This is a genomic window from Geobacter grbiciae (assembly GCF_018531165.1).
GTDB lineage: Bacteria > Desulfobacterota > Desulfuromonadia > Geobacterales > Geobacteraceae > Geobacter > Geobacter metallireducens.
Genome location: NZ_JAHDIW010000002.1, coordinates 1 through 57,671 on the forward strand (window position 1 = coordinate 1; position 57,671 = coordinate 57,671).

Consider the following 57,671-nt stretch of genomic DNA (forward strand, 5'->3'; position numbering starts at 1 on the left):
TGTCAAATCCGATGTACTTCCCTCTATCTAATCTCCTTCCTCCTGAATCTACGCTGCAACTAATTCACGAAAGAACCCAATCTTTTGTAAGAATTATAGAAGAGAGCGAAATCCATGGAGAAATGTTCAATTGGTTCAGTACGATAACCAAGCTCGTATGCCAGCAGTTCTTCACTCTTAAAGTCCTTGGAACCAAAGGCGGAAACAAGGGCCGGAAGTTGCCCGTGAACAGTGCCTGGAGGCAAGACCAAGGAGTCGTTTCGATAATTCTCCTCGGCGCTGGAAGGTGTCCTCACGGCGCGTGAAACAGCAGCCCAGACAGTCTGACGATAGTCAGGCGTCCAGATAAGACGGGCATTGGGCTGAATCTCGAAGCCGGTAAAGTCGTTGTGCTCGAACCGTGATCCCAGAACCAGGCGGAGTTTCTCTTCAATGAGTGCTATGTCGTCCTGCAGGAAGAAGCTGTAAAGATTGTCGCTCCGTTTGTCTGGTGTAAAGGCGATCGCAATCTTGTTGGTAAGGTTTTCATGGCTGAAGCGGTAACCCAATCCCCACATAACTTCCTGCCGCGAACCCCACCTGAACCGGTTCTGGAAATCGACATCAATGGTATCGCGATTCTCATCCCAGAGCGCCATGTCACGTTCAGTCCGGTCATAGTAAAGCTGAAGCGCCATGTCGGCAGTATCGGAAAACTTGCGCGTCCAGCGGGATAGGAGATTCCCCCCGGCGATGTCGGTTTCTGAGTTGAAGGTCCGGGAATAGGGCGGGACCAAGAGAGGCACGGAGAAGGTTTCTTCTTCTTTCCCATGGTACATGTCTCCTTGGACGGTCAACGAATCGTGTGCAGTCAGGTCCGAATCCACACGGAATCCTCCCCGCAGAACGCTCCAGTCGTCTTTCCCCTCGTTGCCGGCGGCATCGACGCCACCATCCCTGTTGAAATACTTCGTGTACAACCGGTAATAGGTATCGTCACCAACACGGCCGCCATAGCGCGCCCCGCCGAACCCTCGTTCTTCCGTTCCGGCACCGGCGCTCAGAAGTCCTCCTTGGGTTTCCTGGGCGTGCTTGGTAATGATGTTGATGACGCCGTTGAAGGCATTGGCTCCCCAGAGGGCAGCGCCCGGCCCCCGGATTACCTCGATGCGGTCTATGTCTTCGAGCATCGTATCCTGGACATCCCAGTACACACCGGAAAAGAGGGGGGTAAAGACGGTCCGGCCGTCCATCAGGACCAAGAGCTTGTCCGCGAAACGATCGTTGAAACCCCGTGCAGAGACAGCCCACTTGTTCGCATCGAGACGCGCTACCTGAATGCCCGGCACCATGCGGAGCACTTCGGGGATGCTGGTAGCCCCGGAGCGTCGGATATCTTCCCTGGTGACGACGAAGACAGCTGCACCGGCATCGGATAGCTTCTGCTGCTTTTTCGATACCGATGTCACCTGAATATTCATCAAGTCTTCGAGACCGAGTTCACTGAGGTTCAGGTTTTCGTGTTCTGATCCCCACGACGGATCGATCAAGCCTATGAAGGGGATCGTGCAAATCATCAGTGCAGGTGCCCACTTGGAAAGCAGGAGCATATAGGTACCTCGCAGGAATTCTCTTTTGCGCTCTTGGAGTCGCCATTGCCGCAAACGACAATCAGGACCTGCATTACGATAACGTTGACGGAACGAACCTATCTATCCAATGTTTTGGAAAGTCTCAATGACAGGCTTGAGGTATTTGAGGCAGGACCAGGCGCGTGGAGCTGTAGAGTATCAGTTGTTTAATTGGCTATGGGCGAAAGGGTGAAATAGAACGTCGCACCTTTGCCGACTTCACTCTCAGCCCAAATTCTTCCATTGTGGCGTTCGACAATGCGTTGGACCGTTGCGAGCCCTATTCCGATGCCTTTGAATTCATCCCCGAGGTGCAGCCTCTGGAACAGGTCGATCAGCTTGCCGGAATTACCCAGGTCAAAACCGATTCCGTTGTCGCGCACGTAATATACCATCTCCCCGTTTTGAAACGATTTTCCGAACTCGATACAGGCGTCAGGCAGAGTTCTACTGAACTTCCATGCATTCCCCAGCAGGTTCTCCATCATAACTCTAAGCAGGGCAGGATCACCTTCCACTTCCATGCCGCCGGTTATCCTGATGTCAACCTTGTGTTGTTGCTCGAGGTCGTGCAGCTCCTGTGCGATTTCCCCTGCAAGGTCGCTCAAGTTCACGGGTTCGAGGTGCGGTTCGTCGGTCGCCATTGTTGAAAGGTCGAGCAGCGCGTCAATCAGCTGCACCATTTGAGTGGCGGCCGCACCTATTTTCGAGAGACACCGTCTGCCGGCATTATCCAGTCGATCACCGTACTCTTCGAGCAGAACCTCGCTGAAACCATTGATCGTACGGAGTGGGGCAGATAGATCATGTGACACGGAATAACAAAAAACTTCCAGTTCCCTGTTGGAAGTCTGCAGTTCCGCGGTGCGTTCCAAAACCATCCGTTCAAGCTGGGCACTGAGCTTTCTGTATCGATCCTCGCTCTCCTGAAGGGCCTTGAGCATCTGCTCGCGTTCCCGGATCAACTGCTGTTTCTGCAAGACCTGATCGATGACGACGGGAAGAAGTTCCAGATAACCCATATCCACATCTTTCACGATGTAGTCGCTGGCCCCCAGTTGCAATGCTTCGACCGCGATTTTTTCATTCCCCCTGCCGGTCAGCATGATCACCGGAGGAGAGGTTTTGCACTCCGCCATGACCCGCAAGACGTCGATGCCATCGCATGAGGGCATGCTGTAATCGAGCAGCACGACATCAAAGGGCGCTTTCCCGAGCGTAGCCAAGCCGTCGTCACCGTTTCTGACGATTTCAACCGAGAAGGACTGTCGCTGCAATTTTCTCTGCAACAGCCTGGCTAAACCAGCGTCATCTTCCATATACAAAATGCGAACGGGCTTATTCTCGACCACAAATCCTCCTGATTAATTCCATCGCATGGTTCCACACAGCTTGTGAAGTAAAGCCGCCAGGTCTAATCCCCCGGCCGCTCAGCAATGCTTACTTATCATATCCGAGCATTGTTGAGCAACGCTTAAACTGGTTGTCTTCCCCATATAAAACAAGCGGTTCAGCAGCTGTTGGGCCGGAATGGTCCGACAATTTCCCGTTGCGACAAACCAGTGAGCCTGTCTCCGCCACCCTTGACACATCTTCTGGAAGAATGTAGCGTCGTACGGAGTTTCCATCGTTGCCTCTTCTGTCGCCATCGACGAATCTCCCGTTAATAGACAGAACTACGGCAACGCCCAGTCTCTTTACGGAGCGAACTGTCATCGTGGTTTCCTGTTTGATCGTTACCTTCAAGCGTACGGTTCTTTTGACCTCATTCGGCTTGTTCACAGCTCTCCTTCTGGTCTCATCGGCTCTAGCCCAGGGGAATATCGCCAAGTATCCCTATCTGCCGTCAGGCTATTCGTCGGTCAAGGTTTTTGACCGCAGCGGACGGTTTGTGGGCCGTCTCCTTCCCGAGAAACGCTACTGGGTCTCCATAGATCACATCCCCGCTTTCCTGCAAAAGGCGGTGGTGGCTGTGGAAGATGCACGGTTTTTTGAGCATGGAGGCATTGATATTCGCGGGATCGCCCGGGCGCTGGTGAAGGACGTGGTCAAGGGGAAGCTGGCGGAAGGCGGGTCGACCATTACCCAGCAGCTGATCAAGAACCGATATCTCTCCGGGGAGAAAACCATCGAGCGGAAGCTTGAGGAAGCCCGGATGGCCATGGAGTATGAGAAGATCTATACCAAGAAGCAGATTCTTGAGATGTATTTCAACGAGATTTACTACGGCAATGGGGCGTGGGGTATTGCCCAGGCGGCCCGGGTCTATTTTGACAAGACCCCGGATCAGTTGACCGATGCCGAATGCGCCCTGCTGGCTGGAGTGCCCAAGAACCCGGGCCGGTACAACCCCCTCGGGAAATCGGTCGATGTCAGCAGACGAAGGGACGTGGTTCTTGCTCGCATGCTGGACCTCAAGATGATTTCGGCGCGGCAGAAGCAGAAGTTGAGAACCCGCCCCATTACAACGGTGCAGCGCAGTCAGACGCCCTACTATCTGGCCCATATCCGGAACGAGCTTGTGGAGCGCTTCGGCCCTCAGATCATCGAACGGGGGGGGCTGGAAGTTACTGCCGCCATGGACTTGAGCCTGCAGAAACTGGCCGAAAAGACCTTGAAGGAAGGGGTGAAAAGGATTTCCCCCGAGCTTCAGGGGGCATTGGTTTCTCTGGATCCTGCAACGGGTGATGTGCTGGCAGCCGTCGGTGGGGTAGACTTCACGAAGAGCCCCTATGATCGCGCCTTCCTTGCCAGGCGTCAACCCGGCTCAGCCATCAAGCCGCTGATCTATGCCGCAGCCTTGGAAATGGGGATTACCGCCGGCAGTGTCTGGGATGATACGCCGGTTGCCTACGACCGCGGGAACAATCAGACCTGGAAGCCGCTGAACTACGGGAAGGAGCGGTATGGCCAGCTGTCGCTCCGGCGAGCCCTGGCGTACTCGAACAACATCATAGCGGTCAAGTTGCTGGATACGATCGGAGTCCCGTATTTTGTCGATTTCGCCCACAAGGCGGGGCTTCCCCTGCGTCCCAACAACGATCTTTCCCTGGCCCTCGGAACGGAAGACGTTACCTTGCGCGACCTGGTAAGAGCATACACCCCCTTGGCCAACGGAGGGCTCAGGTCCGAGCCGAGAACAATCGTGCGTATCTATGACAGGAATCGCCGCGCCTGGACGGAAAACGCTCCGTCAGTTACGCCGGCCCTCTCGCCGGCGGCTGCCTTTGTCACCACCCGGATGCTCAGGGACGTCATGGTGTACGGCACCGCAAAATCACTCAAATCGTTCAGCCAGAAGCGGCCGTCCGCCGGAAAGACCGGCACTACCGACGATTACCGGGATGCCTGGTTCATCGGCTACACCCCTCAGGTGCTGACCGGCATCTGGGTGGGATACGACAAGCCGCGCCCAGGGGGGAGAGGGTTTACCGGCGGGGCAGTGGCGGCACCCATCTGGGAACGGTTCATGGGGGCGGCTCTGGCATCAAAGCCGGTTGCGGATTTTCCGAAACCCGATACGGTTGTCTCCGTTTCCATCGACCCGGCGACCGGCTACCTGGCAACGCCGGACTGCCCGGAAAAGCGCGACGAATTCTATGTCGAGGGGACCCAACCCACCGAATACTGTCCCAAACATGGCGGAGATCGCCTTAATCAGGTACCACCCGTCCTCCCCCAGTCCAAGGAGGAGGCTCCGCAACCCGAGTGAATCCTCTCTCCTCCTTTCCCTCCATCACACCATTACACCTGTTGGCACTATTGCGCGCACTGCCAGTCATCCTGCCGTTTTGAACATGATGACCTCGGCCTCGGCCATGGTCTGACCGTCCAGCTCGATGATTCCCCGCACATCGATGAGCCGGCGCCGGTCGCCAACGATCTCGCCGATAACAGTTATCTCGCTGCCGGTGGGTACCGGTTTCCGGTAGCGCAGGCGCATCTCACTGGTCACCACCTGGAGTCCGCGGGCCATGCAGGCCTGGGCGCATATTTCGTCCAGAAGGGCCGAGAGGATGCCGCCGTGGACTATCCCCTGCCACCCCTGGAAATGCTCCGGAATACTGACCAGGGTTTCAGCCCGGCCCTTTTCCGGATCGGTTGTGAAGATAGCGTGAAGTCCGATGGGGTTTTTGCTGCCGCAGATGAAGCAGTGGTTGTCGTCGATTACCTGCATGGGGTCTCCTGTGATTTCATGATTTGACACTCGACAATCCAGTAGATCTGTTTGTGCTGGACGCGGGTCAGGGCAGTCAGTTGGCGCTCGGCGTCGGCGCGGTCGGGAAAGGTGCCGACCAGGAACCGGTTGCCGTTGTCGTCCTGGCGCCAGAGTTCAAAGGCGGCTTGATCGTGGTTCACTCAGTACGCCCAGTAGGGGCCGGTGCCGAGGCTGGAATTTTTTCTATCAATTCCTACGAAGACGGAACGGCCATAGAAGAAGGGGAGGCCCCAGTCGAAGTAGCCATTAGATCCAGGCCCGCCAATTTCAGTAAAAGCACTGTTTGACGTTCTAAATAAACTGTCAGCGTTGCTTATTGTGAACTTTATAGTGCTGCTTGGAGCCCCTCCTGCGCCGTAGTTATCAGCACTCAATGGTAAGGGAGAGGAGGGGGCATACCATTCTCGGTTGGAACTGAGAGGGATGGTGTCTATAGGGTCGTTGTAAAAAAGTCCGTTTGAGCCGCTGTCAATGAAGCTAGTGAAAATGGAACCCTTAAAGGTAGTTGTGATATATCCATCTAAACTGGTTTTATAGGTCATAACTTGGGAGGACGAGACGTTGGATGGTGTGTTGTTTTCCTGTGTGCCTATCCCAAGAATGAGCTTGCCGGTAGCTGTGTAAGCGGTTCCTGTTGGGAGGCTTTGCATCTGCACGATGACGCCGTTGTTGTACGCTGAACTGAGATGGACCACCGGGTTTTGAACTTGACTGGTGATGGGAACGGCGCTTGGCAAGCAGTTCGAGCTGCTGCAGGTGAAGTACACTCCATTGGTGGCGCTGCCGGCACAACCGTCTCCACAGTCCTCGGCGAAAAGACCGACGCCGAGAATCCCGTTATAGCCAGCAACAGTGGGGTTTGTATCTAATCCTTTTACTTGCGGTGATTGACATTGGCTAGGGATGTTGCCTTGGAAATATGTGGCATCGATAATCTGTATCGGGATGTTGGCGGCGGTTTCTCCGCCGAGCTTTACGTCGGCTATCCTCACCGGTCCCCAGGTCGCTGTGTTATCCAGATAGGGGATACACTCGGCAATTGGAGAGGAACCGACCAGTACATCCTTCAGTGAAAGATTTAAGATTTGATCCTTGAAGATCCGCAGACCATAACTGCCGGTGTCCAGGAGCACGTTGTCGACGGTCTGGCATTTTCCCGTGTCGGGTTCACATATGGTAACACTGACGGTCGGTTTGTTGGGATATGACGGGTCATTGACGGTGATGTCCAGCACATTGGCCGCCGTGTTGGTTCCACCGCCACTGCCACCTCCTCCGCCTCCGCCACCACCACCACCGCCACCACCACCACAGCCGGCAACAAGTCCAACGATAAGAATAAGAGAAACGGTTTTATTTGACGTCATCGCTGCTTACTCCCTCGGGAATCAATGCGGGCACGTAAGCTCGCCCCTGCAGGTTGCGCATGTGCCCCCATTTTTCGACGATGACCCTGGCGGCCTTCACCTGGGAGCGACGCAGGCCCCGCTGCCGGGGGGCCTGCCGTAAAGCCTGTTTGTACTCGGTAATGTATGTGCCCAGAAGCGGCGTGAGGTCGGGGTGGGAAACCCCGTTCCAGGCCACAGCAAAAACAATGCCCGAAGGGGTGATATATTCACGGACGGTATTCCCCCCGGTTACGAGCTCTTGAACCGTATATCCCCTGCGGGTCGTGGCGGCGCGCTGGGTAGCGGAAAGTGCCTTGCGGTCAACGGCCACCGATGCCGCAGGTTCACCAAGGGCTGCTTCCGACTGCCGGGCAGGCATGAAGGGTGTTGCCAGAAGTCCGGCAACAAGGCTCATGGCGACGAATATTCTCCTCATATCGGTACCGCTCCTTTCAGGTGTTGAAATCGCGTCAGATATTTTCCCACTCTAGCCGAAGGGTGTCCAGTAAATCCTGGCAATTCCGGCACCGCTCCGGTGGAGGCGTGGAAAAGAAAGGGTGTAAAAATCGGAGTCCCTCTTGCGCAACCCGTCTCTTCACGGGACAATTGCGATACAGCAGCAAACTAGTCCGCGAGGTGGCCATGGGTTATATCCTTGCCCTGGATCAGGGCACTACCAGTTCCCGCGCGATTGTCTTCGACACAACCGCAACGATCCGTGCCATTGCCCAGCGGGAGTTCCGCCAGCTATTCCCCCGGCCCGGCTGGGTGGAACATGACGGCCGTGAGATCTGGGCCACCCAGGTCGGCGTGGCGGCCGAAGCCCTGACCCGGGCCGGAATCTCTCCCCGGGAGGTGAAGGCCATCGGCATCACCAACCAGCGTGAGACGACACTTCTCTGGGACCGGCTAAGCGGCGAGCCGCTCCACAATGCCATCGTCTGGCAGGACCGCCGCACTGCGGAACTCTGCGACCGGCTCAAGGCCGACGGCCTGGAACCCCTGTTCCGGCAGAAGACCGGCCTGGTGCTGGATGCCTACTTTTCCGGCACCAAGCTGGCCTGGCTGCTGGATACCATACCCGGCGCCCGCAGCCGCGCCGAAGCGGGGGAGCTGGCCTTCGGCACGGTGGATTCCTGGCTGGCCTGGAACCTGTCGGGAGGGAAGCTCCATGTCACCGACGCCAGCAACGCCTCCCGAACGCTCCTCTTCAACATAACTACCCTGGATTGGGACGATGAGCTGCTGGCGATCTTCGGGATACCCCGGGCCGTGCTGCCGCGGGTGGTGGACTCCGGCGCCGTTTATGGCGAGACCGCCGGGGATATCTTCGCTGCTACGATTCCCCTTGCCGGCATGGCCGGGGACCAGCAGGCGGCCCTCTTCGGCCAGGCCTGCGGTTCGGCGGGGATGGCCAAGAACACCTACGGCACCGGCTGCTTCCTGCTGATGCACTGCGGAACACGGCCGATAGAGTCCCGGCATAACCTCCTCACCACCGTTGCCTGGCAACTGGGCGGACGGGCTGAATACGCCCTTGAGGGGAGCGTGTTTGTGGCCGGCGCTGCGGTGCAGTGGCTCCGGGACGGCCTGGGCATCATCCGCTCCTCCGGCGAGGTGGAGGCCCTTGCGGCCAGCGTTCCGGACAGCGGCGGCGTCTGCCTGGTTCCCGCCTTCACCGGGCTCGGCGCCCCCCACTGGGACCCCTACGCCCGGGGCACCATCGTCGGCATCACCCGCGGCACCACCGCTGCCCATATTGCCCGGGCCACCCTGGAGAGCATCGCCTTCCAGAGCGCCGACCTCCTCACCGCCATGGAAGCCGACGCCGGCATCAGCCTGGCAGAACTGCGGGTCGACGGAGGCGCAACGGCCAACGGGCTCCTGATGCAGTTCCAGGCCGACCTCCTCGGGGTGCCGGTGGTGCGGCCCCGGATCAGCGAAACCACGGCTCTGGGGGCGGCCTACCTGGCGGGACTGGCGGTGGGGCTCTGGCGGGACCGCCAGGAGATTGCCGGCCACTGGCAGGTGGACCGGATTTTCGAGCCGGCCATGGGGCGCGAGCAGGCGGCAGAGCTGCGGGGAAGGTGGGGGCGGGCCGTGGAGCGGGCCCGGGGGTGGGTGGCACCATGACCCGTACGAGGCTCTTGCAACAGCTTGAAGAGGAGAAGTGCTGGGATCTCCTCGTTATCGGAGGGGGCGCCACCGGGCTCGGCGTGGCCGTTGAGGGGGCGAGCCGGGGCTACCGGACGCTCCTCCTTGAGCGTGACGACTTCGGCAGCGGCACCTCCAGCCGGAGCACCAAGCTCATCCACGGCGGGGTCCGGTACCTGCAGCAGGGGAATCTCTCCCTGGTGTTGGAGGCCCTCCACGAGCGGGGAATCCTGATCCGCAACGCCCCGCACCTGGTGCATAACCTCTCCTTCGTAGTCCCGCTCTATGACTGGTGGGAAGGTCCCTTCTACGGCATCGGACTGAAGCTCTACGACATGCTGGCGGGGAAGCTGGGACTCGGCCCGTCGCAGATACTCTCCCGGGAAGAGACCCTGCGCCGCATCCCTACCGTGGAGCCGGCAGGGCTGCGGGGCGGGGTGATCTACCACGACGGCCAGTTCGACGATGCCCGGCTTGCCGTGGCTCTGGCCCGCACCTGCGCGGACCTGGGGGGAGTTCCCCTGAACCGCATGGAGGTGGCAGGCTTCCTCAAGGGGGAAGGGCTGGTTCGCGGCGTAGCGGCACGGGACCGGGAGAGCGGCCGCGAATACGAGATCGAGGCGCGGGTGGTGGTGAATGCCGCTGGACCCTCCTGCGACGCCATCCGACAGCTGGACGACCCCGGCGCGCAGCCGGTCATCTCTCCGAGCCAGGGGGTGCATCTTGTCCTGCCCCGGGAATCCCTCCCCGGCGACAGCGCCATCATGGTCCCCCACACCGACGACGGGAGGGTCCTTTTCGCCGTCCCCTGGCACGAACGGGTGATCGTCGGCACCACCGACACGCCGGTGGACCGGGTCACGGCCGAACCCCGTCCCTTGGCGGCTGAAGTGGAGTTCCTCCTGGAGCACGCAGCCCGCTATCTCTCCCGGGATCCCGGCAAGGCCGACATCCTCAGTGTCTTCGCCGGGCTCCGTCCCCTGGTGCGGGGTGAAGCAGTCAATACAGCGGCCCTTTCCCGTGATCACACTATTATGGTTTCGACCGCCGGTCTGGTCACCATCACCGGTGGCAAGTGGACCACCTACCGCCGGATGGCCGAGGATACGGTGAACAGCGCTGTCAGGCTGGCGGGGTTGGAAGAGAGGCCGTCGCGCACGGCCGACCTCCCCATCCACGGCTGGCTGGCCAAGGGGGGTGTTGACGGGGAGTGGGCGATGTATGGCGCCGAAGCCGCTGCCCTGGAAGAGCTGTGCGCCGTGCAACCGGCCCTGCGCCGGCAACTCCATCCCCGGCTCCCGTACCGGCTGGCCGAGGTGGTCTGGGGGGTGCGGTACGAATGGGCGCGGAGTGTTGAGGATGTGTTGAGCCGCCGTACCCGGGCACTCATTCTCGATGCCCGTGCCTCCATGGAGGCGGCCCCGGAGGTTGCCGCCCTGATGGCGACGGAACTGGGGCGCGATGAGGTCTGGCAGGCGGCAGAGGTTGCGGCTTTCCGAACCCTGGCCGAGGGATATCTGCCTTAGCTCATGGCTGCTTCCTGAAAGTCGTATTCTGTTCAGTCAAGGGGAGTTGGTTGGAGGGAGGGCGATACGTTTAGTCCGAAGCTGCAACGCCCCTTCGGCGTCCACGGATTCTTCCCTGCATTCGATGGCTTGGGAGCCGGCCCATTTGGGGTCGCGGCAGCGCCGGATTTCCGCGAGCTTTTCCCCTGACCTGCCGAACACGACCACATCATGGAGGAGGTGATTGCCCGCCTCCTGCCGTGCGCAGTGAAATGCGATACGCCCCTGTTGCGTGGCCATGGGGCCGGGACTGGGGCAGTTTTCCTCCAGTACCAGTCGTTTGCCGGACGGTTCCGCTAGCATCACGCTCTCCCGCCTTCCTTCGAGAGGATCATCGGCTGTCGGAGCAAAGGAGCGCACGATGACGATGCTGCGCCCGTCGGGGAGGGGGTGCGCAGTGGAAATCCGATCCTTCTCCTCCCAATTGACCGCCGTTTCCGGGACATTCGCGACGGACGGGTCCACTGCGGTCACCCGCAGGGCCAGGAGTGTACCCGGTCGGGCGTTGCAGCGCTTCACGTACGCATCCTTTGCGGTGGCCCGCACGCGCGAAAGAGCGGCGCGCGCTGCTCCGGGAGAGGCCGCAATCTCGGGCACCCAGGCAAAGATGCTCCTCTTGTCGCCACAATCACCGGTCCGGACGACGAGGGCGTTGGGGGCAGTGGGGACCACTGCCTTGGCCTTTCGCGCTATCCCCGTGGCGGTGCGGTCGCTGGTGCCGACCACGAGCCAGAGCCGCTCCCCCCAAGCCGGCAGTGTTGAGCCAAGGACCATGGCTGCAACGAGGGCTGCCTTGATCACAGACCACTCTCCCGCTTGACCCGGCCAAGTTCATCATTAGGAACCAGCTGTACGTGGGCCCAGTCGCGGAAATTCACCCAGTCCCCTCCCCAGACGAGGCCCAGCTCCTTGGCCTCCTCGCCAAGGGCTTTCCAGAATCCCGTCTGTTCCGCCTCCGGAGCCCAACCAAAGCGGCTGTCCACAATATCCGCCGCATAGGCGTTGGGGGTTCCGTCGGGGTACTGGGCGTTGTGGAAGCTGAACTTCACCTTGCTGTTCCCCTGATAGTAGAGCTGCATCTGAACCGCCACCGAGCGCCAGCCGTAAAAAATCTTCGGCTGGAAGCCGCGTCCGGCGAGCGCCTGCAGAACCGCTGCAACCTTCTGGCGCAGTTCCGGATGCATACTCTGGAGTTTCTTCTCCTGGGACCATCGGGCGCTGTCGCCGCACCACTGGGAAAGATCGGCAGTGGCTGCGCCACCCGTGCCCGCAAGTTTGAGCCAGGTCTTGCGCCCCGGTTCTATGAGCCCGTCGGGGTTCGTCATGAACGTGGCCTGGAAGCTGCGGATCGCCGCAATGGTGTCCTTGCCGCAAACGCCATCAATCCCCTTTGGGTCAAAGCCCTTGGACTTCAGGAGGCTTTGGACTGTTTCCACATCATTTTCGAGATTTTTCCCCAAATATCCGACTGAAGCCTGGAGTACACTCATTGCCATATCTCCTCTGGTTGTGGAGGTCGAGAATCACGGGTGGTGCCCGCCATTCAATTAAATCACCGGAACGATTCCCGTCAATCGACTGCTGTCCTCCTTCCGGCGGCGTAGCGGCGCAAAAAAAGGCCAGTCCTTGCGGGCTGGCCTTCATGGTGCTGAGGAGGTGAGTCACTACTTTTTCTTTTCAACCTTCTTTTCTGCCTTCTTCTCTGCTTTTTTCTCGCCCTTTGCCTCGATGCTGGCGGCCTTCATGGTGTACTGGACCGTGACCTTGGAGCCGACCTTCAGGTCGCCGGTCACCTTGGTGTCCTTGTCCTTGGCGATTTCCCACTTCTCTTTCCCCTTCTGGACAACGATCATGTCGTCCTTCACTTCGAGGACGGGACCGGTTGCCTGGTAAGTCTTGGTGGCGCCAAAGGCAAGCGACGAGGAGAGCATCAGGGCGGCGGTGAGCAGTGCGGTACGCTTCATGGGGAATCCTCCTTGGTGATGTGGGAATATAAATTTATGGTTTGTAACAATACTCAATAGAACGCTGTTGTCAATGGGAAGTTTTCACTATGCTGCGCCCGGCGCCGACGAGTTCCCGGTAGGGGTTGCGGGGAAGCATCCTCCCATCGGCGTACGAGAGAACCATGAAATGGAGGTGGGTGGGAGACCGGCGCGGGTAGGCGTTCTTCCCGGTCCTCCCCAAAAAACCGATGGGCTCGCCCGCGGTAATGGTCTGCCCCGGCATTACCGTCACGGACGAAAGGTGGGCATAGTAGTAATAGCGTTCCTCGGCGGGGTTGAAGATCCAGACATACTTGCCGCCCCGGATTGGGTTCGGGTAATCCCAAGCAGGGTTAATGGCGATGACAATGCCATCGGTGAAAGAGACGATGGTGACCGGCTTACCGGTGACGTCATCGAGGGCATCCTGATTCCGGTCCCGCACGAAGATGTCGTGGGCCGGGTGGCCGCCGTGCCGGTTCCCCTGGTAAAAGGAGTACCCGCCGGGGCGATAGTCGTTGCCGTGCCGCCCTCCGATGGCGCGGAAATCATAGCCCGCCACCGGGAAGACCTCTGCTGAATTGGTTGCAGTGATGCCGTAGGTATCGAGGAGGAGCCGGTGGAGGATGACGATGCGGCTTTCGGCGGATGCGCGGTCGATGGACCCGTCGCGGATTTCCTTCTCAAGGATGTTCCAGTCGTCACAGGGGCTTGCCGCGGCAACCCCGTGAAAAGCCAGAAACGCCGCGACCGCCAGGAGGATAATCTGTTTCATCGTTCATCTCCCGATCAGATATAGATAATGGAATGTGCCAAGACTGGACTTTGCCAGTATGCATTTGCCCCAAATCAGAAATCCAGCGGACTTTTCGGCTCCTTTACCGTTCTGACCGGATGCTCCGCTCGTCACGCACAATGGCACACCAGCCCAGCACCCCGCAGAGAGCCATGGTAGCGGTCATCGGTACCGCCGTCCCGTTGTGGAACATCCCCACGAGCGCACCCGCGGTTGCCCCGAGGGTGTACTGGATCGTCCCCAGAAGCGCCGACGCGCTCCCTGCCGCCTTGTCGAAGGGGGCCATGGCGAGGGCGGTCACGTTGGGATAGAGGAACCCGGACGTACAGAGGCAAACGAACAGGAGTGCGACCTGGACAGGAAAACCACCGATCCCCGTGAACCCTGCAACCGCGAGAAGAAGGGCTCCCACCGCATTGACGGTGGCTGCGGTGCCCAGGATACGTTGGGCGCTGAAGCGGCGAAGAAGGCGGCGGTTGACCTGGGAGGCGCCGATCAGTCCGCAGGCGTTGGCGCCGAAGAACAGGCCGAAGTGCTGGGGGGTGACGCCGTGCAGTTCGATGAAGACGAACGGTGCGCCCGAGATGTAGGAGAAATTGACCCCGGCGACGCAGCCAAGAGCGATGGCGTAGCGGAGATAACGGTGGTTGCGGAGAAGGTGAGCATAAATGGTACCCATCTCGACAACGCCGCGCCGGCTGCGACGCTCCGCCGGCAGGGATTCGGGAAGGCACATTGCCGCCGCGGCGAGGGAAAGGAGACCGAATATTGCCAGAAAGCCGAAAATGCCGCGCCATCCGGTGATCAGCAGGAGCTGTCCTCCCACGATAGGAGCCAGTATTGGCGCCGCGCCCATGACCAGCATGAGGAGCGAAAACATCCTCGCCGCTTCGGCGGTATCGTAGAGGTCGCGTACCACAGCGCGCGAGATCACCATGCCGGCTCCCCCTCCGACCGCCATTACCACGCGCCAGAAGAGGAGACCCTCACCCGTGTGGACGAAGGCACATCCGAACGCTGCCGCGACGTAGAGCGTCAGTCCCAGGAGGAGGGGCGTTCGCCTTCCCCACCGGTCGGCCATCGGGCCGTAAATCAGCTGCCCGGCGGCCGAACCGAAGAGGAAGGCGGAGATGGAGAGCTGCACCGTACCGAGCGGCGCGGCGAGATCCCGGGCGATCTGCGGGAAGGCGGGGAGGTACATGTCGATGGACATGGAACTGAAGGCGGTCAGCGCCCCGAGGATCAGGACCAGCCGTGCCAGTTGGCGTCGGGTCATGTCTGCGGGTTGGATAGCCGGCGCAGCGGTCATTTCCATAATAAATCCTTTCTCCAAGCTCAAAACAGTTTCCTAGACGATCATGGCGTGAGTATGAAGGGGTGTTTCGATGCGTTGGTAACTTTATTCATTAGATAAAGATACCAATGGATAAAAGATAAATAAAATATATAATATTTATGTTTGTCATAATTAGATTTTATGGAGAGGGTTCGTGTGGATATCCGCCAGTTGCAATTTTTTGCCGAGATCGTCAGATACGGCAGCTTCACCAAGGCTGCGGAACGGTTGCACGTAGCCCAGCCGGCAGTGAGCATGGCGATGAAGAAGTTGGAAGAGGAACTTGACCTCGTACTCTTCAACCGTCAGGAGAGGAGAATTTCCCTGACCGCCGAAGGGGAGATCTTTCTGCGACATGCGGAGAAGATACTGGATGAGGTGAAGTCGGCGGAGACGGAAATGGAGGAACTGCGGGGGCTTGCCAAGGGCGAGGTGCGGGTGGGAATCCCTCCGATGATGAGTGCGTATTTCTTCCCGGAGATCATCCGTGACTTCTCCAACAACTACCCCGATTTGCACCTTACGGTGTCGGGTGAGGGAGCTTCAAAAATCCAGAAGATGATTATTGACGGGGAACTGGACATGGGGGTCGTAGCCGGCGCGAGCTTCCCCGAAACGCTTGAGGTGAGAAGGTTCCTGCGGGAAGAGGTGATCGTCTGCGTCCCCAGGAACCACCCCCTGGCGTCAAGGGGGAGCCTGACGCTGCACGAGTTCGCCAGGTATCCGTTGATCTTCTACCGGGAAGGGTACTATTTGAGGGAGCTTATACTTGACGTTCTGAGGGGGGCAGGCCTCAGTCCAACCATCAGATTTGAAACAAATCTCTACACTCTGGTCAAGTCGCTGGTCCAGAAGGGTATGGGTATTTCGATCTTTTTGAGGATGGTGGTTGCTGAAGATGACGATCTTACGGCAATATCCCTGGATCCACCGCTGTTCCTCGATCTTCTGATCGCCTGGAAAAAGCATGGATATCTCTCCCGGGCAAACCGCGCGTTTGCCGATTTCCTCCTTGAGAAGGGATCACGCGCAGCACTGTAGCAATCTGGACGACGTGACCGCCTCCCTGCGCCGGCGGGTCGGTGATCACGATGCCCGGGTGGTTACCTACTACCGTCCTGGCGGCTACAAGGGGAGCATCGATTCCTTCACGCTGTCTTATCAGGGTACCGCGCCAAGGCCCCGGCTCTTGACTTCACTACTGTAAAATTGATATTTTCGAAAACTTGATGATTTAGGTGAGGGGAACAAACCAGAGAATGGATAATGCTCTAACCATTGACGTGGAGGAATGGTTTCACGTTTGTGGTGTTGCAGGTTGTGGTTACGGAACTCACCCATCGCACGTCCTGCGGAATGTTGACAGGCTGCTCGAGTGTTTCGCGGCGGCGGACGTTACGGCCACCTTCTTCGTACTCGGTTCGGTAGCCGAAGCATTGCCGTCGCTGGTCCCGGCAATAGCAGCGGCCGGCCATGAGGTTGCATCGCACGGCTTCTCCCATACGATGATTACAATGCTGTCGCCGGTCGCATTCCGTGACGAACTGCGCCGAACCAATGATATTCTCTCGATTCAGTCGGGTAAACGGCCCATCGGGTTTCGTGCCCCCCAGTGGTCTCTTTCGCGTACGGTGACCCCGTGGGCATTCGAGATCCTGCATGATGAGGGATTCCGCTACGATTCCAGCTGCAACCCGCTCCCTTTTGTGGGGGATCGGTCTGGTTCCCGCGTTCCTCACGAAATCGGGATGGCTGGGAAAAGTCTCTGGGAGATTCCCCCGATGGTAACGCCGTCGATGCTGGGAAACCTCCCGACCGGCGGGGGATGGGGATTCAGATTCTTTCCGCAACGGATGATCGAGCGGTCAGTACAGCGCCTCAATGAAGAGGGGCAATCAGCTGTTTTCTATCTTCATCCCCGGGAGATTGACCCCAGTGGTCCGCGCCTTCCATTGTCGCTCTTTCGACAGTTCGTGGCCTATGGCCCACGGACTGACGCATTGCAGCGGCTGGTCCCGCTTATGAAGCGGTTTCGTTTTACTTCTCTGGGCAATCTGGTGGATCAGTGGGAATCTGCGTAGTTATACCGGCATTCAATGCCGCTTTGACAATTGAAGCAGTTGTTCGGGAGACTCTGGAACAGGGATTGCCCCTCGTGGTCGTCGATGACGGCTCCGAGGACGGCACGGCAGACTGCGTCAGGGGACTGCCGGTGAACCTGGTCAGCCACGGGAGAAATCGCGGCAAAGGGGCAGCCCTGAAGACAGGCTTCGCATGGGCGTTGGAATACGGTTTTTCCGGCGTGATCACCCTGGATTCGGATGGACAGCACGACCCTACGGCCATCACACTTCTGGCGGAAACGGCCAAGAACGACGGTTGGGATATCCTCGTGGCCTCCCGCTTCGCCCAGTTCAACCAGATGGCAGGGCTGCGGCGCCACTGGAACCGGTTCGGCGCCTGGTGCATGAAGAAGCGGACCGGCTTTCAGATCGACGACAGCCAGTCGGGCTTTCGCTATTACTCGGCCCGTCTCCTGCGGATGGTGTCTCTCGGGAAAGACGGCTACGATCTGGAGATGGAAATCCTGATGAAGGCCTGGCAGGCCGGCTGCACCATCGGCTCGCTGCCGGTACCGGCCCGGGTGGCGGACGGCCGGGCCACCAGCCATTTTCGGCCGGTGCGTGACACGTGGAACATTTGCATGACATTTCTTCGGTATATGTAGGGAACTCTAGCCATGCTGCAAAGCCTTAAAAACTATTCAACGGAAAAGATCGTTTCGCTCCTCCTGTCTCTGGCCACCAACTCGTCCAACGAGACCCTGGCCCGGATGACCCACCTGATGGAGCTGATCCCGAAAAAGGACTACTACCGGGAGCGGATCCGGTGGATCAGGCAGCTCATCCGGGAAAACCATCCGAGCATCGAGTTTCCCCGCCGGATCCTCCGCGACCTCCACCCCAACCAGCGGGACAAGTGGATCACCAACCTGGCGGTGAACCACCTCCTGATAGGGACCAACAAGCGGAAGGCCTGGGCCGACCGGGAAGGGTACTATCCCCCTTCCACGGTAGTCATCAGTCCCACCATGAAATGCAACCTCTCCTGCTACGGCTGTTATGCCGGCGATTACGGCAAGGGGCTGGAACTCTCCCTGGAGGAGGTGGACTCGGTCCTGACCCAGATGAAGGAGATGGGGGTCTACTTCGCGGTCATCTCCGGCGGTGAGCCGTTTTTCATGCCGAATATCTTTGAGATTTTCCGCAAGCATTCCGACATGGCGTTCCTGGTCTTCACCCACGGCGGGCTCATCGACGAGGCCATGGTTGAGCGGCTGATCGAGGTGGGAAACGTCATGCCCGCCTTTTCCCTTGAGGGGTATGAGCAGGAAACCGACGAGCGGCGCGGTCCCGGTCACTTCCGCAAGGTCATGGGGGCCATGGATCTCCTGCGGAACGCGGGGCTCTCCTTCTGCGGCTCCTTCACCCAGACCAGCAGGAACACCCCGGTCATCACCGACGGAAGCTTCATCGACATGCTCCTGGAGAAGGGGGTATTCGCCCTCTGGCTCTTCACCTACGTGCCGGTGGGGCGGGATCCGAACCTGGAGCTGATGGCCACGCCCGAGCAGCGGGACCTTCTTCGAAGACGGGTCGCCGAGTTCCGCGCCACCAAGCCGATGCTCTTCATCGATTTCTGGAACGACGGCCCCATCATCAGCGGCTGCATCGCCGGCGGACGGAAATACTTCCACATCAACGCCAACGGCGACATCGAGCCGTGCGTTTTCTGTCACTTTGCCGTGGACAACATCCGCCGTACCTCTCTCAAGGAAGCGCTCCGGTCGCCGCTCTTCCAGAAGATTCGCCAGCAGCAGGGGGAGCATGAGAATCTCCTCCGTCCCTGCATGCTGATCGACCACCCCGAGGTGGGGCGGGAACTCTTCAACTCCGAAGGGGTCTATCCGACCCATGAGGGCGCTGCCGAGATATTTACCGGCCTTGCCGGGCAGGTGGATGCCTATGCCACGGAGTATGCCGGGATCGCCGATCCCGCATGGGAGCGGGAATTCGTCGATACCGGCCGCGCCGAAAAGAAAGTGAAGAACCGTAAGCGGTGACCTATTACAACAGTATCAACCTGTTCCTGATCAACCTGTTCACCCGCCTCGTGCCGCGGTGGCTTTTCCCCCCCTTTGCCTTTGTCACCGCCGGGATAGTCTACTTCCTTGCGGGCACCCAGCGGCGTGGCACCCGGGAAAACCTTCGGGTGGTGACCGGCCGCCGCCATGTGGAGGGGCTGCTGATCAGCACCTTCTACAAGTATGCCCGCAATTGGGCCGACGTGATGCTGATGATGCGCCTCACGGGGGAGCGTCTCTTTTCCCTGATCGGCCGGCGCAGCGCCAGCACCCCTCTGGATGAGGCCCTGGCGGCGGGCACCGGCGCCATTCTCGTCTCGCCCCACTTCGGGAACTGGGAGCTCGGTGGGCTGGGGCTGGCCGATCTGGGGTACAAGATCAATGTCCTCACCTTCCGGGAACCGGACGAGAAGGTGAATGAACTGCGGGAGCGGGTTCGGGGGGAGCGGGGGATAGGGTTCATCTACGTGGACCGCCACGATACCTCGCCGCTGGCCATCATCGAGGCGGTCAACGCCCTGCGCCGCAACGAGATCGTGGCGCTGCTGGGGGACCGGGACGGCTCCTCACACACGATGTCCGTCGAATTTTTTGGCCGCCCCGCCAATATTCCCCTGGGGGCCGCCTATCTCTCCCTGGCCAGCGGGGCGCCGGTCATCCCGGTCTTCGTCCCCCTTGAAGGGGGGAGGTACGCCACCATCATGGAGGAGCCGATCCATTTCCGGGGCGGGCACAGGGACCACGGTATCGTGATCCGGGAGGGGGTCGAACGGCTCATTCGGCTCTTCGAAAAATACATCCGGGTCTATCCCGACCAGTGGTATAATTTTTTCCCTTACTGGGACCAATCATCACACACAAAAGGATAAGGCATGGCAGACCAACTGATTGAAGAAGTTAAACAACTCATCATAGACGCCCTCCGGATCGAGGGGATGACTCCCGCCGAGATCGATACCGATGCGCCGCTCTTTGGCGAGGGGTTGGGACTTGACTCCATTGATGCCCTCCAACTGGTGGTGGCCATGGAGAAGCAGTACGGCGTCGTTGTTCCCGATGCTGCCACCGGGACCAAGGTCTTTCAGTCGGTCCGTACCGTGGCCGACTTTGTCGCGGAAAACCGTAAATGAAGCTCCTCTTCGTCTCTCCCGGATGGCCGCGGGGGAGGCTCTGGGGGGAGCTGGGCTTCAAGTTTCCTTCCCTTTCCCTTGCCGCGCTGGCGGCCGTCACCCCTGAGCCGTGGGACGTGGCCCTTTGCGACGAGAATATCGAGCCGCTCGATCTGAATTCCGACGCCGATCTCGTGGCAATTACCGCCATGACTCCCCAGGCACCCCAGGCCTACCGGATCGCTGCCGCGTTCCGCGCCCGGGGGAAGCGGGTGGTCATGGGGGGCTTCCACGCCAGCAACCTGCCGGAAGAGGCGCTCCAGCACGTGGATGCCGTGGTGGTGGGAGAGGGTGAGGTGGTCTGGCCCCAACTCCTGGCCGACCTTGAGCGGGGCGAGCTGCAGCGCATCTACCGGGCCGCAACCGCACTCGCCATGGAAGCGATTCCCGTGGCCCGTCGTGAGCTATTCCAGGGGAAGCGGTACCTCTTCACCAATACCCTCCAGACCACCCGGGGCTGTCCCTTTGATTGTGAATTCTGCTCCGTTACCGCCTTTTACGGCCGCAGGTACCGCAAGCGGCCGGTGGATAACGTTCTGGCCGAGCTGGAACTCCTCCGCCGCCGGAACTCCTTCGCCTTTTTCGTGGATGACAATCTGGTGGCCGACCGCACCTACGCCCTCTCCCTCTTTGCCGGCATGAAGGGGATGGGGTTCAAGTGGCTTTCCCATGCCCCCATCGATTTCGCCCACGACCGGGAGTTCCTGCGGGCCGCCGGCGAGGCCGGCTGCGTCGGGATGTTCGTCGGCTTTGAGTCCCTGAACCAGGACGCCCTTGCCGCCATGGGGAAGGTGACCAACACGGCCCGTTCCTACCTGGAGGATGCCCAAGCCTTCCGCGACAACGGCATCGGCATTCTCGGCTCGTTCGTCCTCGGCTGCGACAACGACACTCCCGCCGTCTTCGAGGGGCTCCTCCGCTTCTGCGAGGAGGCGCGGCTAGAGGCGGCGATTTTCCCGATTCTTACCCCCTATCCCGGTACCGAGGTCCGACGGCGGCTTGAGGCGGAAGGGCGGATCATCTCCAGCGACTGGCAGGACTACGACATGGAGCACGTCACCTTCCTCCCACGTGGGATGCCCGTTGACGAGCTTCAGCAGGGGTATGACTGGCTTAACCGCTCCTTTTACTCCTTACCATCCATGTACCGGAGAATCTTCAAGGCACACCGCTCAGTCCAGGTATTCGCCCCCATGAACTTCGGATTTCGCAGCGCTATCCGCCGGAAGGGGAGGGTAGCGTGATCTGTTTCATGTTTCCCGGCCAACCCCTGACCTTCGAAACAACGGTTCCCGACGACCCCGATTTCCGGCAGGCAACGGCACTGACCCTGGAACGGACCGGCCTCGACCTGGCTAACTCTGCCTTGCTCGGTGAGGGACTGACGGAGCATGTACGGCTCCAGGTCTACGGCGTAGCGATGAGCCTTTACCGCTGCCGGCGGTTACGTCGTGAAGGGACGGTTCCCGCAATTATCGCCGAGCACAGCATGGGGATCTATCCGGCCATGGCCGCATGCGGAGCCCTTGACGACGGGGATGCCCTGGAATTGACGTGCCGCATCGGGGCCTGCATCGCTGCCATGGGGACACGGAGGTCCTACGCCCTCGGCTGCGTCACGGGGCTCACCGCTGCCCCGCTCATGGCCGTGGCCGAAAACAACGGCGTCTTTCTGGCAAACTACAACACATCGCGCCATTTCCTCCTCTCCGGCGAGCGGCGGAACGTGGAGGATGCCGTGGCCGAAGCGTTGAACAGCGGCGCGTTTACGGCTCGAAGCTTCCCCTGCGATGCGCCGCTTCATTCGCCCCTCATGGAGGAGGTGGCCGGCGAGCTGCGGGAGGTTGTCGGTGACTACCGTTTCCGCGAACCGGTGCTTCCGCTCATGAGCCACATTGACCAGGATTATCTCGCCGCCGCCGACCTGCCGGAATTTCTGGTGCGGGAACTCTCGCTCCCCGTTTACTGGGAGCGGACCTGCCGGGCGCTCTCCGATGCCGGTGTGAGCCGTTTCGTGGAGGTTGGCGTCGGCGATTCCCTGAAAAAGTACAACCGCTGGATTGCCAGCGAAGGGGGCAGGTGAGGGGCGTGAGACACCATGAGACTCAGATAAAGGTGCGCTTCAACGAGATTGACGCCTACCGGGTCGCCTGGCATGGACACTATGTTGCCTGGATGGAGGTGGGGCGCAGCGCGCTGGCTGAGCAGTTCGGCCTCGACGTGGAGAGCCTTGCCGCCGCCGGCTTTCTTGGGCCGGTGGTGAATCTGGAGCTCATGTATCTGCAGCCGGCCCTTCTCGGCGAAATGCTCACCGTCAGGACTTCCCTGGCGCGGGGTGAGGCGGCGACCCTGGAATTCCGCTGCACCATCATCGGCAGTGACGGCAAGGCTCGCGCCCGGGGAAAGACCGTCCATGTCCTCACCGGCCTGGACGGGGTGCTTCAGTACCAACTCCCGCAGGTCATCGGCGAGCGGGTTGAACGGATGCTCGCCTGGCAGGAGGGGCCATGAACGTCCTGCTGGTTTCCGCCAACCGGGAACATACCCCGTACCCGGTATTCCCCCTGGGGCTCGCCTGCCTGGCCGGGCCGCTCCGGGCCGCCGGCCACCGGCTGTCGGTCCTCGACCTCTGTTTCGCCGCCGATCCGGAAGAGGCCACCCGTCAAGCCCTGGCGGAGTTCAGCCCTGACGTGGTGGTGCTGTCGCTGCGCAATATCGACAACGTCACCTATCCGGGCTCCCGTTCGTACCTCTCCGGGGTCCGGGATGTGGTGGCCATCTGCCGGGAGAGGGCGGCGGTCATCGTTGGCGGCTCCGGCTTCTCCCTGATGCCGCGGGAGGTTCTTGCTTATCTGGGAGCCGATTACGGGGTGGTCGGTGAGGGAGAGGATGTCCTTCCCCGTCTCCTGGCGCGCATCACAGCAGGTGAAGGGGGTGACGGGCTTCCCGGCGTCGTTTCACGGGAGAACGCTGGTTTTCTCCCTCCCCACCCGGTGCAGGCCATCGGCACACCGTTGCGCGGGTTGTTCCAGGTGGAGCGATACCACCGGGAGGGGGGGATGGCCAACATCCAGACTAAGCGCGGATGCCCCTTCTCGTGCATCTACTGCACCTATCCCCTCCTGGAGGGGGAGCGGATGCGGCTCCGCCCGGTTGCCGACATCATCGCCGAGATCGGGGATCTGGTGGACGTCCACGGGGTCAGCTACCTCTATTTCGTCGACGACATCTTCAACTATCCACAGGAGTTCGCCCTGGAGCTCTGCCGCGCCATGTCGGCTGCCCGGCTGCCGGTGGCCTGGTCGGCCTTCATCAATCCCGATTTCCTCCCGCCGCAGCTTCTGGACGCCATGCTGGCTGCCGGGTGCGACGCCCTCGAATTCGGCACCGATTCCGGCTCTCCGGCCATGCTCGGGAACCTGCGCAAGTCCTTCGGCATCGAGAAGGTTCGGGAGGCGTCCCAACTCTGCCGGGAGGCCGGCGTCGATTTCGCCCACTACATCCTGTTCGGCGGGCCTGGGGAGACGCCGGCAACCATTGCCGAGAGTTTCGCCCTCATGGACGAAGTGGCCCCGACAGCGGTGATAGCCATGACCGGCATCAGGATTTTTCCGGGGACGGAGATTTGCCGGCAGGCGCTGGCTGATGGTCTCATCACGCCGGGAACAGATCTCTTGGCGCCCACGTTCTATATCGCCCCGGCCATTGCCGGCACCCTCTGCGAACTGGTGCGGGAGGAGGCGCTCAAACGGACCAACTGGGTCGTCCCGGGGTTGGAAATCACCGCCAACGATGCGATGCTGGAGGCGCTCCGGCACTTTGCCGGTTCCGGTCCCCTCTGGAAAATGCTCAAGCTTCTTGGCCGCCGCAGGGGATCTGTCCCTTCCCCTTGGAGCCACTCGCCCTCCTGATGCTGTACCCCTTCATTCTGGACTTTTCAGCCTGTGACCAGTAAAATACATCCTTTAACAATGTCTTTATGCATGGAGCCAGCATGGAATTCGCAGGTAATACCGTTGTCGTGACCGGCGGTACCCGGGGTATCGGTCGGGCCATTGCCCTCCGTTTCGCCCGGGAAGGGGCCAAGGTGTTCGCGGCCTATCTCCGGAACGAGAACGCGGCCCGGGAAGTCGCGGCTGAAGCGGCCGGCCTCTCCGGCGAGATAGTGACCCTGCAGGCCGACGTCAGTACCCAGGAAGGTGCCCAGGGGCTCATCGAAACGGCTGCCGCCTCGGGAACGATCGACATACTGATCAATAATGCCGGCATTATCCGCGACGGTTACCTGGCGATGATGGCGGACGACGACTGGGACGCCGTCATTCGCGGCAACCTCTACCCCCTTTTCCATTGCTGCAAGTGGGGGATACGGAAGATGATGGCCAACCGCCGCGGCGCCATCGTGAACGTCTCCTCCATCTCGGGTATTGCCGGCACCGCTGGCCAGACCAACTACGCCGCCAGCAAGGGAGGGATCATCAGCTTCACCAAGGCCCTCGCCCGGGAGACCGGTCCCATGGGAATACGGGTGAATGCCGTCGTCCCCGGCTTGATCGAGACGGAAATGATTGCCGGAATGAAACGTGACATGGTCGACAGGATCGTCGCCGGTGCGGCCCTTGGGCGCCTCGGCACTGCCGCCGAGGTTGCCGATGCGGTGGCATTTCTGGCATCGGATCGGGCCACCTATATCACTGGCCAGAGCCTGGTGGTTGACGGAGGGATCCTGTGAGCGCCGGCGTTGTCGCCATAACCGGACTCGGCATCTTCTGTGGCGCAGGGAAGGATATCCCTTCCTTCACCGATGCCCTTATGAACGGGAAGAGCGGGGTCGCCCCCCTGGACCTCTTCGACGTATCGGATTTCCCCTCCAAAATCGGCGTTCAGGTGAAGGGGTACGATCCCCTCGATTACTTCGACCGGAACGCCGCCTCCCGGCTCTCCCGGGCGGATCAGTTCGGTGTGATCGCCGCCGGTGAGGCCCTCCGGTCCAGCGGCATCGGCGAGCACTGCTCCCCCTATGACATGGGGGTCGTGGTGGGAGGAGGTGCAGCCGGGATGTTCCAGTCGGAGCAGTGGCTCAGGGAGCGCGTTGCCGGACTCAAGGGGCATCCGGGCCTGCTCCGTGGGCTCCTCCCCGACAGGACCTCCACCGTTATTGCCGAAACCTTCAGGATTGCCGGCTACCAGGGGACCATAACCACCGCCTGCTCCTCGTCGGCCACCGCCATCGGCTGGGGGGCCGACCTGGTATCCTCCGGTCGCCTCAAGGCCGTGGTCTGCGGGGGGACGGACACTCTCTCCCTCCTCACCTTTGCGGGCTTCAACTCCCTGCGGGTCGTGGATCCCGAGCCCTGCTCCCCCTTCAGCCTGGGTCGCCAGGGGATTTCCCTCGGTGAAGGCGCGGCCTTCATGGTACTGGAGGATGCGGATGCCGCCCGGCAGCGCGGCGCAACGGTCTATGGCCACGTGCGAGGGTACGCGGCAGCCGGGGAAGCCTACCATATGACCGCTCCGGAGCCGTCGGGAACGGCGGCGGCCCGGGTGATGACCGAGGCCATGCGGGTCGCAGGGATCGATGCCGGCGCGGTGGGGTGGGTCAATGCCCACGGCACCGGAACGCCGTTGAACGATGCGGTCGAATCGAAGGCGATGAAGCTCGTCTTCGGCGAGGGGGTCGCCAACGTCCCGCTCGTCTCCACCAAAGCGCTTACCGGTCACTGCCTGGGTGCCGCCGGGGCAGTCGAAGGGGTGGCGACTGTCATCGCCCTGAACGAGGGGATCATCCCTCAGACGTTGCACTTCCGGGGACGCGACCCCGAATGCGACCTGGATTACTGCCACGACGGCCCACGCGCCAGCGGGGCAACCGTCGCGCTCTCCAACTCGTTTGCCTTTGGCGGCAACATCACCACCTTGGTGTTATCCCGATGAAACCTGTGACCCATGACATAGTCGTCACCGGCCTCGCTGCCATCTCTGCGGCCGGGGTTGGCCTCGAAGCCCTTGCCGCTGCGGTCAGCGACGGACAGAGCCGACTCCGTCCCGTTCCGGAAGACCTTGCCGGTGAAGGGCACCTGTGGGGGCCCGCGGACGGGTTTCGCGCCGCCGACTTCATGCCCCCCCTCAAGGCTCGGAAGTTTGACCGCTGCAGCCTGATGGCCGTGGCTGCTGCCGGCATGGCGCTGCGGGACGCCGGCCTCGACCTGAAGGGAGTTGACCCGACGCGAGTCGGCATCGTTTTGGGGTGCGGGTTCGGCGGCATCGCCAACTCGGTCGAGTTCCTCAGCGGCTACTTCACCGGCGGGGTAGATGGCCTTTCACCGATGCTCTTTCCCAACACGGTGGCGAATGCCGCTGCCAGTAATGCCTCCATCGAGCATGGCATCCAGGGGCCCAATGTCACTTTTGTCCAGCGTTTCTGTTCGGCGGAGACAGCCCTGACGATGGGGTGCCGTTTCCTGGAAGAGGGGCGGGCGGACGTGATCATTGCCGGTGGTGTCGACGAGTTGAATGCCATGATGATCAGGGGATTCGACGCGATGAAGCAGCTTGGGAGCTACGCAGGGGGATTCGGCGAAGGGTGTGGCCTGCTGGTTCTCGAACGTCGGGACCATGCCGAGCGACGCAGGGCGCCGGTACGGGGGAAGATCGCCGGTATCCGGTCGGTGGGGCTCATCCTTCCCGGTGCCGAGGACGAGGGGGTTGCCCGACTTCTTCCCGAGAACCTCTCCGAGTACCGCCTTTCCGTCTCCGGCACCGCTGACCTTTCACCTCGGTTGATGGAACGGTTACCCGGTACGCCTCAGCTCCAACTGCATAGCCTGACAGGCCGGTCGCTAGCTATGGGTGGGCTTGCCCTTGCGGCCCTGCTCCTTACGCTCCGGGAGGGGGAACAGGGCCTGCATCTGGCTGCTTCGCCGGAAGGCCCTTTCGTTGCCATCGAGATCAGCGGAGGCGCTCCTGTTTAATCCCAACCCCGAAGCATATCTCCCCCACCGCCGTCCTTTTCTCCTTCTCGACCGCATCGTGGCGCTCCAACGGGGCGAGACGGCCACGGCCGTCATCTCCGTGACCGGCGGCACGAGGCACTTCCCGGACGTGCTCCTCATCGAGGCGTTGGCCCAGTTGGGGGGAATCGCCGCCGGACATGAGGAGGGGGAGGGGGGATTCCTGGCGGCTATCGATCGGGCCACGTTCATCGGTTCCGCCTCAGCCGGCGATCTGCTGGAGGTGACGGTCAGGGTGGTCAAGTCCTTCGGTCGCCTCCACCTGCTGGAAGGGGAGGTTTCCGCTGAGGGGCGGGTGCTGGCCACGGCCGGCTTTACCCTCGGCATGGGGAGGATTTAGATGCGAAAAGTGATATCCACGGTAATGACGCTGACTCTGCTCCTCGTTCTGGCATGGGGGGGGAGTGCCGCGGCCCGGCAGATCGCCCCGGTGGAAGGGCTTGAGACGCTTCGCCGGAGTTTTGCCGGCATCAGTGACTTCTCCGCCGACATCGTGCAGGAGAAGCAGATTTCCCTCCTTAAACGCAAAATGGTCAGCACCGGTACGGTCCGTTTCCGGAAACCGTCCCTCTTCTTCATGGAGCTCAACCCGCCCCGGGCAAGCAGGCTCCTCCTGAACGACACACAGATCACCCTTTATTTCCCCCGGGAGAAGAGCACCAGCCAGATGGCGCTTCCTCCCGAACAGAGCCTGCAGCATTGGTTCACGTTCCTGGCGCGGCCGGTGACCAGCCTGCCGGATGGAGTCGATGTCAGGGCCGATCAGCAGGGTGACACCCTTACCATCACCGTGATCCCCCGTAGCGGCGGGCAGGTGCGTGAGTTTGCCGTGACGCTGCTGACTGACGGAACCATCAGGAAGCTGGTCATCAGCGAAAAGAACGGCGACCAGACCCGCATCACCTTCAGCCGGGTGCGCAAAAACTCCGGGCTGTCGGATAAAGATTTTCGTATAAATTAACCCCCCCTTCCTTCCAGGAGTCTCCCCACCCATGCTGAACAGAGTAACCGGCGCGACCCAGTCCGTCATCAAACGTCACCTGGCCTGGATTTTCAGGGTAACCAGCACGCGGCCCGTGATGGTTTTTGCCGCGTTCGCATTTTTTGTCGTCCTTTCAGTCGTCTCGATTCTTACCACCCGTTTCGAGGCCGATGTCTTCAAACTCTTTCCGGCGCGCCAGGGGGCACTCCGCCTCTTCCTCGATTCCCTCCAGTGGACCGGCAGTGCCAACGAGGCCTATTTCCTGCTCGAAGGGGAGAAGGAGCGCCTCATTCCGGAGGCCGAGGCGTTCGCCGGCCGGCTGAAGGAGCTTCGGATCGACGGAACGCCGGCCTTCCGCCGGGTCACCTACCGCATCTACGACCAGTCGGAAGCCAAGGCGTTTGCGGACTTCATCGGGTATGCCGTGCAGGACCCCGGTTCTTTCATCGACCCCGCGGATGTGCCGGCTTACCTGGGGCGCCTGGCGCCGAAGGCCATGGACGAGGCCCTCCTCCGGACGGGAACGGAGCTGGCCAGCCAGGCCGGAGCCGGTCTGCGGGACCTGGTCGTGGCCGACCCCCTGGCCCTGCGGGATCTCGTAACTCCTCGGCTGAAACGGGGAAGCCAGGCTCTCGATCTGGACCCGAATTCCCCCTATTTCCTCTCCCGGGACGGCAGGGTGCTGATCATCATTGCCGAGCCTGCCCGTCCGGTGCAGGACATGGTCTTTGCCCGGAAGCTGGCCAAGGGGATCAACCAGGCCAGGGAAGGGGCGCGGGTCCGGATATCCTGCGCCGGGGCCCACCTGTCGGCGGTCATCGACGAGGCGGCCATGAAGGGGGACATCCTCTCCTGCATCCTCTCGTCCCTGGCGGTGGTCCTGCTGCTCTTCTTCGCCACCTATCGGCGGGTCCTGCCGACGCTCCTTCTGCCAGTCATCATCGGGGGGGGCGTGGTGTTGGCCTTGGGGTTGGCCGGCGCCTTCCTTCCGTCGATCCATATCATCTCCTTCGCGTTCATGGCGCTCATTATCGGCCTCGGCACCGACTATTCGGTCCATCTCTATGACCGTTACCACATGGAACGGTGCGCGGGACAGGCACCGGATGAGGCTCTGCAGCTTGCCGTCACCGACACGGGACACGGCATCTTCACCGCCGCCACAACTACTGCCATGCCGTTTCTCACCCTGGCCATCACCGATGTGCGGGCACTCTCTGAGTTGGGCATCCTGGTGGGACTCGGGGTGCTCTTTTCCCTCTATACGACCTTGTTCCTCCTGCCGCCTCTGCTTCTCTTCATGGAGCGCCTGTCGCCCCGTTTCGTCTACCGGCCGCTTCCCGGCTTCGGCCTGGCCGCACTCTGGCGGGGTAGCCGTCGCCGGGTCCGGCTGGTGAAGGTGGTGTCGCTTCTCGCCGTGGTGGCTTTCTGCATCATGGCCTGCTTCACCACCTTCGAGGGGGAGCTGAAGAACCTCCAGCCGCGTCATTCCGAGGCGTTCCTCACCCAGGAGAAGATCGAGCGGCACCTGAGCCTGAGTCCGAAACAGATGCTGGTGGCGGTGGAGGGGAAGAATCTCGGCGATGTGCTGGCACGGGGGGCGCGGGTTGATCTCCTTGTGGAGCGTTACCGTCAACGGGGAGAGCTAGCGGCTTTCTCCAGCCTGGGTCAGCTGGTTAACGACGACACGGCGCGGGCTGAGGTTTTACGTCAGATCGACCAGGGCCTTGCGGGGAGGGACCCGGGTAGGGCGCTCAAGGATGCACTGGAACGGCACGGGTTTGCGGTGGAACCGTTTGAAGGGACCATCGCCGGCCTTGCCTCCCTTCGAGGAAATGGCTCCTCATCGTCAACAGAAGCCATTACCCGTCTTGCCGCATCGCCGCTCAAGGGGGCCGTGGACCGGCACCTGGTCAGAGATGCGGCCGGTTACCACCTGCTGGTCCACCTTTTCTACAAAGGGGCTGAATTTCCCCAGGATGCCTTCCTGAAAGAACTGTCGGCCATCGACCCGTCGGCTCGTGCCACCAGCGTCGATCTGGTGAGTCGTCAGCTGGCTGCCGACGTGAAGCAGAGTTTTCTCTGGGGATTTGTCATTGGCGGGGCACTGGTCATCTTTCTCCTCCTCTCCCATTTCTCATCGGCGCTGGGATTATTTGCCTCTCTCTACCCGGTTTTCGCAGGCATTGCCGCCATGCTCGGCATCATGGCCGTCACCGGCATGGGAATCAATTTCATGAACGCCATGGTACTGGTGACGATCCTAGGCATGGGGAACGACTACGGAATGCACATAGCGCACCGCGTGGAAGGGAAGGACGAGCCGGAGCGGGAGTTCGTGCAGGCCGGCCGGGCGGTGCTCCTGTCGGCCCTCACCACCATCGCCGGCTTCGGCTCCCTGGCCTTTGCCGATTACGGAGCCCTCGCCTCCATCGGCTGGGCCACCAACTACGGTATCGGGGCGACCATGATCTTTGCTCTCGCGTCTCTCCCCGTTTTCTTGGGAACGGGAAGGCGGCGGTCTCAGGCCCCCGGCACGGAGATGCGTCCATGAAGTCTCGTCCCCGCCTCCTCTTGGTCTATCCCGCCACCCACAAGCTCGGGTGGGTGCGGCGGTTCCAGCTTCCCTCCCTCTCCCTGAAGCAGGTGGCCGCGGTGACGCCGCCTGAGTGGGACGTGGTCATGGCCGACGAGGTCCATGAGGATGTCCCTTTCGGCGAAAAGTTCGACCTGGTGGGGATTACGGCCATGACCCACCAGGCGGTCCGGGCCTACGAGATCGCTGACCGGTTTCGGTCTGAAAGGGTGCCGGTGGTGCTGGGGGGAATCCATCCCACCGTGCTTCCGGAGGAGGCCCAGGCCCATGCCGATGCGGTTCTCGTGGGGGAAGCCGAACCGGTCTGGGCGCAGCTTCTGGACGATTTTCTGGCGGGACGCCTGGCCCCCCTCTACCGGGCACCGATCCCCACCGACGATCGCCTCGTGATCCCATGGTCCCGGCGCGACATCCTGGCCGGCCGGCAGTACCTGACCACCCAGACGGTACAGGCGAGCCGGGGATGTCCCTATGACTGCCCTTTCTGCACCGTCACTCCCTACTTCGGCCGCACCTTTCGCTACCGGAACCCCGACGACGTCCTGGCCGAACTCCGCTCCTTCGAGGGGAAGCTGATGGTGTTCGTGGACGACAACATTCTGGGGGATCCGGTCCGGGCCAGGCCGATTCTCGAAGGGATGGCGGGGATGAATCTCCGTTGGGGAGGGCAGGCGAACCTCCGCTTTGCCGAAGATCCGGAGCTGGTCCGGCTGGTGGCCCGTTCCGGCTGTATAGGGATCTTCGTCGGCATCGAGTCGGTGACCGGTCCCCATGCGAATCACGCCAAGACCGGAAACGGCTCGTCACTTATCGACCTGGTCAAGCGGGTCCGGGATGCCGGTATTGTGCTGGAGGCATCCATGATCTTCGGGTTTGACGACCACGACGAGGGGATCTTCGAGAGGACGGTCCGTTTCCTGGAGGAGTGCGGCCCCAGCATCCCCACCTTCAACGTCCTGACCCCCTATCCCGGGACCTCCCTCTTCCGGCAGTTCGACCGGGAGGGGCGGTTGCTCCACAAGGACTGGAGCCGCTACGACCATGGCCAGGTGGTCTTCCGGCCCAAGCAGATGACCCCGGAGCGGCTCTACCGCGGCTGGCAGGAGGCCCGGTGGGAGGCCTACCGCCTCCCCGCCATCGCCTCGCGGGTGATGAAAGGGAAGGGGAAGCTGGTCAACCTGGCCTACAATTTCCTCCGACGCGGAGGGATCGAACGGCCGGACCGAATCGTCCATATACCCGAGGTTGCTGAACCATGAATATCCTGCTTCTCCGCCCCCATCCGGGGAGTGATGCCTTTGGCCTCGGGCCCTTCTTCCGGGTCGAGCCGCTGGGGCTCGAATACCTGGGCGCCGCCCTGCTGAGTAGGGGGCATGCCGTCACCATCGCCGACCTCCGTTTCCGCCCCGGCGCCGCCACCTGGGTCCGCCGCAGCCGGCCGCGGCTGGTGGGGATCACCTGTCTCCACGCCCTGGAATACGACCGGATCCTTGCCACGGCCCGTGAGGTGCGGCGGGTTTCGCCGGACGCCTTCATCCTCGTCGGCGGCCATGCCGCGGCAGCGTTCCCCGATCCGCTCAAAGACGATGCCATCGATGCCATCTGCCTGGACGACGGCGAGGAGATCATCACCGCCCTCGCGGAGACCTTGGAAACGGGAAGGCCCATGACCGACATCCCGGCCCTGCTGTTCAGGACAGAGGACGGCTGGGTGGAAACTCCCCCTCTATCCGAGCAGACCTGCCTCGACCTGGTCCCGCTCCCGGCGCGGCACCTTGTCGACCGGCACCGCAACAACTACCACTGCCTCCTCTTTAAGCCGGTCTGGCTCATCGAGACCGCCCGGGGGTGCCCCCACCGCTGCTCCTTCTGCTCCGTCTGGCAGCTCTATGGCCGGTCGGTGCGCGAGCGGGGCATCGCCACGGTGGTGGAGGATTTTGCCACCGCCGGCGATGCCATCTTCGTGGCCGATGACCTCTTCTGGTACAACCGGGAGCGGAGCATTGAACTGGCCGAGGCCTTGAAGAAGCGGGGCGTTTACAAGAGGTGGATCCTTGTCCAGACCCGCACCGATCTCATCTGCCGGAGCGCCGACATCATGGCGGCCTGGCGCCCCTTGGCCAAGGACTTCGACATCTTTCTGGGCCTTGAGGCAGCCAGCGACAAGGGGCTCTCCGGTCTCGACAAGGACGCGGGGCTTGCGGAGAGCATCGAAGGGGTCAGGATCGCCCGGGAACTCAAGTACGGCATCAACGGCAACTTCCTCGTGGGCCACGACTGGGGCGAGGAGGAATTCCGCGAACTCTGGGACTTCGTGGCCCAGTACGACCTGCAGCGGGCCGGCTTCACCATCCACACCCCTCTGCCGGGGACCGACCACTACCGCGAGATGAAACCGCGGATCCCCGACCAGCCATGGTCCAACTTCGACATGCACCATCTCCTCTGGGAGCCGCGCATCGGGGCGAAGCGGTTCTTCGAGCTTTACGCCGAAACCTGGCGCCGCTCGATCCTCAATACCTCCGGCGAGAAGAGTATCGTCGACTGGATGCGTCAGGTCCGACCGAGCCAGATTCCGTACATTGCCCGGGTGCTCTGGCGCACCCAGCGGATGATGAAGCCGTCAGCCTATTTGAGGGAATATGAGGCGACGCGGGGGAAAGGGTAATCGTAGAGGAGTGAGACGAACACTGTAGGGTTCGAATAGATTTGTTGAAATGAGATTCGGATATTGACTGTATTAAGCAGAAGGATGGAACTTTGCCGACTGTTGTCGCCTCTTTCGGGGATTTCGCAAGTTGACCTCAGTTTAATTGCGTGATACTAATTCGTCACTATTCTGATGTGAACAGTCACTGACAAAGCGCTTATTGCGCTAATATTCCAATTGGAGGGATTATTATGAGGAAATTGGTTGTCATGTTATTGCTTGCTGTAGCAGTATTCGCTTTAAGTGCCTGTTCTAGCGTCCCTGCGAAAAAAGACACTCCCCTCGCAACATTCAACACTCTTGTGGTTCGCCCAATTAATTGGTCTGAGACGGTTACAGACAAGATTGATGGCGATGAGGCCAAAGAGTATGCGGAAGCTCAACCAAAGCTATCCGGACTCTTTAAGGCAGAATTCGAGAAATACATTGGCAAAATTGGATACTTTGACCAAATTCTTTTTACTACTGAAACCGCTCCCAAGGGAGCATTGGTTCTAGAACCGAAGATTGTGACACTCGATCCAGGTATCCGTTGGGTGATGGCTGGCACGGCTACATATCAAGGCATCCTGACAGATGCAGACGGCAAAGTAGTGGCTAAGTATTCTGCAAAACGTATTGTCAGCCGCCCTGTATACTCATCAATGATTGGTGCGATTGAAACTCTGACTACCGAATTGGGCGAGGATGCAGCAACTGGAATTCCAGAAGCTAAATAATAATTAGCAAATCGACAGGGGAAAGCATTTTACAGTTAGAGTCTGTCTCGTCTGTCAATATATTTATTCTACTTACTGTACAGAGTGTTACAACAAAGAAAGCCCTTCCGCGTGATACGGAAGGGCTTTCTTTGTTGCGATGGTCTCTAATTGAAACAATTTTGTACAAGTCATTGACTTGCTGTTCCTAAAAATAAATTTCTATCTTGAATTATTGCATCAACGGCGGACTTAACCACTTGATCTAAGCTGACATTTAAGAATCCCTTGCTAGACTAAGCAATCAGCCAAGTACCATGGGACAATAAATGCACATTTGTCAGAAAAACCACGACATACCCACCAGAAACTTGCTGGAGTTGAGCGGTTCGTTGGGCTCGGCGGTGCCGGCGTTGGAGACGTGGTGGTAGCGGTATTCCCCCATGATGGCCGTATTCTTCCCGATGAGATACTGGATGCCGGTTCCCCCCTGGTAGGAGAAGTCGAGCCGTGTCCCCATGGTGGGGAGGCCCAGGTCCACGAAGAGTACCCCGCCGCCGGCAAAGACGTAGGGGTACAGTTTCTCGTCTGCCAGTCCGGTGAATTTCCAGCTCCCGAGAAGGTAGCCGCCGGTCATGATCCGGTCCCGATGATCGACCGCCAGATGGATCGGGAGTTCCACCAGCAGTTCGTGACGTCCTTGGTACCATGACCCTTTTCCCACCTCGTCCGACAGGAACCAGCCGAAGCGTCCGATGGCATCGGCGGTCTGTACCTGGGTGCGGGTGGCGCCGAAGCCCCGGTGGGTTATGCCATAGCCGGCGAGGAAGGCCCATTCGTGGTCGGCGGTGGCGACAGATGGCGATTCGGCGGCGATGCAGGGGGAGGTGGCGAGAAGAGAGCCAGAGACCAGGAATGCTACCAGATAGGGATAAGGCTTCATGCCCTGACTCCTTTGACGATTCGCGCTTGAGTATCCGTAAGGATCACAGCAGTCACCACTTCTGCTTCAGTTCAAAGGCCAGGATCTCCGGCAGGTGTCGCAGGAAGGTAGCCACGCTGTGGGGCGACTTCCAGAGCATCTTCGTGTAGCCCCAATGGATGCGGCTCCGGCGGTAGAAGCGGCTGATGAATTCGTTGTAGAGCCCTTCCAGTTGTTCACGGGTCATGCCGTGGGGGACAAAGACGAAGTTGAGGCAGTTCATCAGCGGCCAGTTCTCGTCGAATTCCCCCTGTTCGCGGATGGTGGCGTAGAGCGGCGCGCCGGGGAAGGGGGTGAATTTGGTGACGTTGATTTCGTCCAGGGGGAGTGCCAGGGCGTAGTCGATGGTCCGGCGGATGGATTCTTCGGTCTCTCCCGGCAGTCCCACCATGAAGAGCCCCTTTACCCGCATCCCCGTGTCCCTCACCAACTGCAGTTTCCGCTGCACCTCGTCCAGGCCGTAGAACTTGCGGTGCTTCTTGATTACCTCCGGATCCCCCGACTCGATGCCGAAATTGACCTGCCAGCAGCCGGAACGTTTGAGGAGGCGCAGCAGTTCCGCGTCCACATGCTCCAGGCGGGCGATGCAGTTGTAGGTCACCGGTAGCCGTTCCCGTTCCTTCAGTTCGCAGAAACGGGCCACCCGGGCGCGGTCGGTGGTGAAGAGGTCGTCGTAGAAAAAGACGTGGCGGATCCCGTAGTCGCGGTTCAACATTTTCAGGTGCTCGACGATGTACTCCGGCGAGTTGAAGCGGAATCCCCGGGAGAAGACCGAGCGGTCGCAGTAGGAGCACTGGTAGGGGCAGCCCCGGCTGGAGATGATGCTGGTGTTCGGCGCCTTCGGATAGCTGAAGAGGGGAAGGGTGTAGCGTTTGGGGAATTGGGGAAGACGGTGGTAGGCCGGGAAGGGGAGGTCGTCAAGGTTGGCGATATGCTCGCGGAGGGCACTGATGACTCCCTTGCCGTTCTCCCGGTAGCCGACGCCGGGGATGTCGCTTCCACCGCGGTCCAGGTTGGTCACCAGTTCGAAAAAAGTCTGTTCCCCTTCGCCGATCACCAGGTAGTCGATGGCCGGGAAGCTGTCCAGCAGCCCAACGCCTACGGAGCAGGCATGGGCGCCGCCGAAGACCGTCGTGATGCCGGGGGCCTTTTCCTTGATCCTTTCGGCAATGGAGTAGCCTTCAAGGAATGACGACGTGGTGCAGGAAAAGCCCACCACATCCGGGCGGCGGCGGATTACCTCGGCCACCAGGGTTTCAGCCGGCATCGGCGTGGCATAGCAGTCGATGACTTCGGTGCCGATTCCCCGGGCCTCAAGAAAGGCGGCTATGCTGAGCAACCCCAGGGGGGGCATGAGATTGAAGATGGTGGTTATATCGGTTCCGGTCCCCAGCCAGTTGCTGCCGAAGGGATGGATGAAGAGGACCTTCACGTGAATCGCCTCGTTGCCGTAATGAATTGCGGCGCTATGCTAGTCGGTTTGATGGAAGAAAGCAAATGCTATCGCTGTCGCCGAACGGTCATCACCTCGACTCTATCGAAGCCAACAGTTTGACTCCAGATACTTATAGCAAACCTACAAGATTTCTGTCCGTTATTGGTGTTTAACGGCAACCGGCATCATTTATCCGGAGTGGAACGGTTGGGCACAGTAATAGCATCATCGAAAGAACTCTATGAAAATCCTCTATATTGACGACAAAGCGGAAATCCGCACGCTATTGGGACGCTACCTTAAGTCATGGGGGTATGACGCCCTCGGTGCGCCCAATGGCGAGTCCGGGTGGAATCTTATCCAGGAGCATCGCCCCAGCATTGTGATCACCGACTGGATCATGCCCGACCTGGAGGGCCCGGCCCTCTGCCGGCGCATCAGGGGAGCCGGGTTTCCGGAATACACCTACATCATCATGCTGACCGCCAGGAGAGATGATGTGGTGGTCGGCATGGAGGCCGGGGCCGACGATTTCATCGGGAAGCCTTTCAATAAGGAAGAGCTCAAGGTGCGCATCAAGGCGGCCGAGAGGATCGTGACCCTGGAGCGGGAACTGGCGCTCACCAACCTGGGGCTTCAGGAAAAGAACCGCCGGCTGGAGGAGTCGGAAGAACAGCTCCGGCAGATGGCCCATTTTGACAAACTGACTGGGCTGCCGAACCGCCTGCTGTTTTTTGAGCGCCTGGAGCGTGCCGTTGTGGAATCCAAACGAAGCGAGAGCAATTTCGGGCTCCTGTTTGTGGACCTTGACGCGTTCAAGGCGGTAAATGACAACCATGGCCACAAGACCGGGGACGAACTTTTGGTCATGGCGGGGCAGCGCATGGACGGCTGTGTCAGGGCATCCGACACCGTGGCCCGCATGGGGGGTGACGAATTTTGCATTATCGTACGCGGGGTGAAGTCTTTTGACGGTCCGGTGACCGTGGCCGAGAAGATCATTTCATCCCTGTCACGCCCCTTCGATATTTCCGGCATCACCTGCCGGATCGGGGCTTCGGTGGGGATCAGCGTCTATCCCGATGACGGAGATACCGTGGAACTTCTCATGACCCATGCCGACAACGCCATGTACGAAGCGAAGAGGGGGGGCAAGAACTCCTGGCGGCGATGGAAGCCGGATTCTCCCGATACTGATGAAGGTGTTCTTCTATGAATAGGCGCGAACTGATGGCCGGCGTCCTCCTGGGGAGCGCCGGTTTTCTCGTCAACTGGTTCAAACTGTCACTGTTCTTCAACGTGGACTTTCTGTTCGGCTCCGTGTTCAGCATGTTCGCCCTGCTGCGGTTCGGACCGGCCACAGGCCTGCTGGCAGCGGTGATTGCCGCGGGGTGCACCTGGCTGCAGTGGCACCACCCCTGGGCCATCGTCATTTTCGGCTGCGAGGCCCTCTGTGCCGGTTGGCTGGGAAACCGCAAACGCATGGACCTGATGATCGGCGATATCATCTACTGGCTCAGCGGTGGCCTCGTGCTGGTCTGGCTGTTCTATCACCAGGTCATGGGATTCAATGTCGGTGCCACCCTCCTGGTTGCCCTGAAGCAGGGGATGAACGGCATCATCAATACCAGTATTGCTGAGGCTCTCTTTCTGCTGAGTTGGCGTCTGGGAGGTAGCGCCGAACTTCCTTCACTGCGTAAATGGCTGGGGGTCATCCTGCAGGGAGTAGTGCTGGTACCGGCGTTCATCTTCGCCTTTCTCGATACCTGCGGGTATTTCCGGCACAAGATGGAACGTCTGCAGCGGGATACCGTGCAGATGGCCGATGTGGCCAACCTTACTATTTCAAGCTGGCTTGACGAAGAGCAGCACAAGATGGGTGTGTTCGTCAATCTGATTGGCGACCCTGACCGAATGCCGTCCCAGGAGATGCAGCGGTTCCTTGAAAGATACCATGCCGCCCATGGCAGCGACACCTACCGGCTGGGGGTCATGGATCGTAACCATGTCACTCGCGCCTTCTCGCCCCGCGTTGACGAAAAGGGCTCCTCCACCATCGGCGTCTGGTTGGGGGACCGTCCGTACATAGCAGGATTGAATGACCCGGCGCATCCGATGGTTTTTGATGCCTTCATAGGCAAGATTGGCATACCCGGCCCCCGTCTCATTATGCTGGCCCCTTGCATGGTGGAAGGGGAATACAGGGGGGCTGTTTTCAGCGTGGTATCTCTCGGTCATCCTGCTGCGCTGCTGAAGAGAATTGTCGGCAAGCGGGATGTCAATCTGACACTGCTGGACAGGCAACGCCGGGTTGTGGTCACCACCCACAGTGACAAGAAATTTCTGGAGCGGTTTACGTTGCCCAAGGAGGGGACGCTGCTTCCGGTTGGTGGTACTGTGAGTCAATGGGTTCCTGATCCTCAACCGGGGGTCGGACCCATGAAACGCTGGACCCGTTCGTTCTACCAGACGGAGATCGCACTGGACCCCAAATCCGGCTTCCGGTTAGTGGTGGAGTCCTCCTTGGCGCCGTCACTGAAGGAGATCAACAACCGCGCATCCATGCTGCTGGGAATACTGGCATCGCTGACACTGGTGGTGGTCGGCCTGTCCCGTTATTTCAGCCGGCGGTTGCTGGCGCCCATTGCCATGCTGGGGAAGGCTACCGGCCAACTCCCGGTAAGGATTGCGCAGGGAGAACTGATATCCTGGCGCCCAGCTGAGGTAAGGGAAGAGCAGGAGCTGCAGGATAACTTCCGGCTGATGGAAAATGCCTTACAACAAAGTTTCTCTGAACTGACCGCGGTCAATGAGGATCTTGAACGACGGGTCACAGCGCGGACCGCAGAACTGCAGGTAGCCAAAGAGGCGGCTGAAAACAGCGAGACACAACTTCGCAGCATCGCCAACTCAGCCCACGATGCGATCCTGATGATGGACCACCAGGGTTCCATCACCTACTGGAATCCCGCCGCCGAACAGATTTTGGGGTATAGCGCTACGGAAGCGCTCGGTAAGGATCTTCACGACTTGCTGGTCCCCGAGCGCTATCTGGCCGACTACCGTGCGGCATTTGCAGCGTTCCAAAGGAGCGGTCACGGCAGTGCCGTGGGCAAAACTCTTGAGCTCTTCGCCCGGCGAAAGGATGGTCAGGAGATTGCGGTTGCCATGTCGTTGTCTGCGGTTTTCCTCAACGGGACATGGAATGCCGTCGGGTTACTCCGGGACATCACGGAACAGAAACGGATAAATGCTTCCCTCCGGATGCTTTCCGCTGCCGTGGAGCACAGCCCGGTATCCATCATCATTACCGACCGGGACGGACGCATAGAGTATGTTAATCCCAAATCATGCCAGATCACCGGCTATACGCTCGAAGAGTTGCGGGGCCAGAGCCCGCGCATCATGAAAGGTCCGACCCACCCGCCGGAGTTCTATAAAAACCTGTGGGAGACCATACTTTCAGGGCGGGAGTGGTACGGAGAATTCCATAATCGCCGCAAGGACGGTAGTCTTGTATGGGTTATGGCATCCATTTCGCCCATCTACGACGAAAAGGGGGAAATCACCCATTTTGTGGGGGTTCGTGAGGAAATCGAAAAACAGAAAAAGCTCCAGGAAGAGCTCGCCAATATCGCACAACTGGAGAAAGTTGCGCGGGACCGGGCCGAACAGGCGAACAGGGCCAAGAGCGAGTTTCTGGCCGGCATGAGCCATGAGATCAGAACGCCCCTCAATGCAATCATCGGTATGAGCGACCTTCTGGAAGAAACCCGCCTCGATGACGAACAAGCAGGGTATCTGTCGGTTGTCCATTCAGCGAGCGAAACCTTGCAGGGACTGATTAACGACGTCCTTGACCTGTCAAAGATCGAAGCCGGCATGCTGCAGCTGGATTCTGTACCCTTCAGTCTTCGGGACTGCATCCGGCAACTGACGGACATCACGTCGGTGAAAGCGTCCTCAAAGGGGGTAACATATTCCTTCTCAGTGAAATCCGCAGTCCCGGACTGGCTCCTGGGAGATTCGTTGCGGTTGCGGCAGGTGCTGATCAACCTGGTGGGGAATGCCGTTAAATTCACCGACAGCGGCGGGAGTGTACTTCTGGAGGTTGAGCCGGTCCAACAGTCCGATGCCGAAGTACTGATCAGGTTCTCCGTGACCGACACCGGCATCGGCATAGCGCCGGAAAAGCTGGACACCATCTTCGAGAGTTTCAGCTAGGCGGATTCATCAACCACCCGGCGCTACGGCGGGACAGGGCTGGGGCTGGCCATCTCCCGTCACCTTGTGGGGATGATGGGAGGTGAAATCGGCGTGGAGAGCACCGTTGGGAAGGGGAGCTGTTTCCGCTTCACAGTACCTTTCGCCATCTCGCGCAGAACAGAAGAGCCGCTTCCGAAAGAACAACTTCCCGGAGACAAGCTCGGCAGACCGCTCTCCATTCTGGTGGTGGACGACAATCTGGCGAACCGCACCGTGCTGACGGCCTATTTCCGGCGTACCGAGCATACGGTAGAGTGTGCGGTAAATGGCGAGGAAGCCCTTGCAAAGATCAAGGGGGGTGGATATGACGTGGTTTTCATGGATATGGAGATGCCGGTCATGGATGGCTATACGGCAGTGCGCCTGGTGCGGGAATGGGAGCGGGAGACGGGCCGGGCGCCGCTGCCGGTGATCGCGCTCACTGCCAATGCGCTCAAGGAAGATCAGTTGAGGAGCATTGATGCCGGCTGTACCGCGCACCTGACCAAACCGATCAAAAAGGACAAGCTGCTGGAAATCGTCGGAGAATACCAGCAACGACCACGGACCAACGGGAAGCAGGGAACGAACATGGATCGCGACAATGTGCCGGATAAAATAGTTGTCGTCTGCGATCCGGAACTTGAAGACATCATTCCGGCCTATCTGGAGGGGAGAAAGACAGAAGGCTCTGTCATCCGTGAACTTGCGGTCAATGGTCAGTTCGACGAAGTGCGGACCATCGCCCACGGCTTGAAGGGTTCCGGCGGCTGTTACGGTTTTTCGAGGATAACGGAAATCGGGCGGGATATGGAACTGGCGGCGAATGACGGCAATCTCGTCGAGGTGTTGAAACAGCTCGATACCCTCGAGGCGTACCTGCAGGCAATTGAAGTCCGCTACGAATAATCGGAACACGTCATGTTCCGCCGCAAAAAAACGCGGCTCCCGGCTGATTCGGGGGCCGCGTTTTTTTTGCCCAATCCGGCATCTATCCTTTTGTCACCTTCGGAATGAAGATCTGCTCGGGATCAAGAACATCGTGGATGAAGTGCAATTCTTCTCGGGTCGGGGGAAGCGTTTCGCCGCTAACCCGGGAGATGTCCAGGTCGAAGTGGCACATCTCCTTTATTTCCTCCGGCGTCTTGCCGGGGTGGCAGGTGTCCAGATAGATGCGGCCGCTCTCCCCGTCGAACCGGAAGACGCCGGCGGTGCTGATGACCGCCGAGGGGCCGCCGCGGTAGGCGGCGCCGTAGAGCTCCCGGCGATGGACGAAGTCGCCCTCCGGCCATTTCTTCACCCGCCAGCCGGGGCTCGTGATGTAGCTGACGTTGGGGGTGAAGCGGCGCTTCTCGTGGACCATGATGAAGACGGTCCGTTTGGCGAAGGAGTTGATGTCGGGGTTGCCGCCGCTGCCGGTGAGGCGCAGTTCGGGGTTGAGGTAGTCGCCGATGCAGGTGGTGTTCACGTTGCCGTACTCGTCCACCTCGGCGCCGCCGAGGAAACCCAGGTCCACGTAGCCCCGCTGGGCGATGCTGAAGGCATCGTAGAGTCCCGAGGCCCGGGAGGCCCCCATCTCGCACCGGGCGTCGCCGACGGAGGTGGGGATGGCCGGTGGGCGGCCGTCGAGGGTGCCGGCCTCAAAGATGAGCTTCAGGTTCGGGGCGTGGGTCTTCTGGGCCAGCATGATCGCCACCATGGGGAGGCCGGTGCCGGCAAAGACGATCTCGTTGTCGTGCACCTCACGGGACGCCGCGCAGCACAGCAGATCGGCAAGGCCGTATTCTTCCGGAGTCGCGTACTCTCTGCTCATATCATTGCCCCCTCTTTACGCTGGTCGAGTAGTTGAGTGCGGTATTGGCCTTCAGATTCAGCATCCGCGGCCAGCCGAGCTTCTCCAGGTAACCCATGTGGTCGAGCCCCGTGATCCACTCTTTCTCGAAGTCGTTAAACCCTTCCTGGGTGCGGGTCCGGCTGTAGAAGTCCTTGAGGAAAGCACCGTCCACGTCGTAGCGGCCGAACATGCCGGTGGGGTGGGCGCCGAAGGGACACTCCAGAATGTGGTCCACCTCGAAGCTGGTGATGGTGTTGCGGTCGGCCTCCCGGCGCAGGTACTCCTCGGGGACGATCTCCTCGGCCATGACGATGGTGATGTCCGCGGTCCGGGCCGCCTCGGGATCGGAGTAGTACTGGCCGCTGACCCGGACGGTCCCTTCCTCTCCCACCTGCTGGACGCACATGATGGCGATGTCGGCTTTGGCCGCCGGCACCAGCACCTGGGAGCCGGCTTCGTAGAAGGGATCCTCGGTGAAGACGTACTTCTGCTTGGGGATCCGCTTCCCGTCCCGCCGGCCGGCCCGGCCGAGCATGTCGTACTCAGGGTTGTGGATGTCCGTGCCGAGGGAAGTCTGGGTAACGGCGTAAGGAGCGCCGGCGGCCCCGGCGGCAAAGCGGAACATCATCTCCGCATGGCTGTAATCCTCAACTATGATCTCCCTGTTACCCACCTTGCGGGAGAGGTTGGCGCCGTACTTGCCGTAGAGCTCATGGCCGACCCAGCACGACTCCCAGATGTCGACGCACCCGGCTCCCACGAGGAATTCGGTGTGGGGGCCGCCATTCACTTCGATGAGGTGGAGTCCCCGTCTCTGCTGGCGGATCAGCTCGAAAACGATGGCCATGGGGCGCCGCCAGATGGTGAACCCGGAGAAGGTGAGGCTGGAGCCGTCCTTGATGATCTCGGCGGCCTGCTGCAAGGTAATGCGTTTACCTGTCCCCATACATACCTCCATACGTGATAATTTCTATTGGTTAAAATTCTTGAGAATTTCCCGCGAGATAACCACCCGCTGGATCTCGCTGGTCCCTTCGTAGATGGAGGTGATCCGGGCATCGCGGGCATAACGCTCAACCGGGAAATCCTGGGTGTATCCGTACCCGCCGAGCATCTGGATCGCCGAATAGCAGGCCCGGTTGGCCGCCTCGGTGGCGTACAGTTTCGCCATGGAGGCCTCCTTGGCAAAGGACTTTCCCTGATCCTTGCGGAAGGCCGCGTTCATGAGGAGGAGCCGGGCAGCTTCCAGTTCGGTGTAGGCATCGGCCACCATCCACTGGATAGCCTGGAAGTTGCTGATCTTCTGGCCGAACTGGGTCCGCTCGGAGGTATAGCGGGTGGCATGGTCCATGGCTGCCAGCCCGACGCCGAGCCCCAGGGAACCGATCCCGATCCGTCCGCCGGCCAGCTCCGCCACGGCGATCCGGAAACCGTCGTTCAACTTCCCCATCATGGCGCTCTTGGGGATGCGGCAGTCGGTGAAGATTACCTCGTTGGTGGCCGAGGCGTGCTGCCCCATCTTGTGCTCTTCCTTGCCGATGATGAGGCCGGGCGTTCCAGCCTCCACCAGGAAGCAACTGATACCTTTACCCTTGGGGGCAGCCTTGTCGGTGACCGCCCAGACCACGAAAACCCCGGCATAGGAGGCGCTGGTAATGAAAATTTTGGAGCCGTTCAGCACCCAGGAGTCGCCGTCGTCCACGGCCTGGGTCACCATTCCGGCGGGATCGGAGCCGGCGCAGGTTTCGGTGAGGGCGAAGCTGGCGGCGGAATACTCGCCGGAACAGATCTTCGGGATGTAAGCCCGTTTCTGCTCCTCGGAACCGACGACCTGGATAACCTCGGCGGCCATGTTGTTGACCGAGACCGTGACCGCCGTGGAGGCGCAGGCCCGGGCGATCTCGGTCATGGCCACGCTGAAGGAGATGGCCCCGGCCTCGGCGCCGCCGTACTCCTCCCGCACGTTCAATCCCATGAAACCCAGTTCAGCCAGCTTTTTCAGGTTGGCCAGCAGGGGGCCGCGGTCGCTTCCCTGGTCAAGCTGCGCCGCCACCGGCTCCAGTTCGGCCTTGGCAAAGTCACGGGCGGTGTCCTGAATCAGTTTCTGTTCTTCGGTCAGTTCGAGATACATGGTTTCTTCTCCTCTGCGACGATAATCGGAATATCCTGCTCCCGTCCCCATTCCTGCCACTCCCGGGCGCTCCGGTCGGCAAAGGCGGCGCGGTACTCTTCTCTGGTACTCACTCCCAGCGACTCTTCAAGCCGGCTCTTGAAGTGGGGCTCCAGAGCTGCCAGGGCCACCCAGCCGTCACGGGCTTCATAGAGGTTGTATTCGGGAATGCCGCCACCCAGAAGAGCGCCCGGAGCGGTACTGCCGTAGCGTAGAGGCTCGGCCATGGCTTCGGCCGCGCGGGAAAGGGCGACCTCCGCATAGCCCGCCTCCTGTCCCCGTTCGCGGATGAGAAGGAGTGCCATGGCGGCCGAAACGGTCTGCTCGGCGCCGGCCATGTCGGCAAGGAGGGTCCGGGGCATGTGGGGAGGGTTGAGAAGACCGAGAGAGGCCTGGTAGGTGAGGTCGTGGCCCGCCTCGTTTTCGCGGGGGGCGGGATAGCCGACGATGGCCACTTGGCAGAGGCGGGGGAATTTCCGGTGAAGCTCCTCCCACCCGAGACCAAGACGGCAGAGGCCGGCGGGGCGGCTGGCGGTAATGAGGAGGTCGGCGGTTGCCAGCAGGCCGTTGAGGTGAGCCAGACCTTCGGCGCTCTTTAGGTCGATCCTGACGACCGTCTGGCCGACGGCCATATCCCGGTACCAATCAGCGTTGTACAGTTCCATGAGGTCGCCTGACGGCGGCTCCACCTTCACGACGGATGCCCCCAGATGCCGGAGGCGCCGGGCGGCGGCGGGGCCGGGAAGATTCACGGCCAGGTTCACGACAACCATTCCTTTAAGGGGCTTCATGGCTCCTCCTCTGTCAGCCCGGTTCACTGCAGTTTGGCCGTGAGAGCCGGCACGAATTGCATCACGTCGGCCACCACGAGGACATCGGCAACTTCTCCGATGGGGGCGTCCTTGTCCTTGTTGATGGCGACGACAAAATCCGATTTTTTCATGCCGGCCAGATGCTGGATCGCCCCTGAAATGCCGCAGGCCACGTAGAGCTTGGGGCTCACGCTCTGGCCGGTGGTCCCCACCTGGTGGCTGTGATCCACCCAGCCGGCATCCACCACCGGCCGGCTCGCCCCCAATTCTCCGCCAAGGGCCTTGGCCAGAGCCTGGATAACGGGGATATTGTCCTTTTTCCCCACGCCCCGACCGGCGCTGACGATCACCTCGGCCCGGGTCAGGTCCACGTCCTTTTTCTCGGCGGGCTCGTAGCCGACAAATTCCACCGGCGTCGCCCCATCGGGTATGTCGATGCGCTCCACCTTTGGCGTCCCCTGGGGAGTGCCAGTGAAGCCGAAGGCGCCAGCCTGGATGGTGAGGACCGCCTTGCCGCTCCTGGGTGCCACGGTGCGGCGCATCTTGGCGTTGCAGCACCCCACCTCGTAGCCGCCGTCCACAATGTCGACGATCTCCGACACCTGGCCGGCCCTGAGGGCTGCGGCCACCCGGGGGGCAAGGTCCCAGCCGTAGGAGGAGTGGACAAAGACGACGCAGTCGGCGTTTTCCCGCTGGACCGCATCGAGGACGATCTTCTTGTGAACGTCCGGGTTGTATTCGCCGTATTTCGTCGCCTCGGCCAGGTAAACTGTGCCATTGCAGGCGGGAAAGGCGCTGTCGCTCCCGATGAGGACCATGGCCTTTTCGGCGCCGATGCGGTCGGCAAAGGCGAGGAGTTCGTAGGTTGTATCGAGGAGTTTTCCTTCGCGATATTCACAGACAAGCAGTGCTTTCATGGATTTTCTCCTCTCACCGGAGCACGTTCGTTTTTTCTTTCAGGATCCCGTAGAGCTGCTCCACCAGGTTCCCCACATCACCTTCCAGCACGATCCCGCCTCCCTTTCGCGCTGGCGGGTAGAACCGGGCCGTGGTGGCAACAGACTCTTCCTGCAGCAGGTCGGCCACGGGGATGGCGAGGATCTCCTTCTTCTTGGCCTTCATGATGTTGGGAAGGGTAGGGTAGCGGGGGATGTTGAGGCCCAACTGACAGGTGGCGACGGCCGGAAGCCGCAGCTTCGCGACCCCCTTAATTCCCCCTTCAAGCTCGCGCTTGGCGGTCACCACGCCGTCGGCGAAGGCGAAGCCCACAAGGGTCGTGGCGCAGGCGTAGCCGAGAAGTTCCGCCACCAGTACCCCCACCTGGGCCGAGCCCCGGTCCTGGGACTGCATGCCGGTGAAGATGAGGTCAAATCCCTCGCCGCGGGCGTATCGGGCGATGATTGACGCGATCTGCCACGGGTCTTTCCCTTGGGGGGCGGGGTCCTGGATGTGGGCTCCCTTGTCGCACCCCATGGCGAGGGCCTTCTTGATGGCCTCGTTCACCCGGTCCGGGCCGATGGAGAGGACCGTCACCTCCGGCTCGTTCCCCAGCTGCTCCTTGAGTTGCACCGCCTGTTCCACGGCATATTCGTCGTACTCGTTCATCCGGAAGGCCAGATCGGTCTCCTCGAACCAGGTGCCGCTGCCATCGGGCTTGAAGCGGGATTCCATGTCGGGAACCTGTTTGACGCAGACGAGTATTTTCATAGACACCTCCCCAAATTCTTGAAACACGGAGCAACTGAGCAACGGAGGAAAATCTGAGAAAAACAAACGCAAACTTGTATAATTTTCTGTGCGCCTAGAGCTTTTTCTCCGAATTTGTTGTTCTCCGTGTGCTCCGTTGCTCCGTGTTATTGCTAAAGGTTTACGGTTAATCTCTCCGCCACGATTTCTGCCAGATCCCTTACCTTCATGTTTTCTTCGAAACCGCCGGTCTTGATGCCGTCCTCGAACATGGTGAGGCAGAAGGGGCAGTTGGAAACCAGGAGCGGGGCGCCGGTCTCCCCGGCCATGCGGACCCGGGTCTCGCTGATCTTGGTGCCGAGCTTCTCTTCGGCCAGGATTCGCCCGCCACCAGCGCCGCAGCAGAAGCTGTCGCATCCGGAGCGGTCCATCTCTCGCAGGTCGCCGCCGGCGGCTGTGAGAACGGCCCGGGGCTCGGCGAAGATGTCCTTGTAGCGCCCCAGATAGCAGGAGTCGTGGTAGGTGAAGGGGAAGCGTTTCTCTTCGGGGGCCAGGGCAAGGCGGCCGCTCTCCATTAGGCCGTGGATGAAGGTGGCGTAGTGCTCGGTTGCCAGCTCGAACCCCAGGTCGCGGTAGTCGCGGGAGAGGGTGTTGAAGCAGTGGGGGCAGGTGGTGACCACCTTCTTTGCCCCGCTGGCCTTCATCAGCTCGATGTTTTCCTGGGCCACCATCTGGTAGAGGTACTCGTTGCCGAGCTTTCTCACCGGCTCGCCGCAGCACTTCTCGTCCTTGCCGAGAATGCCAACCCGGATGCCGGCGGCGGCGCAGATCTTCACGAAGCTGCGGGCCACTTCCCGGTTCCGCTTGTCGAAGGAGGCGTAGCAGCCGGCGAAGTATAGGATATCTGCCTCCTCGCCGTCCGAGACCCGGGCCACGGGGAGCCCCTCGGCCCAGTCGCCCCGGCTGGCATAGGCGAGGCCGAAGGGGTTGCCGTTCACCTCCACGTTGCTGACTGCGGTGCGGACCTCGTCGCCCGGGAATTCCCCCTCCATGAGGGAGAGGCTGCGCCGCATCTCCAGGATCTTGTTCACGTGCTCGATCTCGGCGGGGCAGATGTCCTGGCAGGCGCGGCAGGTGGTGCAGCTCCAGAGGACGTCGGCAGTGACCGTCTCCACCAGGGAAGAATCTGGTGCCGTGAAAGCCGCTTCGCCCACCTGCTTCACCACCTTCATGGGGGAGAGGGGCTTGTCGGTGGCCCAGGCGGGGCAGCGGTCCTGGCACCGCTTGCAGCTGGTGCAGGCGTCGGCGTCGAAGATGTCCTTCCAGGTGAGGTCGGTGACCTTCGTGGCGCCGAACTGTTCCTGGCCCTCGTCTTCCATGTTGAGGGTGCCGATGGTTCCCTTTTCATCCAATGGGGCGAAGAAGGAGTTGATGCTGGTGGTCAGGATATGGCGCAGCTTCGTGTAGGGGAGGGCGGCGATGAATCCGAGCACGAGGGCGAAATGGGTCCACCAGAGAACTTTGTGCATGGTGCGGATGGAGTCGTCGGTGTAGCTGGTGAAAAGCTGGGCAAAGAGGTATCCCACGGGGGAGAAGCGGGCCAGGTCGGGATTCTGCTGGAGTTCCGTGGCGGCCATCCGCGCCCCTTCGACGCAGAAGCCGGTGATGAGGATGGCGAAGAGGAGCTGGTGGATGATCCGGTCGTCATTGATGGTATCAATGCCGTCGGGCTTCAGCACGAAGCGGCGGATGGCGAGGCCGGCCAGCATCAGGACGGCACCGAGGCCCGCCAGGTCCAGCACCAGGGAGAAGGCCTTGTAGAACTCCCCCTTGAGGATGTTCACATGCATGAGGGGGGTGAAGAAATCGGCCTGGAGCATCACCACTATCGTGCCGGCAAAGAGGGTGAGGAATCCCCAGAAGAAGAGGGCGTGGGGAATGCCGCCGTCCTTGACCCGGGCAACCTTGCACTGACTCAGCACCGTCGAGACGAGGCGCTTCACCCGCTCGTCGTAGCGGTCGAAGCGGTCGAGGGGCTTCCCCTGGCGCCAGACGGGGAGACGCTTCCAGAACCCCCACGCCAGGATGCCGAAGGCGGCAAAGGTGAGGAGGTACATGGGGATCACGACCCCGTGGCCGATGTTCCAGTAGATTTCGCGGGTGGCTTCCATGATGTCTCCTTCTTCCTTTCCAGCCTTGAAGCTTTTAGTCTTGTCCTGTCAGCTCAACAGCAGCTTCGAGATAACCACCCGCTGCACCTCGTTGGTCCCCTCATAGATCTCGGTGATCTTGGCATCCCGGTACATCCGCTCCACCTCGTAATCGCAGATAAAGCCGTAACCGCCGTGGATCTGGATCGCCTCCTTGGTGACGTAGGTGGCGGCCTCCGAGGCGAGCATCTTGCACATGGCCGACTCCATGGTGTAGCTCTTCTTGTGGTCCTTGAGCCACGCGGCTTTGTGGGTCATAAGCTTGCTGGTCTCGATCTTTGCCCACATGTCGGCCAACTTGAACTGTATCGCCTGGAGGTCGCAGATGGGGGCGCCGAACTGCTTCCGCTCCTTGGAGTAGGCCAGTGCCCGCTCGAAGGCTCCTTCAGCGATCCCCAGGGCCTGGGATGCGATGCCGATGCGGCCGCCATTCAGGGTGTCCATGGCGATCTTGAACCCCTGGCCTTCCTGCCCCAGGAGGTTTTCCACAGGGATCCGGACGTTGTCGAGGGCGAAGGCGGTGGTGTAGCTGCCCCGTATCCCCAGTTTCTTCTCGTTCTTCAGGATCTCCACGCCGTGGGAGCGGAGATCGATGATGAAAGCCGAAACCCCTTTGTGCTTGAGGCTCTTGTCGGAAGTGGCAAAGAGGACGCCGGTTCCGCGGTAGCCACCATTGGTGATGAATATCTTGGAACCGTTGATGACGAATTCGTCCCCCTCGCGGCGGTAGGTAGTGGCGATGGCACCGGCGTCGGAACCAGCGTCGGGCTCGGTCAGGAGGAAGCAGCCGATGGTCTCGCCGCTGTTCAGGGCCGGAAGCCACTTCTTCTTCTGCTCTTCGGTGCCGAAGGTGTAAATGGGGCCGCAGGCTAGGGAGGTGTGGGCCGAGATCAGGACCCCGCTGGAGCCGCAGGCCTTGGAAACCTCCTCCACCACGATGGAGTAGGAGAGCATGTCGAGTCCGGCCCCGCCGTACTGCTCGGGGAGATAGCTTCCCATGAACCCCATCTCTCCCATCTTTCTGACAAGACCGTCAGGGATCATGTGCTCTTCGTCAATCTGCACGGCGAGAGGCTTTACCTCCTTCTCTACGAAGTCACGCACGGCGTCTTGCAATACCTTGTGGTCCTGGCTCAGCTCGAAGTTCATGACAACCTCCCTATGATTGATTGTGAAATTATTTCCCCGTAAATACTGCTTTCCGCTTTTCCACAAAGGCCCCCATCCCTTCCTTCTGGTCGGCGGTGCCAAAGAGCACCCCGAAGAGGGAGGCTTCGTAGCGGAAGCCGTCTTCCTTCCCCATGTTCAGGCCGTTGGCAATGGCATTCTTGGCGTAGGTCACTCCGAGGGGACCGACGCCGGCAATGGCGGCCGCAGCCTCCTTTGCCTTTGCCAGAAGCTCCTCAGGAGCGAACACCTCGTTGACGATCCCCCAGGCCAAGGCCTTGTCGGCCGTGATCATCCGGCCGGTGAAGATCAGTTCGTTGGCCCGGCTCTTCCCAATGAGGCGCGCCAGGTTCTGGGTGCCGCCGAAGCCGGGGATAATGCCGAGGGTCACCTCGGGGAAACCGAGCTTCGCCTTCTCCGAGGCGTAGATGAAATCGCACCCCAGGGCCAGCTCCAGCCCGCCGCCGAGGGCGAAGCCGTTCACGGCGGCGATGACCGGAGTTTTCATCTTCTCCATGGCCATCATGCAGTGCTGTCCCTTCAGGGCGAACTGGTGCCCCTCAAAGGATGACATGGCAGCCATCTCCTTGATGTCGGCCCCGGCCACGAAGGCCTTTTCGCCGGCGCCCGTGAGGATCACCACCCGAACCGCAGGATCGTATTCAAGCTGATAGAAGGCGGAGGCCAACTCCGTCAGCACCTCGCTGTTCAGGGCATTGAGGGCCTGGGGCCTATTGACGGTGAGGGTGGCGACGCCGTCAGCGGTTTCGATGAGCAGGTTCTTTAATTCCATGGAGATTCTCCTTTAGCCGGTTCGATTTCGCGTTCAGGCCAAGGCGGCGACGAAAGGGAGAACGAGGCGTAGCAGCGCTACGTTGAGGAGCCCTTGAGGAGCCAACGCCGGCATGGACGTGAAGGCGAAGCGGCTCAGTAGGTGTAGAAGCCGCGCCCCGACTTGCGCCCCAAATATCCTGCATTCACCATCTTCACCAGGAGCGGGCAGGGGCGGTACTTGGGGTCCTTGAAGCCGTCGTAGAGGACATCCATGATTGCCAGGCAGGTGTCGAGGCCGATGAAGTCGGCGAGCGTCAGGGGGCCCATGGGCTGGTTGGTGCCGAGCTTCATCCCTTTGTCGATATCCTCGGCCGTGGCGATTCCTTCGTAGAGAGCGAAGACCGCCTCGTTGATCATGGGCATAAGAATGCGGTTTACGATGAAGCCAGGGTAGTCCTGGGAAACCGCCATTTCCTTTTCCAGCCTGGCCACCAGTTCGGCGGTGAGGCGGAAGGTGACGTCGCTGGTGGCGTGGCCACGGATGACCTCCACCAGTTTCATGACCGGCACCGGGTTCATGAAGTGCATGCCGATGACCTTGTCGGGACGCTTAGTTACCGAAGCGATCTTGGTGATGGGGATGGACGAGGTGTTTGATGCCAGAATAGCGCTCGGCTGAACGATATCGTCCAGTTTGCGGAAGATGTCCAGCTTGAGGGGCTCGTGCTCCGTGACCGCCTCCACGCAGAAATCACAGCCGGCGAGATCGGTCATGTTCTTCGTGGTCAGAATCCTGCCGACAGTTGCACCGACCAGCGATTCGGGAATGACCCCCTTCTTTGCCTGCCGCTCCAGGTTCTGCCTGATGGTTGACACCGCCTTTTCGAGCTGAAGCTCCGCGATGTCGTAGAGCACCACGTCATAGCCGAACTGGGCGTATACGTGGGCGATGCCGTTTCCCATCTGACCTGCGCCGAGTACCCCGACTTTATTGATCATAATCTGCCTCCATTTCAGAAACGGAATAATACTGAGCAACTGAGCAACTGAGAAAATCAGGAAGTTACGAAAAGGAGTTCATTGCCTTTCTCTGTTGCTCTGTTGCTCTGTGTTTCAAATATTTCAGATCCGCTCGAAGATCACCGCCACCGCCTCGCCGCCGCCGATGCAGAGGGTGGCGAGGCCGTAGCGTTGCTGGCGCCGATGGAGTTCCCGGATGACCGTGGCTGCAAGCCGGCCGCCGCTGGCGCCGATGGGGTGGCCGATGGCGCAGGCGCCGCCGTTGACGTTCACCTTGTCCAAGGGGAGGCCGAGACCCTTGATGGCCAGGAGGGCCACCGAGGCAAAGGCCTCGTTGATCTCGAAGAGGTCGATGTCGGACACCGTCAGGCCGGCCTTGGCGCAGGCCTTCTCGATGGCGCCGATGGGCGCCTCGGGGAAGTTGTCGGGATGACGGCTTTCCGTGGCCGAGGCAACGATCCGGGCCTTGGGGGTGAGGTTGTACTTCTTCAGGCCGTCGGTATCGGTCAGTAGGGCCAGGGCCGCGCCGTCGTTGATAGTGGAGGCGTTGCCGGCGGTGATGGTGCCGTCCTTCTTGAAGGCGGCCCGCAGAGATGGCAGCTTGCTCGGATCACCCTTGAAGGGCTCTTCGTCCGTGGCGAGGGTTTCGTCACCCTTTTTCCCCTTCTTTACCACCGGCACGATCTCGTCGGCAAAGATGCCGCCGGTCACCGCCGCCTGGGCCAGTTCGTAGGAGCGCCGGGCGAACGCGTCCTGCTCCTCGCGGGTGAGGCCGCCGCGCTCCGCGCTCGCCTCACCGATCTCTCCCATGTGGCGGCCCGTATAGGGATCCTGAAGACCATCGTAGATCAGCAGGTCCAGCAGTTCACCGTGCCCCATGCGGTAGCCGGCGCGGGCCTTCTTGAGGAAAAAGGGCGCCAGGGACATGTTCTCCATGCCGCCGGCGATGACAATTTGGGACTCACCGAGACGAATGCTGTCGGCGCCGAGCATGATTGCCTTCAGGCCGCTGCCGCAGACCTTGTTGATGGTCAGGGCATGGGCCGAGTCAGGGATTCCCGCCCCGCGCATGGCCTGGCGGGCCGGGGCCTGGCCGCAGCCGCCGGAGAGGACCTGCCCCACGATGACTTCATTCACCGTGTCGGGGGCGAGGCCGGCCTTTGCCAGAAGCTCTTTCATGACGGTGGCGGCCAGCTTTGGGGCATCCACGTCGGCCAGCATGCCGGAAAATGAACCAAACGGCGTTCTCAGGGCATCAACCACAAACACGTCTTGCATTGCTTTTCCTCCGGGTTGCAGATTTGGTGTAAGCATATATCTACTTCACGTGCATGTCAACCATGTTTAGAACGGCTTTATAGATGTGTGTGAATCTTTATGTTTGTGTTCTGATAAAAACCAACTAAAACGATATGTTGAGTGTGTAATTTAGTGTGCTTATTGTCGGGGTATTTGCTGTTTGATGTGTTTATTTGACGTCAAGGTTAGATATCGAGGGGGTATTGAGCGGTTATAAAAAAGCGGTATAGAGATGTGATTTCGTTTCCTGCCAAAAAAATGGGCAGCCCGTCGGCTGCCCCTAATGGAGAAAGGGGTACCCGAACAGCCCTACAGAAACACGATGTCATCGGCCATGCTAGTAAGCTTCTCGCCGCCTCTGTTGGTAACGGCGAAGGTATTCTCGATGCCGATGACCCCCTGGCCAGGTATGACGAACTTCGGTTCGATGGCGATGGTTTGTCCCGCCTGGAGCGGAACCTTGAACCCCTGGGCCAGCACCGGGAATTCGTCCAACTCCAGGCCAACCCCGTGGCCGACGAATTTCGCGTTTTCCCCAGGAGCCCCCATGTAGTTTCTGCCGAGGCCGGCGGCTTCGGCCATTTCCAACGATCTCGCGAACAGTTCCTCGCAGATTGTCCCCGGCTTGAGGTTTTCCACCAGATACTGCTGTATCCGCAGGGAAGTGGCAAAGGCATGCTCCAGTTCGCCGCTCAGGGAACCGATGACAAAGATACGGGTCATGTCGACGAGGTAACCCCTGAAGATGCCGGCGAAGTCGAGAATGATCGGGGTGCCTTCAGTGATCGTCTCGGTGGAGGCTCCGTAGGGGGAGGCATTGGAGAGGCCGCGGCCCGTGACGGCGCCGTCGAAGAAGCCCGGTTCGGCAGCGGCCACACCCGACACAGCCAGTCCCTGAAACAGCTCCTGGTTGAAAGCGCGCATCCGTATGTATCCTTCACTTCCCGCCTTCCGGAGCCGGCACTCGAACTCCGCGGCAAGGTCAATCTCCCGCATCCCCACCTTCAGGAATGTGGGAACCTGCGTGAAGACTTCACACAGTCGGGAGCCGCTCTCCCGCAACCGTTCCAGCTCCCAGGCCGATTTGACCGACCGGAGTTCCCGGTTGATCCCCGAGATATCCACAAACTCCCGGCCGGGGAGCATCTTGGCGTAGTAGTTGTACTGCTGCACCGGTATGATGTCGAAGGTGAGGCCAACCTTTTTCACATCCTCGGAAAACAGGGTGGGAAATTCTTTGCTGGAGGGGAATGGCCGGGTATCCTCGATGAGGCTTTCCCTGACGGCGCGGGTATAACTCTTGCGCACCAGGAGGAGCGGATTGCCGTCGGCCGGCACCCAAAGGGTAGCGTTCTGGCGGGTGCCGGTGAAGTAGTAGACATCGATGGGAAAGATGATGAGCGCCCCGTCGATCCCCTTGGCGCGCAGTTCCGTCTGCAGTCGGATGATCCGCTGTTCCGATTCCATTTTTGTCATCATCGGTAGTTATCTCCTTCAGAATAGCTGGTATTCAGAGCATCCGGTAGTGGCCGGCGATGGCCTGGTAGCTCCGATACGCCTCCAAGTAGCGGGCATCTTCCCGGTAGGTGGCCGGATAGATGGGGGGCACCGGACGGTGGTTCAGCTCCCGGTCCACGTTCACAAAGGTAAAGAGGCACGAGTTGGAGAGGGCGCTGGCGGTCCGGTCGCGGCTGATCCGTTCGATGCTCGCCTCGACACAGACAAAGCTCTCGTTGGTGTAGACCACCCGGCTGGTGAAGTGGAGCTTGTCCCCCAGGCGCACCGGGTGGAAGAAGTTGATCCGGTTCACCGCCGCGACGATGGAGCGGTCCGGCGCTACCAGTTCCGAGCAGATGGCGGAGAGCTCGTAGGCGCGGCGGATCAGGTAGCCGCCGAAGATCCGCTGGGGAACGTACTCCTGCTCCGGGTACATCCGTTCCCAGGCGTCGGCCACCAGGCGGCCGGCTGGATGGCCGGAGAAGCCGGACTCTTCCTGGGCCCGGTGGAGCCGGTCGAGCATCTCGTATTCCTCCCGACTGGGGGGCTCCCGGAGCGACGCCTGCTGACGGCGGTACTCCTCCCGGCCGGCAATGGCCTTGTCTGCCCGCTGCCGCTCCAGTTCATCAAGGTACTCCAGGGGGGGGAGGGGGATGCTCTCGCTGGCCGCTTCCCCGCCGCGGGCAACCATGGTGAAATAGCAGGAGGCGATGTGGGTGGCGGGGTCGCCGGCATGCTCCACCCGGATTCCCACTTCCAGCGAGGAGCGCCCCACGTGGTTGATCCGGGCATGCATGACAATGTCGCGGTCGACGTCCACCACGTGGCGCGCAAGGATATTGTCGATGGCCGCCGTAACGACCCGCCCTTCGGGGTAAAAGCGCCGCACATAGGCGAGGGCCGTCTGCTCGGCGAGGATGTCGAGCTCTTCCAGTAGCAGGCCGAAGCGGAAATTGCCCGGTATCTCCTCGTCGACCACCATGAAACGCCGGCGGTGCATCGGTTCGCTCCCCAGCGACAAGGTCCGGTAAAGGGAAGTTTCAGTGGGGGTAGTCATGAAATGCCTCCAGGATTAATGAAGATACTTGCTGCATTCAGTTTACCCCGTATTGCTTAATCGTAAAGACCGCGTTGGAGACGGTATTCATTTCCCCAATTGTCAAGGGCGTGAGATTTCGGCCAGATTGTCGTCCCCCGCAGAGCAGTCGCGGAGGCGTAGCAGCGCTACGCCGCACAAGAACGGACCGAGGACGGACGGCACGATGGTCGGAAGCTCGCGCCCGTCTTCACATGTTTCTCCGGTATTTTCCTCCTACTTCGTAAAGCGCATGACTGATCTGCCCCAGGGATGCCACCTTGGCGGTTTCCATGAGCTCGGCAAAGATGTTGCCGCCGTTTACGGCAACCTCCTGCAGTCGCTTCAGCGCCTGTGGTGCCTCATCCCTGTGCCGCTCTTGGAAGGCCCGCAGGTTGGCGATCTGCTGCTCCTTCTCCTCTTTCGTGGCACGGGCCAGTTCCCCTGGCACCTGGTATCCCTCCTCATCGGCACGGGGATTGAGGAAGCAGTTGACCCCGATGATGGGGAGCTCGCCGCTGTGTTTCTTGTGCTCGTAGAGCATGGATTCATCCTGGATCTTGCTCCGCTGGTACTGGGTCTCCATTGCCCCCAGGACGCCACCCCGCTGGTCGATCCGCTCGAATTCACACATCACCGCCTCTTCCACCAGGTCGGTCAACTCCTCGATGATGAAGGAGCCCTGGCAGGAGTTCTCGTTCTTTGCCAGGCCGAACTCTCGGGTGATGATCATCTGGATCGCCATGGCCCGCCGCACCGACTCCTCGGTGGGGGTGGTGACCGCCTCGTCGTAGGCGTTGGTGTGGAGCGAGTTGCAGTTGTCGTAGATGGCCATGAGGGCCTGGAGCGTCGTGCGGATGTCGTTGAAATCCATCTCCTGGGCGTGGAGGGAGCGGCCGCTGGTCTGGATGTGGTACTTGAGCTTCTGGCTCCGGTCGTTGGCGCCGTATTTCTCCCGCATCACCACGGCCCAGATGCGCCGCGCCACCCGGCCGATGACCGTGTACTCCGGGTCGAGGCCGTTACTGAAGAAGTAGGAGAGGTTCGGGGCGAAGTCGTCGATCTTCATACCGCGGGAGAGGTAGTACTCCACGTAGGTGAAG

52 protein-coding genes and 1 pseudogene (1 of these 53 running past the window's edge) are annotated in these 57,671 nt (G+C 60.6%); 26 read left to right on the forward strand and 27 right to left on the reverse strand.

Going from position 1 to position 57,671, the window contains the following annotated elements:
* Window positions 1–59: 59 nt before the first annotated feature.
* Entirely contained in the window at window positions 60–1,589 is a 1,530-nt protein-coding gene (locus KJB29_RS03350) for a TonB-dependent receptor plug domain-containing protein (protein WP_246560303.1), read from the reverse strand.
* A gap of 188 nt (window positions 1,590–1,777) precedes the next feature.
* Entirely contained in the window at window positions 1,778–2,962 is a 1,185-nt protein-coding gene (locus KJB29_RS03355) for a sensor histidine kinase (protein WP_215733386.1), read from the reverse strand.
* A gap of 365 nt (window positions 2,963–3,327) precedes the next feature.
* Between KJB29_RS03355 and KJB29_RS03360 the strand changes: the two genes are divergently transcribed.
* Complete coding sequence (locus KJB29_RS03360) at window positions 3,328–5,322, forward strand: transglycosylase domain-containing protein (RefSeq protein ID WP_425514104.1); 1,995 nt, start codon at window positions 3,328–3,330, stop codon at window positions 5,320–5,322.
* A 66-nt stretch (window positions 5,323–5,388) separates the two neighbouring features.
* Here the strand turns inward: KJB29_RS03360 and KJB29_RS03365 are convergent, their stop codons facing one another.
* The 4 genes from KJB29_RS03365 to KJB29_RS03380 are packed head-to-tail and all read right to left on the reverse strand — an operon-like array spanning window position 5,389 to window position 7,653.
* Complete coding sequence (locus KJB29_RS03365; protein WP_215733387.1) at window positions 5,389–5,787, reverse strand: PaaI family thioesterase; 399 nt, start codon at window positions 5,785–5,787, stop codon at window positions 5,389–5,391.
* A complete protein-coding gene (locus tag KJB29_RS03370; RefSeq protein WP_215733388.1) occupies window positions 5,778–5,969 on the reverse strand; it encodes a hypothetical protein in 192 nt (63 codons plus the stop codon). The genes KJB29_RS03365 and KJB29_RS03370 overlap by 10 nt, the downstream gene beginning before the upstream one ends.
* Complete coding sequence (locus tag KJB29_RS03375) at window positions 5,970–7,196, reverse strand: DUF3443 domain-containing protein (RefSeq protein WP_215733389.1); 1,227 nt, start codon at window positions 7,194–7,196, stop codon at window positions 5,970–5,972. It abuts the gene before it with no gap.
* On the reverse strand, window positions 7,183–7,653 hold the full coding sequence (locus tag KJB29_RS03380) for a DUF2844 domain-containing protein (RefSeq protein WP_215733390.1): 471 nt from the start codon (window positions 7,651–7,653) through the stop codon (window positions 7,183–7,185). The genes KJB29_RS03375 and KJB29_RS03380 overlap by 14 nt, the downstream gene beginning before the upstream one ends.
* Window positions 7,654–7,859: 206 nt before the next feature.
* Here KJB29_RS03380 and glpK point away from each other — a divergent pair, with 206 nt between their 5' ends.
* On the forward strand, window positions 7,860–9,350 hold the full coding sequence (gene glpK / locus KJB29_RS03385; RefSeq protein ID WP_215733391.1) for a glycerol kinase GlpK: 1,491 nt from the start codon (window positions 7,860–7,862) through the stop codon (window positions 9,348–9,350).
* A complete protein-coding gene (locus KJB29_RS03390) occupies window positions 9,347–10,897 on the forward strand; it encodes a glycerol-3-phosphate dehydrogenase/oxidase (protein WP_215733392.1) in 1,551 nt (516 codons plus the stop codon). The genes glpK and KJB29_RS03390 overlap by 4 nt, the downstream gene beginning before the upstream one ends.
* Window positions 10,898–10,933: 36 nt before the next feature.
* Here KJB29_RS03390 and KJB29_RS03395 read toward each other — a convergent pair whose 3' ends face one another.
* From KJB29_RS03395 to KJB29_RS03415, 5 genes are all read right to left on the reverse strand, one after another.
* Complete coding sequence (locus KJB29_RS03395; protein ID WP_215733393.1) at window positions 10,934–11,737, reverse strand: hypothetical protein; 804 nt, start codon at window positions 11,735–11,737, stop codon at window positions 10,934–10,936.
* Window positions 11,734–12,426 carry a peptidoglycan-binding protein gene (locus tag KJB29_RS03400; protein WP_215733394.1) on the reverse strand — a complete coding sequence of 231 codons (693 nt, stop codon included), beginning with the start codon at window positions 12,424–12,426 and terminating at the stop codon, window positions 11,734–11,736. Before KJB29_RS03400 ends, KJB29_RS03395 begins: the two co-directional genes overlap by 4 nt.
* 174 nt (window positions 12,427–12,600) lie before the next feature.
* Window positions 12,601–12,900 (reverse strand): hypothetical protein, encoded by a 300-nt coding sequence (locus KJB29_RS03405; protein WP_004511384.1) that lies wholly within the window; start codon window positions 12,898–12,900, stop codon window positions 12,601–12,603.
* A gap of 70 nt (window positions 12,901–12,970) precedes the next feature.
* Window positions 12,971–13,696 (reverse strand): M23 family metallopeptidase, encoded by a 726-nt coding sequence (locus KJB29_RS03410; protein WP_215733395.1) that lies wholly within the window; start codon window positions 13,694–13,696, stop codon window positions 12,971–12,973.
* A gap of 103 nt (window positions 13,697–13,799) precedes the next feature.
* Window positions 13,800–15,032 carry a multidrug effflux MFS transporter gene (locus tag KJB29_RS03415; protein WP_215733396.1) on the reverse strand — a complete coding sequence of 411 codons (1,233 nt, stop codon included), beginning with the start codon at window positions 15,030–15,032 and terminating at the stop codon, window positions 13,800–13,802.
* Between the two features lie 177 nt (window positions 15,033–15,209).
* On the opposite strand from KJB29_RS03415, the gene KJB29_RS03420 reads away from it, so the two are divergent.
* The 20 genes from KJB29_RS03420 (at window position 15,210) to KJB29_RS03515 (ending at window position 34,383) form a co-directional block, all read left to right on the forward strand.
* Window positions 15,210–16,094, forward strand: a complete 885-nt coding sequence (locus KJB29_RS03420) for a LysR family transcriptional regulator (protein ID WP_215733707.1) — start codon at window positions 15,210–15,212, stop codon at window positions 16,092–16,094.
* Window positions 16,066–16,260, forward strand: coding sequence for a hypothetical protein (locus tag KJB29_RS19220; protein ID WP_246560309.1), 195 nt, complete (start codon window positions 16,066–16,068; stop codon window positions 16,258–16,260). The genes KJB29_RS03420 and KJB29_RS19220 overlap by 29 nt, the downstream gene beginning before the upstream one ends.
* Before the next feature lie 52 nt (window positions 16,261–16,312).
* Window positions 16,313–17,134 carry a polysaccharide deacetylase family protein gene (locus KJB29_RS03430; protein WP_215733397.1) on the forward strand — a complete coding sequence of 274 codons (822 nt, stop codon included), beginning with the start codon at window positions 16,313–16,315 and terminating at the stop codon, window positions 17,132–17,134.
* Window positions 17,119–17,781 carry a glycosyltransferase family 2 protein gene (locus KJB29_RS03435; RefSeq protein ID WP_215733398.1) on the forward strand — a complete coding sequence of 221 codons (663 nt, stop codon included), beginning with the start codon at window positions 17,119–17,121 and terminating at the stop codon, window positions 17,779–17,781. Before KJB29_RS03430 ends, KJB29_RS03435 begins: the two co-directional genes overlap by 16 nt.
* Window positions 17,782–17,793: 12 nt before the next feature.
* Window positions 17,794–19,176, forward strand: coding sequence for a radical SAM/SPASM domain-containing protein (locus tag KJB29_RS03440; RefSeq protein WP_215733399.1), 1,383 nt, complete (start codon window positions 17,794–17,796; stop codon window positions 19,174–19,176).
* Window positions 19,173–20,066 (forward strand): LpxL/LpxP family acyltransferase, encoded by an 894-nt coding sequence (locus KJB29_RS03445; protein ID WP_215733400.1) that lies wholly within the window; start codon window positions 19,173–19,175, stop codon window positions 20,064–20,066. Before KJB29_RS03440 ends, KJB29_RS03445 begins: the two co-directional genes overlap by 4 nt.
* Before the next feature lie 3 nt (window positions 20,067–20,069).
* Window positions 20,070–20,327, forward strand: coding sequence for a phosphopantetheine-binding protein (locus tag KJB29_RS03450; protein WP_004514165.1), 258 nt, complete (start codon window positions 20,070–20,072; stop codon window positions 20,325–20,327).
* Window positions 20,324–21,610 (forward strand): B12-binding domain-containing radical SAM protein, encoded by a 1,287-nt coding sequence (locus KJB29_RS03455; protein WP_215733401.1) that lies wholly within the window; start codon window positions 20,324–20,326, stop codon window positions 21,608–21,610. Before KJB29_RS03450 ends, KJB29_RS03455 begins: the two co-directional genes overlap by 4 nt.
* Window positions 21,607–22,449: an ACP S-malonyltransferase gene (locus KJB29_RS03460; protein WP_215733402.1), complete on the forward strand. Its 843-nt coding sequence runs from the start codon at window positions 21,607–21,609 to the stop codon at window positions 22,447–22,449. Before KJB29_RS03455 ends, KJB29_RS03460 begins: the two co-directional genes overlap by 4 nt.
* Before the next feature lie 5 nt (window positions 22,450–22,454).
* Window positions 22,455–22,877 (forward strand): acyl-CoA thioesterase, encoded by a 423-nt coding sequence (locus KJB29_RS03465; RefSeq protein WP_215733403.1) that lies wholly within the window; start codon window positions 22,455–22,457, stop codon window positions 22,875–22,877.
* Window positions 22,874–24,277, forward strand: coding sequence for a lipid biosynthesis B12-binding/radical SAM protein (locus tag KJB29_RS03470; RefSeq protein WP_215733404.1), 1,404 nt, complete (start codon window positions 22,874–22,876; stop codon window positions 24,275–24,277). The genes KJB29_RS03465 and KJB29_RS03470 overlap by 4 nt, the downstream gene beginning before the upstream one ends.
* Before the next feature lie 83 nt (window positions 24,278–24,360).
* Complete coding sequence (gene fabG / locus KJB29_RS03475) at window positions 24,361–25,098, forward strand: 3-oxoacyl-ACP reductase FabG (RefSeq protein ID WP_215733405.1); 738 nt, start codon at window positions 24,361–24,363, stop codon at window positions 25,096–25,098.
* A complete protein-coding gene (locus tag KJB29_RS19660) occupies window positions 25,095–26,300 on the forward strand; it encodes a beta-ketoacyl-[acyl-carrier-protein] synthase family protein (protein ID WP_215733406.1) in 1,206 nt (401 codons plus the stop codon). Before fabG ends, KJB29_RS19660 begins: the two co-directional genes overlap by 4 nt.
* Complete coding sequence (locus tag KJB29_RS03485; RefSeq protein ID WP_215733407.1) at window positions 26,297–27,337, forward strand: beta-ketoacyl synthase N-terminal-like domain-containing protein; 1,041 nt, start codon at window positions 26,297–26,299, stop codon at window positions 27,335–27,337. Before KJB29_RS19660 ends, KJB29_RS03485 begins: the two co-directional genes overlap by 4 nt.
* Window positions 27,303–27,716: a 3-hydroxyacyl-ACP dehydratase FabZ family protein gene (locus tag KJB29_RS03490; protein ID WP_246560327.1), complete on the forward strand. Its 414-nt coding sequence runs from the start codon at window positions 27,303–27,305 to the stop codon at window positions 27,714–27,716. Before KJB29_RS03485 ends, KJB29_RS03490 begins: the two co-directional genes overlap by 35 nt.
* Window positions 27,717–28,337, forward strand: a complete 621-nt coding sequence (locus KJB29_RS03495; RefSeq protein ID WP_215733408.1) for a LolA family protein — start codon at window positions 27,717–27,719, stop codon at window positions 28,335–28,337.
* Window positions 28,338–28,368: 31 nt separating this feature from the next.
* The gene (locus tag KJB29_RS03500) at window positions 28,369–30,912 is read left to right on the forward strand and encodes an MMPL family transporter (RefSeq protein WP_215733409.1); all 2,544 of its coding nucleotides are present in this window, start codon (window positions 28,369–28,371) and stop codon (window positions 30,910–30,912) included.
* Window positions 30,909–32,213, forward strand: a complete 1,305-nt coding sequence (locus KJB29_RS03505) for a B12-binding domain-containing radical SAM protein (RefSeq protein WP_215733410.1) — start codon at window positions 30,909–30,911, stop codon at window positions 32,211–32,213. Before KJB29_RS03500 ends, KJB29_RS03505 begins: the two co-directional genes overlap by 4 nt.
* Window positions 32,210–33,622, forward strand: coding sequence for a B12-binding domain-containing radical SAM protein (locus tag KJB29_RS03510; RefSeq protein WP_215733411.1), 1,413 nt, complete (start codon window positions 32,210–32,212; stop codon window positions 33,620–33,622). The genes KJB29_RS03505 and KJB29_RS03510 overlap by 4 nt, the downstream gene beginning before the upstream one ends.
* A gap of 233 nt (window positions 33,623–33,855) precedes the next feature.
* Complete coding sequence (locus KJB29_RS03515; RefSeq protein WP_215733412.1) at window positions 33,856–34,383, forward strand: hypothetical protein; 528 nt, start codon at window positions 33,856–33,858, stop codon at window positions 34,381–34,383.
* Window positions 34,384–34,702: 319 nt separating this feature from the next.
* Here the strand turns inward: KJB29_RS03515 and KJB29_RS03520 are convergent, their stop codons facing one another.
* Both KJB29_RS03520 and KJB29_RS03525 read right to left on the reverse strand, forming a co-directional pair.
* Window positions 34,703–35,305 carry an acyloxyacyl hydrolase gene (locus KJB29_RS03520; protein ID WP_215733413.1) on the reverse strand — a complete coding sequence of 201 codons (603 nt, stop codon included), beginning with the start codon at window positions 35,303–35,305 and terminating at the stop codon, window positions 34,703–34,705.
* A gap of 52 nt (window positions 35,306–35,357) precedes the next feature.
* Window positions 35,358–36,776, reverse strand: coding sequence for a B12-binding domain-containing radical SAM protein (locus KJB29_RS03525; RefSeq protein ID WP_215733414.1), 1,419 nt, complete (start codon window positions 36,774–36,776; stop codon window positions 35,358–35,360).
* A 244-nt stretch (window positions 36,777–37,020) separates the two neighbouring features.
* Between KJB29_RS03525 and KJB29_RS03530 the strand changes: the two genes are divergently transcribed.
* The 3 genes and pseudogenes from KJB29_RS03530 to KJB29_RS19240 all read left to right on the forward strand — a co-directional run bounded on the left by KJB29_RS03530 (window position 37,021) and on the right by KJB29_RS19240 (window position 41,933).
* Entirely contained in the window at window positions 37,021–37,995 is a 975-nt protein-coding gene (locus tag KJB29_RS03530) for a GGDEF domain-containing response regulator (protein ID WP_215733415.1), read from the forward strand.
* A gap of 968 nt (window positions 37,996–38,963) precedes the next feature.
* Window positions 38,964–41,555, forward strand: a pseudogene (locus tag KJB29_RS19235) (PAS domain S-box protein); the annotation flags it as partial.
* 60 nt (window positions 41,556–41,615) lie between these two features.
* Window positions 41,616–41,933, forward strand: coding sequence for an Hpt domain-containing protein (locus tag KJB29_RS19240; RefSeq protein WP_246560447.1), 318 nt, complete (start codon window positions 41,616–41,618; stop codon window positions 41,931–41,933).
* Between the two features lie 82 nt (window positions 41,934–42,015).
* Here the strand turns inward: KJB29_RS19240 and KJB29_RS03540 are convergent, their stop codons facing one another.
* The 14 genes from KJB29_RS03540 to icmF all read right to left on the reverse strand — a co-directional run.
* Window positions 42,016–42,837, reverse strand: a complete 822-nt coding sequence (locus KJB29_RS03540) for a CoA-transferase subunit beta (protein ID WP_215733416.1) — start codon at window positions 42,835–42,837, stop codon at window positions 42,016–42,018.
* A 1-nt stretch (window position 42,838) separates the two neighbouring features.
* Window positions 42,839–43,804 (reverse strand): CoA transferase subunit A, encoded by a 966-nt coding sequence (locus KJB29_RS03545; RefSeq protein WP_215733417.1) that lies wholly within the window; start codon window positions 43,802–43,804, stop codon window positions 42,839–42,841.
* Between the two features lie 24 nt (window positions 43,805–43,828).
* Complete coding sequence (locus tag KJB29_RS03550) at window positions 43,829–44,989, reverse strand: acyl-CoA dehydrogenase family protein (RefSeq protein ID WP_215733418.1); 1,161 nt, start codon at window positions 44,987–44,989, stop codon at window positions 43,829–43,831.
* On the reverse strand, window positions 44,974–45,819 hold the full coding sequence (locus tag KJB29_RS03555) for a CoA transferase (protein WP_004514143.1): 846 nt from the start codon (window positions 45,817–45,819) through the stop codon (window positions 44,974–44,976). The genes KJB29_RS03550 and KJB29_RS03555 overlap by 16 nt, the downstream gene beginning before the upstream one ends.
* Window positions 45,820–45,842: 23 nt before the next feature.
* Window positions 45,843–46,757, reverse strand: coding sequence for an electron transfer flavoprotein subunit alpha/FixB family protein (locus KJB29_RS03560; RefSeq protein WP_215733419.1), 915 nt, complete (start codon window positions 46,755–46,757; stop codon window positions 45,843–45,845).
* Between the two features lie 13 nt (window positions 46,758–46,770).
* The gene (locus KJB29_RS03565) at window positions 46,771–47,547 is read right to left on the reverse strand and encodes an electron transfer flavoprotein subunit beta/FixA family protein (RefSeq protein ID WP_215733420.1); all 777 of its coding nucleotides are present in this window, start codon (window positions 47,545–47,547) and stop codon (window positions 46,771–46,773) included.
* A gap of 152 nt (window positions 47,548–47,699) precedes the next feature.
* A complete protein-coding gene (locus KJB29_RS03570; RefSeq protein ID WP_215733421.1) occupies window positions 47,700–49,697 on the reverse strand; it encodes a heterodisulfide reductase-related iron-sulfur binding cluster in 1,998 nt (665 codons plus the stop codon).
* A 48-nt stretch (window positions 49,698–49,745) separates the two neighbouring features.
* Entirely contained in the window at window positions 49,746–50,885 is a 1,140-nt protein-coding gene (locus KJB29_RS03575; RefSeq protein WP_215733422.1) for an acyl-CoA dehydrogenase, read from the reverse strand.
* Window positions 50,886–50,913: 28 nt separating this feature from the next.
* Window positions 50,914–51,696, reverse strand: a complete 783-nt coding sequence (locus tag KJB29_RS03580; RefSeq protein WP_215733423.1) for an enoyl-CoA hydratase-related protein — start codon at window positions 51,694–51,696, stop codon at window positions 50,914–50,916.
* A gap of 134 nt (window positions 51,697–51,830) precedes the next feature.
* Window positions 51,831–52,676: a 3-hydroxybutyryl-CoA dehydrogenase gene (locus KJB29_RS03585; RefSeq protein ID WP_215733424.1), complete on the reverse strand. Its 846-nt coding sequence runs from the start codon at window positions 52,674–52,676 to the stop codon at window positions 51,831–51,833.
* Window positions 52,677–52,799: 123 nt separating this feature from the next.
* Entirely contained in the window at window positions 52,800–53,975 is a 1,176-nt protein-coding gene (locus KJB29_RS03590) for a thiolase family protein (protein WP_215733425.1), read from the reverse strand.
* A gap of 330 nt (window positions 53,976–54,305) precedes the next feature.
* Window positions 54,306–55,475, reverse strand: coding sequence for a M24 family metallopeptidase (locus tag KJB29_RS03595; protein WP_215733426.1), 1,170 nt, complete (start codon window positions 55,473–55,475; stop codon window positions 54,306–54,308).
* Between the two features lie 31 nt (window positions 55,476–55,506).
* A complete protein-coding gene (locus KJB29_RS03600) occupies window positions 55,507–56,550 on the reverse strand; it encodes an acyl-CoA thioesterase (RefSeq protein WP_215733427.1) in 1,044 nt (347 codons plus the stop codon).
* 229 nt (window positions 56,551–56,779) lie between these two features.
* Window positions 56,780–57,671 carry the 3' end of a fused isobutyryl-CoA mutase/GTPase IcmF gene (gene icmF / locus KJB29_RS03605; RefSeq protein ID WP_215733428.1) on the reverse strand. 2,357 nt of this gene lie beyond the right edge of the window, so only the last 892 of its 3,249 coding nucleotides appear in the window; its start codon lies off the right edge, out of view — the gene reads right to left on this strand; it ends in the stop codon at window positions 56,780–56,782.

Bases quoted from the DNA above. Each gene is read 5' to 3' on its own strand.
- KJB29_RS03350 (WP_246560303.1), bottom strand. From the start codon at position 1,589: ATGCTCCTGCTTTCCAAGTGGGCACCTGCACTGATGATTTGCACGATC.
- KJB29_RS03365 (WP_215733387.1), bottom strand. From the start codon at position 5,787: ATGCAGGTAATCGACGACAACCACTGCTTCATCTGCGGCAGCAAAAAC.
- KJB29_RS03375 (WP_215733389.1), bottom strand. From the start codon at position 7,196: ATGACGTCAAATAAAACCGTTTCTCTTATTCTTATCGTTGGACTTGTT.
- KJB29_RS03380 (WP_215733390.1), bottom strand. From the start codon at position 7,653: ATGAGGAGAATATTCGTCGCCATGAGCCTTGTTGCCGGACTTCTGGCA.
- glpK (WP_215733391.1), top strand. From the start codon at position 7,860: ATGGGTTATATCCTTGCCCTGGATCAGGGCACTACCAGTTCCCGCGCG.
- KJB29_RS03390 (WP_215733392.1), top strand. From the start codon at position 9,347: ATGACCCGTACGAGGCTCTTGCAACAGCTTGAAGAGGAGAAGTGCTGG.
- KJB29_RS03400 (WP_215733394.1), bottom strand. From the start codon at position 12,426: ATGAGTGTACTCCAGGCTTCAGTCGGATATTTGGGGAAAAATCTCGAA.
- KJB29_RS03405 (WP_004511384.1), bottom strand. From the start codon at position 12,900: ATGAAGCGTACCGCACTGCTCACCGCCGCCCTGATGCTCTCCTCGTCG.
- KJB29_RS03410 (WP_215733395.1), bottom strand. From the start codon at position 13,696: ATGAAACAGATTATCCTCCTGGCGGTCGCGGCGTTTCTGGCTTTTCAC.
- KJB29_RS03415 (WP_215733396.1), bottom strand. From the start codon at position 15,032: ATGGAAATGACCGCTGCGCCGGCTATCCAACCCGCAGACATGACCCGA.
- KJB29_RS03430 (WP_215733397.1), top strand. From the start codon at position 16,313: ATGGATAATGCTCTAACCATTGACGTGGAGGAATGGTTTCACGTTTGT.
- KJB29_RS03440 (WP_215733399.1), top strand. From the start codon at position 17,794: ATGCTGCAAAGCCTTAAAAACTATTCAACGGAAAAGATCGTTTCGCTC.
- KJB29_RS03450 (WP_004514165.1), top strand. From the start codon at position 20,070: ATGGCAGACCAACTGATTGAAGAAGTTAAACAACTCATCATAGACGCC.
- KJB29_RS03455 (WP_215733401.1), top strand. From the start codon at position 20,324: ATGAAGCTCCTCTTCGTCTCTCCCGGATGGCCGCGGGGGAGGCTCTGG.
- KJB29_RS03470 (WP_215733404.1), top strand. From the start codon at position 22,874: ATGAACGTCCTGCTGGTTTCCGCCAACCGGGAACATACCCCGTACCCG.
- fabG (WP_215733405.1), top strand. From the start codon at position 24,361: ATGGAATTCGCAGGTAATACCGTTGTCGTGACCGGCGGTACCCGGGGT.
- KJB29_RS03485 (WP_215733407.1), top strand. From the start codon at position 26,297: ATGAAACCTGTGACCCATGACATAGTCGTCACCGGCCTCGCTGCCATC.
- KJB29_RS03495 (WP_215733408.1), top strand. From the start codon at position 27,717: ATGCGAAAAGTGATATCCACGGTAATGACGCTGACTCTGCTCCTCGTT.
- KJB29_RS03500 (WP_215733409.1), top strand. From the start codon at position 28,369: ATGCTGAACAGAGTAACCGGCGCGACCCAGTCCGTCATCAAACGTCAC.
- KJB29_RS03505 (WP_215733410.1), top strand. From the start codon at position 30,909: ATGAAGTCTCGTCCCCGCCTCCTCTTGGTCTATCCCGCCACCCACAAG.
- KJB29_RS03510 (WP_215733411.1), top strand. From the start codon at position 32,210: ATGAATATCCTGCTTCTCCGCCCCCATCCGGGGAGTGATGCCTTTGGC.
- KJB29_RS03515 (WP_215733412.1), top strand. From the start codon at position 33,856: ATGAGGAAATTGGTTGTCATGTTATTGCTTGCTGTAGCAGTATTCGCT.
- KJB29_RS03520 (WP_215733413.1), bottom strand. From the start codon at position 35,305: ATGAAGCCTTATCCCTATCTGGTAGCATTCCTGGTCTCTGGCTCTCTT.
- KJB29_RS03530 (WP_215733415.1), top strand. From the start codon at position 37,021: ATGAAAATCCTCTATATTGACGACAAAGCGGAAATCCGCACGCTATTG.
- KJB29_RS19240 (WP_246560447.1), top strand. From the start codon at position 41,616: ATGGATCGCGACAATGTGCCGGATAAAATAGTTGTCGTCTGCGATCCG.
- KJB29_RS03540 (WP_215733416.1), bottom strand. From the start codon at position 42,837: ATGAGCAGAGAGTACGCGACTCCGGAAGAATACGGCCTTGCCGATCTG.
- KJB29_RS03545 (WP_215733417.1), bottom strand. From the start codon at position 43,804: ATGGGGACAGGTAAACGCATTACCTTGCAGCAGGCCGCCGAGATCATC.
- KJB29_RS03550 (WP_215733418.1), bottom strand. From the start codon at position 44,989: ATGTATCTCGAACTGACCGAAGAACAGAAACTGATTCAGGACACCGCC.
- KJB29_RS03555 (WP_004514143.1), bottom strand. From the start codon at position 45,819: ATGAAGCCCCTTAAAGGAATGGTTGTCGTGAACCTGGCCGTGAATCTT.
- KJB29_RS03560 (WP_215733419.1), bottom strand. From the start codon at position 46,757: ATGAAAGCACTGCTTGTCTGTGAATATCGCGAAGGAAAACTCCTCGAT.
- KJB29_RS03565 (WP_215733420.1), bottom strand. From the start codon at position 47,547: ATGAAAATACTCGTCTGCGTCAAACAGGTTCCCGACATGGAATCCCGC.
- KJB29_RS03570 (WP_215733421.1), bottom strand. From the start codon at position 49,697: ATGGAAGCCACCCGCGAAATCTACTGGAACATCGGCCACGGGGTCGTG.
- KJB29_RS03575 (WP_215733422.1), bottom strand. From the start codon at position 50,885: ATGAACTTCGAGCTGAGCCAGGACCACAAGGTATTGCAAGACGCCGTG.
- KJB29_RS03580 (WP_215733423.1), bottom strand. From the start codon at position 51,696: ATGGAATTAAAGAACCTGCTCATCGAAACCGCTGACGGCGTCGCCACC.
- KJB29_RS03585 (WP_215733424.1), bottom strand. From the start codon at position 52,676: ATGATCAATAAAGTCGGGGTACTCGGCGCAGGTCAGATGGGAAACGGC.
- KJB29_RS03590 (WP_215733425.1), bottom strand. From the start codon at position 53,975: ATGCAAGACGTGTTTGTGGTTGATGCCCTGAGAACGCCGTTTGGTTCA.
- KJB29_RS03595 (WP_215733426.1), bottom strand. From the start codon at position 55,475: ATGATGACAAAAATGGAATCGGAACAGCGGATCATCCGACTGCAGACG.
- KJB29_RS03600 (WP_215733427.1), bottom strand. From the start codon at position 56,550: ATGACTACCCCCACTGAAACTTCCCTTTACCGGACCTTGTCGCTGGGG.